This window comes from Allobosea sp. Root381 (assembly GCF_001429395.1).
GTDB lineage: Bacteria > Pseudomonadota > Alphaproteobacteria > Rhizobiales > Beijerinckiaceae > Allobosea.
Genome location: NZ_LMJT01000045.1, coordinates 1 through 57,671 on the forward strand (window position 1 = coordinate 1; position 57,671 = coordinate 57,671).

The window sequence follows — 57,671 nt, forward strand, 5'->3', positions numbered from 1 at the left end:
TACAAGCCGCCAGCACCGCCCGCCGTGCTCTGGCCGGCTGCACAAACCCAACCCACTTCRCGGGCCATCTCAACCGTGGCCGCCAAGCCCACCATGCATTAGATTAAAACYGGGCCACCTGATGGGGGCAGGCCAGCACCGCGTTCCGTAGCCGATAATTTGGCGATACCGCAGGAAGCTACAACAGGAACGGATCTGGTGGAGCGATTGGTATCATAGCCGCCGTTTCGATCACCGCGGGAGCATCCAGAGTGATCGGCAAATCGACCTGGAGCGCCCCCCCCTCCGCGGGCGAAATATCGGTTATGTCATCAGGAACAAGGACGCCCAGATCGCCAAACACCAACGTTTCTGCTTCAACGAAAACCAGCGGAGATCGCGGCGCGGTGAGCCCCCCAGCCAGGCTGCCAATGTCGGCTTGATCGCCAACTGGCTCATCCCTGAACACAAGAGCGTCTTCCTGAATGGACGCGACCGAGGAACGCAGAGCTCTCGTCCCATCCTCAGCCCGCGTTGTCCTGTCTGCGAAACGCAACCATTCAATGCTCTCGAGCGTGTCAGTTCCATCTGTTCCGACCGTGTCGGTTACAGTGATGGTGCCATCGGCGTTATGAGTGATCGTATAGTCACGGAACCGGCCAGAGAAGATTGCCATATCGGTGTCCGGCACAGCCTTGGGCAAGGACCCACCATTGTCACCGATAAGATGGTCGTCCCCCTCGCCGCCCCTGAGCGTATCATCGCCTTCGTTGCCGAGAAGCTCATCGTTTCCGGCGCCGCCGTCGATGGCATCATTGTCCAGGCCCCCGAACACCTCGTCGTCGCCAGCTCCGGCCAGAATTGCGTCGCGGCCCTCGAGGCCGACCAGCAGGTCCGAGCCATCGCCGCCCAAGATAAGGTCGTTGCCGGCAGCACCGTTGGCGAAGTCGTCGCCCTCTCCACATGTGATCAGGTCGTTGCCATCGCCGCCGATCACCGAATCGCCTCCGGCGCCGCCAATGAGCGTATCGTTACCGGCATCGCCCCAAAGGGTGTCGTCACCGTCGCCTGCCTGAATCGTGTCGTCGTCATCGGTGCCGCCCATCACGACCGGGTCGGCCCCGACGAACTCGACCGCGCCCCCGCGCCCCGTGATGACCAGGGCGCTGCCGTCCTCACCAACGGGGAAGGTCGCTGGGTCGCCCACCTCGATGGTGTGGGTCGGGACCGAGAAAACATCGAAGGGCAGATGGGTCGTTCCGGTGTTGCGCATCACCATCTCGGCGAACGAGGTACCCTCAAGCTGATTCAGGAAGTTGGTCCCCTCGAGTCGCGAGAGGTAGTAGAAGCGGTCGCCATTCTGCAGGCGCTCCATCTGTGTCTCGAAAACGAAATTGAACGTCGAGCCGAGCAGCCCGCCCGATGCGAGCGGGTTCTCGGCCAGGCCGCCAATCCAGAAGTCGACATCGTTGAGGCCGGTTTCGACACCTGCAAAGGCACCCGTGCCGTTCAGAAAGTCCGCGTCGGGAGAAATGGCCTCGTCGACCTCGGTGGAAGGGTCATCACTAACCCCGTAGACGAGCGTCATGGCGGCGGCACGCTTTTCATCGATTGTGGCAGCATCGTCCAGGAGAGGATGAACGCCGTAGGCCGCGATGAAGTTGACGAGCGATTCAGGGTGTTTGATGTTGGCGCGAAGCTCGGCCCAACTCTCATAGGGCCTCAGGTTCTCGTCTCCCGTAGCCTCGAAGAGTTCCGCGCGAATGGCGTTCAGCGGCGCCACCCCTGTGTCGCGACCGCGCGCAAGGTTCAGCGTGGCAAGGTCCAAGGGAAGGCCGAGCAGGTTGTTGCGAAGGGCGCCGGTGACGAACTCGTCGATCTCGTTGCCGACCTGCACGGTCGCACCGCGCACCAGCTCCGCCGCCGCCTCATCCCCCGACGCCGCATAGGCGAGAGGGTTGAGGAACGCGTCGATCAGGCGCAACTGCTGGTCGCCGGCAGTCGAGGGGTCGGCGTCCACCACGTTGCCGTCACTGTCAACGCGGTCGACAGTCTCCCGTAACAGCGAGTGGCCGAACCGATACACCGTATGCGCGAACTCGGCGGTAATGGCCGGGTCTATGGAGACGTCGTGAGCCTCGAACGCATCGATGTTCGGCTGAATGAGGCGCGCGAAGTTCTCGAAGACGAGGTGCTGATATTGCATCTCGGTGGTGAATCGGGCCGCCTGGAACAGGCGCTCGCCGTTCCATTCGATGTCCTGGATTCCGTCGGACAAATCGACCCCTGCCACGAGCCATTCGGCTACGAAGGCTGGATCCTTGTCCGTCTCCGCCAGGATCACCTCCTTGAGATGATTCACCATTCGGTTGTGCTCGGCGTGGAAAACGTCATGCACGGCCGTGAGGCCGATGTTCTCGTTGGCACGTCCGTCCCCGGCGATGTAGTGCGCGTCGAGAAGCTCATTGTCGTAGCTTCCGCTGACATCCGAGCCGTCGAGATTCGCGAGGCTGACCTCCGTGTCGCCATCAGCAACCTTTCCGGTCGGAACCGCCTCGTGCGCGATGTCGCTCAAGAAGGCGTGCCCGGTGCGGATAGCGCCGTCAGTGCCGATGGGATCGGCTGGGTCGCCTTCGACAAGCCTGTCGTCAGGTGTGCCGGCGATTCCATCCTCTCCAGCCATGACGATCTGCGGAAACCCGTTCGGACCACGGATGAACCGGCCATACTCGTCTGTCGCGAGAAGCGGCACGTTCGAGACATCCGCGTCCGCAAGGTCGATTCCGAGGAGATCGCGGGCTTGCGTCTTGACGTCGGCCCAAGTGGCAAGGCCCGCACCAGAGCCATTGAGGAGGCGCCCGGTCGCAACCGGGGCGCCGCTCTCGTCGAGTGCATAGTCGCGGAGGAAGACCTGGTGGGACGGATGCGACGTATACGTCTGATTCTGGTCGATAAACGGCGTCGTCAGGTTGGTCTGCTCATGAACGTCGTCGACCGTTCCCAAAACGCCATCGTCTCCGGGCAGGTTCGTGGCCCGGGTCAGCACCATGAAGTTCGTCGGACTTCCCGCCACATAGAGTGGATCATAGGGCTGAAGCGGCACGAACACCGTCCCACTCCCGCCCTTGGCGACCAGGTCGAGACCATGGTCGAAGAACTGGCCGAACAACGTGAACCACTGATTGAAAGGCGCTCCGCCGTCGGGCGAGACGTTTGGGATGAAGCCGTCGCGATTGGCATCCACGGCCGCCGCGGCGGGATTCGTGAGGGCATTCTGATCAGCGACGAGGTTGCTGATGACGCGGGGCTCGCTGTCGATCACCGTGCCGCTCGTTTGCGCGTATGAGCTCGACATCTCCGCGGTGCGGAAAACCGGATCAGTCAGCCTCGGGAATATCCGATCCGCCGAGCCGAAATCGCTTTGCCCCGCCACGATGCTGTTGTTCGTGCCGTCAACCGTACGAAGCCCAACGGGGAGCGAGGGGTCTGTTACTGGGGCGTTGGTCTCGGCCTGGATGATCTGCGCGAGAATGAAATCGAGGTCGGAGCGAATAAGCAACATGGGGCCCTCCATGCTGGCTGCTTCCTGATTCCCGCTTATTCCCCATTTGTGTTCGATGCCGATCAAAAATGTGATTTCATTGTGCGGTTCTGAAAGTTGGCCTGCTGCCGGTTTCGTGGACACCGACGTATGGTCGAGCGCCAGCGCGTGAAGACGGCAGCCAGCGAGGGATAAACCACCGCTCGACCGCATGGTGCGCACTGGTGATCGACCTAAGGCCAGCGGTTATCAGTGAAGAGGTTCGAGGAGTGGCCGATTGGCAGGGATCAATGATCCCCACCTCACCGCACCATCAGAACCGCACGTTGAAATTGGCCGAAACCCCGTGCTGGTTCGCGATGTTGGCGAGCTGCCCTTCGTAGGAGAGGCTGATAGTTGCCTGCGGTGTCAGCTTGAGATCAAGCCCGGCTTCGACGACGGCAGCGTTTCGAGCGATTGGCACTCCGGCGACGGAGAAGGCGTTGCCGGCCGAAAATGCCTGTGTTGAAAGCGGCGTTGTCTCGCCGAAGGCATGCCGCCAGCCGAGCGTACCGCGCGCGACGAGATCGAGGCCCGCGAGAGCAACGCTGCTCGAAGCGCGCAGGCCGAGCGTGGTGAAGGTCGTATCCGTCGTCTGGCCGGCGCCGTACAGAGCGGCGGCGCCACCTCGTTCCGCAAAGCCGTCGCTACGCAGGCTGACATGCGCCAGGTTGGCGTAGGGCTCGAAGGCTGCAACGTTGGTATCGATGCGATAGCCCAGTTCGCCGAAGGTTTGGAAGGTTCCGGCATCATGCCGACCACGCAGCCTGTCACCGAATCCAAGGAAGGTGACGCTTCGGCTGGTCGTGCTGTCGTGCCAGGTATAGGCAAGGCCGGTCCTGAGGCCGAGCACACCGCCCGGCACCTGCCAGATCGTGCCGCCGTAGACGCCGGCATGGTAATTGTCACTGCTTCCCGTCGAAGCGTGATCCTTCGCGCTGAAGCTCGTGCGGCTATAGCCGACGATCACGCCGAACCGCCAGCCATCGAGGATGGAGGCATCGGCGCCCATGAGGAAACCGCCGGTCGAACGCTTGAGAGCGGCAGCGTTGTTGTCGCCATTGGTTTGGCCCCAGGCGCCAAAGCCCTGCCCCCAGAAAGCTGGGCGCTCAGTGGTGACAGGGGCCAGCACCGCGCCGTCTGTGGCAAACGCCATCACCGGCAGGGACGAGGCCGCGACGCCGCCGAAGGCGGCCCGCATACGATCGCCCGCGGCATCGCGGACGAACTGGCTATCTTCGATCAGCGCGGTCTTGGCGCTGGCACGGATATCGCCAGAGAGCTGGTCGAAGCTTCGGCGGATCAGCGCCTTGTCGTCAGGCAATTGCGCGATTGCGTCGTGTACGGGGTGGCCCGCGGCCACGCCGATGCTGTCGATGCTGTCCGCCGTCGCGATCTGATTGCGGGTCACGGCGGATGAGGCGAAGGCGGTATCGTTGCGCCTTACCGTGAGATCGACGCTGCGGCCGGGCGCTCGGCGGACGTTGTGATACCACCGGCATTGATCGACCAGTCGAGAGATGAGCGCCAATGGGGGAATCGCTCCCGCCGACGCCGCCAGAACCGCTAAAAAGAGCACCTCCCGCGCCGCCACCGGCGGAAGCAGAATTCACCGCTCCGATATTGAGCAGGACTGCAAGCGGCACAGCTACCAGCGCCCCCCCCGGATTGGAGATGATGCCCGCAGCAGTCAAGGCGTTGTCGTTGATCTCGACAGTGTCGCAGCAACCGCTCTTGCGGCGCAGTGGCTGAAATGAGCCCCTTACCAAGGAGACGCTATTGTCTATCCGGACGGTGCGTGTGATTGGTGCCAAATGGCTCTCGCGGAAACAATGCGTTATGGCTCGTGAGTTTAGGCGCAGCGTTCCGACGCGACACATCATTCTTGCGCTATTTGCAATCATCGTCATTCCTGGGGTTTTGTTCTCCGCCTTGCTGCTTGCTCGGTTCGCGGACGCGGAGCGCGGGCGCTACCGTCAGGAAGCAATGCAGGTCGCGAGTACCGCCGCTTCGGCAGTGGATCAGCAGCTGCGCGGCTGGCAAGCCACGCTACAAACGCTGGGTACCTCGGAAGCACTCCAAGACGGCAATCTCGAAGCCTTCAGTCGCCAGGCTGCAGCTGTGAAAGCGTTCATCGGCGTCGATGTCGGGTTACGCGAGCTTTCTGGGCAGCAGCTGGTCAATACTCGGCGCCCCTGGGGCACGCCCCTGCCGCTCACACCGCTACCCGGCGACGATGAGGTCATTGCCGGGAGGCGACCGGTCGTCTCCAACGTCTTCCAGGGAGCACTGGCGCAGCAGCCGCTCATCGCCGTGATCGTGCCGATCATGGTCAAGGGATCGCCCCGATACCTGCTGCATGTAAGCGCCGAGACAAAACTGGTCGCGGATGTCGTACGGGCAAACGCCATTCGTGCCTGGCTCATTGGCGTCGGTGATCGAGCTGGTGTCTATGTAACGCGGTCCGAAGAGCATGAACGGTTCTCTGGGCATCCAGGCGTTTCTGCCTTCCTCGCTCAAGCCAAGGGCGGCCAGGGCGTCTTTGTTGGGACGAGCGCGAACGGGGACGAGGTGCTGGTCGGGTACGCGCGCTCGGAGCTATCGGGTTGGCTTGTTGCTGCAAACATCCGACAGGCCGTTATCGAACGCCCATTGTGGACAGCCGTCCAATGGCTTCTCGCCGGCGGCATCATCTCGCTATTACTCAGCTCGCTGGCCGCGCTTTTTCTTTGGCGGATGGTCGCCACGCCTCTAAGCGCCTTGACCAAAGCGAGCGCGTTTCTGGGGCGCTCGCCTGAGCCGCTATCGATACCGACCCGGCTGCGTGAGTTCATCACGCTTCGAGACGCGCTGTCGGATGCCTCTCGGCAGCTGGCAGGGACGAAGACCGAACTCGAAGATAAGGTCAGGGAGCGAACCGCCGAACTCGTCGAGGCGCATGGCAAGGTCAAGGCAGAGGCCGACGAGCGACATCGCATCGAGGCAATGCTTGCCCAGGCACAAAAAATGGAGGCCGTCGGCAATCTGACCGGCGGGGTCGCGCACGATTTCAACAATCTGCTTCAGGTCATCGGCGGCAATATTGAACTCGTCGGGCGGGAGGCCGAATTGTCGGACAAGGCCCGCGGACGGCTCCAGAACGCCATGACAGGCGTGAAGCGAGGGGCACGGCTTGCATCTCAGTTGCTTGCCTTCGGGCGCCGCCAGGCGCTTGCGCCGCGTGCGATCAATGTCGGCCGCCTCCTTCGGGGCATGGATGATTTGCTGAGACGCTCGCTTGGCGAAGCCGTCCAGATCGAGACGATCGTCGCAGGCGGGCTCTGGAACACTTTTGCCGATCCCACCAATGTCGAGAACGCACTGCTCAATCTCGCGATCAATGCTCGCGATGCCATGGAGGGCACCGGAAAACTCACGATCGAGGCGGGAAATTCGTTCCTCGATGAGATGTACGCACGCGCGAACAACGAGGTCGTTGCCGGACAATATGTGGCGATCAGCGTCACGGATACCGGCTCCGGCATGTCGCCTGAGATCCTGGAAAAAGTGTTCGAGCCGTTCTTCTCAACCAAGCCCCAGGGCAAGGGAACGGGCCTCGGCCTGTCGATGGTCTACGGCTTCGTCAAGCAATCTGGCGGTCATGTGAAGATCTACAGCGAGCCGGGCCATGGTACGACAGTGCGCCTCTACCTGCCCCGATCGCACAAGGCCGAGGATAATGTCGTCGAGTACGACAGCAGCCCGGTGACAGGCGGCAGCGAAACCATCCTCTTGGTCGAGGATGACGCTGCTGTGCGTGATACTGTCGTGAGCCTGCTGGGCGAGTTGGGCTATCACGTGTTGACGGCCGAAGACGCCGCGCAAGCGTTGGCCGTAATCGAGAGCAGCATTGCGATCGACTTGTTGTTCACGGACGTCGTCATGCCCGGTGCGCTGAAAAGTCCCGAGCTCGCCCGCAAGGCAAAGCAGCGTCTTCCAAATCTCCACGTGCTCTTCACCTCTGGCTATACCGAGAACTCGATCGTCCATGGCGGACGGCTCGACGAGGGTGTGAGCCTGCTCTCAAAGCCTTACACACGAGAAGCGCTCGCTCGCAAAGTCCGCGAGCTGCTGGGAAGCGCCGCTGTCGCATCCGAGCTGGCAAACGCCTCCGTAGCCCGGCGCTTGAAAGTATTGCTCGTAGAAGACGACGCATTGATCCGCATGGATACTGCGGACTTGATCGGAGCCATGGGGCACACGGTGTTGGAAGCCGCTAATGCGCACGAAGCGATGCAGTTGGCCGCAACGCAGGAGATCGACCGGCTCGTGACCGATGTCGGGTTGCCGGATCTAAGCGGGATCGAACTGGCAAATCGGTTGCGCGAGACGCGGCCGCACCTGCCGGTGGTGTTCGCGTCAGGCATGAGCCAACTGCCAGGGGTTGCACTCGACAGCAGAACGCGATTGGTTGTGAAGCCCTACCAATCATCGGACTTGGAAAGCGCATTGGCGTAAGACTGGCGCGAGAGCCGCCACGGAGCGACGTCACGGGCGAGATGGGGGCCGAACGCAGCTCCATTCCACGCCCTCGGCAACGGCCCAAGCGGTCGGCATGTGATCGCCGGCTATAGCCGCAGCGAGCTCGGTGTCTAGCTCGACGCTGATGCGATGATCGGCAGCATCCCACTCAAGGGGCATCTGCGCGCCGCGTAGGCTCACTACTTCCACCGCGATGCCGATTTGACCGCGAGCCTGATCGGTATCCCCGGCGCGAGCTTTACCACGACAGGGGCGGTGGCCGGCCGCAACAGCGCGCTCATCGGCGCGAGCATCACGACATCGCTCAGCGAACATCTTGCGCTCAGTCTAAACCTCGACGGCGAGATCTCAGCCAGCGGCAGCCGGCTCGGGGGAGCGGCCCAGATCAGGGTCAGCTTCTGACGCGCGGGAGCTCTGCGCCTCGCCGCAGGGCCACTGCCACTGCCACGCGCATCGTCCGCCACAGCTCTCCTGGAAGCTCGCCACCGGGCTCCCGTGCCGCGCGCCGACCTCGCTGCTCGATCACCAAGTAGAGGTATGGCCCGGCCAAGACGAGCAGTAGCAACAGGAGCAACGGGGACCGCCGCGGCGAGTTGGCCTGCCGTGCGTCACTGCCTCCTGAATGAAGAAGAACGCGAAGACGAAGAGTGCCCAACGATCCAAGGCCGAGCCGCCGCGAATTTGCGCCACCACTCGCCCGCGAGACTGCCATCGGCATGGGGCTTCGCTTCCGTCGAGACCCGATTCTCAAGAAGGGTCTCACCTCCCGAGCACAAGTTCCGCGAAGCAATCCAGCCGGACGTAGAGCACGGCCGCCCCTGGATTGCTTCGTCGCTGACGTTCCTCGCAATGACGGAGGCAGCGTTTCAGCTCGATCGGAAACGCTAACGGCGGGCGTTCGCCAGGCCGGGGTCCGCGCGCCAGGCATCGACCGACATGGTGGGCAGGTCGAAATAGTCGCGCGTGGTGGCATAGCCCTGCCCGCCCATGCGGCCGATCGCATCGAGCGCGGCGGGGTCGACATGGAGCCGGTCATTCACCGTGTCGGCGCGGAAATGTGCATAGACGACCTCGCCGAGGATGATCTCGCGTGAATTGCCGATGCCGAGCGTGGTGTGGTGGCGGCATTCGAAGGCGGCCGGTGCCTGGCCGATCCAGGGACAGGGCACCTTGACGCCGGGCATTGCGGTGAGCCCCGCCTCGGCGAGTTCGTCGGCGCCCGGCTCGAACGGCACGGCGCAGACGTTCATGCCCTCGACCAAGGCATCGGAGACGATGTTGACGGTGAAGGCCAGCGTCTCGCGGACGTTGCGGCCGGTATCCTTCTGCGCGCCGGTCGGACGGTACTCGACGCCGAGCGCCAGGATCGCCGGGTCGGCCGAGAGGCAGTTGAAGAATGAGAACGGCGCGGCGTTGACGATGCCGTTGGCATCGACCGTCGTGACCAGCGCGATCGGCCGCGGCACCACCGCCCCGATCAGGAGCTTGTAGCGCTCGCGCGGCGTCAGCGCGGCGAAATCGAAGGTGACGATACCGGGCGCGTCCTGCGTCCGGGGAGCCACGGGCTGGTGAGCGGTCACGACGGGGTCAATCCTTCGCTGAGGGCATAGGGCGCGAGCACGTCGCGGATGTCGCGCTCGATGCGGGGGGTGAGCAGCGCCCGCGTCACGACGGAGCGCAGATGATGGTCCATGAGCTCGGTGGCGCGCGCGGCATCGCCGGCGCGCAGCGCCTCGATCAGTTGCCGATGCTCGGAGACGGCGCATTCGGATGAGTGTGGCCGGCCGTAGATCGCCAGGATCAGCGAGCAGCGCGACGAGGATTCCTGCACATAGCGCAGCAGCAGCGCGTTTCCGGTCATCTCGGCGAGCTTGATGTGGAACTCGCCGGAGAGCCGGATCGATTCCGGCCCGTCCTGGCCATGGGCCTTTTCCTCGAGCCGCACATGGGCCTCGAGCTCGGCCGCCTGCGCGGCGGTGAGCCGGCCCGCCAGCGTCTCCGCCACCAGCCGCTCGAGCCCGCGACGCACGTCGAAGACGTCGCGCGCTTCCTCCAGCGTCGGATAGGCGACGGAAGCGCCCTTGTTCGGCTTCTGCTCGACGAGGCCCTCGATGGCGAGCCGCCCGAAAGCCTCGCGCACCAGCGTGCGGCTGACGCCGAGCTGCTCGCCGATCGAATCCTCCGGCAGCTTCATGCCGGGCTTCAGCGCCTGCTCGATGATGGCGCGGCGCAACGCCTTGTATACCGATTGCGCGCGCGATCCTGGGGCACGGGATTCCGACATGGCGACGATTCTTCGCATTGGTTCCGAGAGTTGGGAGACGCTCGATGCCATGGGACGCGACCCAGCTCCAGTTTTTCCCTTGTGTCCAATGAAAGCATACAATACCGTTCAATTATCGTATGCAATAGTGATTATTAATCGCACACGATATGCCGCCTGAAGCATCACTCTGGCTAAAAAGGCGGCAGAGGGGTCCGAGCCGGACGAGCGCCAAACGCGCCACGGCTCATCGAGAGGAGAGATCGATGAAGAAGCATTGGCTATTGGCGGCCGCTGCGGCTCTGGCCCTTGGCGGGGTGGCGGAAGCGAAGACGCTGAAATGGGGCGCGGCCCGCGAGATCGCCTCGCTCGACCCCTATTCCTTCGGCGAGACCTTCACGCTTTCGGTGCTCAACCACGTCTATGAGGGGCTGGTGCGCTACACGGGCGATCTCAAGATCGAGCCGGCGCTGGCGGAATCCTGGGAGACGGTTTCGCCGACGGTCTGGCGTTTCAAGCTGCGCCAGGGCGTCAAGTTCCATAACGGCAACCCGTTCACCGCCGACGACGTCATCGCCTCGCTGGAGCGGGTGACGCACGAGACCTCGCCGCTCAAGGGCAACCTGCCGGCCTATAAGAGCTCGAAGAAGATCGACGACCATACCGTCGAGATCGAGGTCAACGGGCCCTACCCGCTGCTGCTGAACGACCTGACCAACATCTTCATCTTCGACAAGGAGTGGATGGAGGCCAACAACTCGCTGCTGCCGACGGATTCCGGCAAGGGCGTCAAGGGCTACGCCACCGACAACGCCAACGGTACCGGGCCGTTCTTCGTCGAGAGCCGTCGTGCCGATTCCAAGACCGTCTTCGCCAGGAATGCGAGCTGGTGGGACAAGCCGAAGCACAACCTCGAAAAGATCGAGTTCAACCCGATCACCTCGGCCTCGACCCGTGTCGCGGCGCTGCTCTCCGGCGAGATCGACTTCACCAACGTCGCCCCGCTGCAGGACCTGCCGCGCCTCTCGGCCTCGCCTGACGTCAAGGTGCTGCAGACCAACGAGCTGCGCTCGGTCTTCTTCGCCTTCAACCTCAAGGACGCGCTGTTCGAAAGCGATGTGAAGGACAAGAACCCCTTCAAGGACATCAAGGTGCGCGAGGCGCTCTATCGCGCCATCGACATCGACGCCGTGCAGAAGCGCGCGATGCGCGGCCTCTCCCGCAATACCGGCGCGCTCGTCGCTCCGGCCATTCCGGGCTACGAGCCGTCGCAGGACGAGCGCCTGCCCTTTGACCTCAACGGCGCCAAGAAGTTGCTCGCGGATGCCGGTTATCCCAACGGCTTCTCCTTCCAGATGAACTGCCAGAGCGACTCGCTGGTCAACGAGGAGGAATTCTGCCAGGCGGTCGCCTCGATGTGGTCGCGCGCCGGCCTGAAGCCCAATCTCAGCATGGCGCCGCGCAGCCAGCAGGCGCCGAAGCGCGTGAAGGGCGATTTCGACGTCATCTCCTTCGGCTGGGCCAACGAGCCGATGATCGACGCGTACTCCCTGCTCGTGCAGGTGCTGCGCTCGAAGAGTGGCACCGGCGGCGTGTTCAACTGGGGCAATTGGGGCGACCCGCGCATCGACGCGCTGATCGACAAGGCCGGTGTCGAGCTCGACGACAGCAAGCGCATCCCGATGATGAAGGAAGCGCTCAAGATCGCGAAGGCCGAGCATCTCTTCATCCCGCTGCACCAGCAGCCGATGGCCTGGGCGATGCGCCAGACCGTCGCCTCGACCGTGCAGGCCTCGGACAACAAGCCGCGGCTGTGGCTGACCGTGATGAAGTGAGGCCGCTGTCATTCCGGGGCGCGCCGCAGGCGTGAACCCGGAACCCACGACCGGGTGAGCGGCCGCGATAGGCGCTTGCCATCGCGTTACCCGGTCGTGGGTTCCGGGTTCTTCGCTTCGCGAAGCCCCGGAATGACAAGGGAGCTCGCTCAGATCAGGGGATCGAACGATAATGCCCGCCTTGCTCTTCAAGCGACTGCTCAACGCAGCCGGCGTGATGCTCGCCGTAGCCTTCCTGGCCTTCCTGATCTTCCGCTTCGTCGGCGACCCCGTCGAGCTGATGCTGAACGAGCAGGCGAGCCAGGCGCAGCGTGACGAGCTGCGGACGCGGCTGGGGCTTGACCGCGGCTTCCTGATGCAGTTCGCCACCTTCGTCGGCAATGCCCTGCGCGGCGATTTCGGCATCTCCTTCCGCAACCAGCAGGATGTCTTCACCCTGATCTCGGAGCGCTTCCCGGCGACCTTCGAGCTCGTGCTGGTCGCGACCTTCCTCTCGCTGGCGGTCGGCATTCCGCTCGGCGTCTACACCGCGATCCGGCGCGACAGCCTGCCGGCCAAGGTCCTGCAGTTCGTCTCGGTTCTGGGCGTCTCGCTGCCGAGCTTCGCGGTCGGCATCCTGCTCATCCTGCTGTTCTCGGTCACGCTGCAATGGCTGCCGGCCTTCGGCCGCGGCGAGGTCGTGCAGATCGGCTGGTGGAGCACCGGCTTCCTGACGCCATCCGGCCGCCGCGCCCTGATCCTGCCCGGTATCACGCTCTCGCTGTTCCAGATCACGCTGGTGATGCGGCTGGTGCGGGCCGAGATGCTCGAGACGATGCGCACCGACTTCATCCGCTTCGCCCGCGCCCGCGGCCTCAAGCCCCGCGCCGTGCATTTCCGCCACGCGCTGCGCAACTGCCTGATGCCGGTCATCACCATCACCGGCCTGCAGATCGGCAACCTGATCGCCTTCGCGCTGGTCACCGAGACCGTGTTCCAGTGGCCGGGCATGGGGCTGCTCTTCGTCCAGGCCGTGACCTTCGTCGATATTCCGGTGATGGCGGCCTATCTGATCGTCGTCTCCTTCATCTTCGTCTCGCTGAACACCGTGGTCGACCTGGCCTATGCCATCGTCGATCCGCGCCTGCGCGACGATGCGGTCTCGGGAGCGGCCAATGCGCGCTGACGCCATCCGCGGTGGCTTGCGCCGCTTCCTCGACAGCGACATCGGCTGGAGCTTCCGGCGCACGCCCGCCGCCTGGCTCTCGGCGCTGGTGCTCGCGATCCTGGTCGCCAGCGCCTTCCTGGCGCCGCTGATCGCACCGCAGAATCCCTATGACCTCAGCCAGATCTACATCGACAAGGCCGAGATCCCGCCGATCTGGAGCGCCGACGGCGAATGGCCCTTCCTGCTCGGCACCGATCCGCAGGGGCGCGACGTGCTCTCGGCCATCCTCTACGGCACGCGTATCTCGCTGATCATCGGCTTCGCCAGCGTCATCGTGTCGATGGGCATCGGCGTCACCATCGGACTCCTGGCCGGCTATCACGGCGGCAGGATCGACAACCTGCTGATGCGGCTCGGCGACACGGTGCTGTCGATCCCGACGCTGCTGATGGCGATCCTGGTGAGCGCGATCTTCCGCGAGCTCCTGCCGCCGGCCTTGCGCGAGCCCTTCGCGGCGCTCGTGCTCGTGGTCTCGATCGCCCTGACCAACTGGGTGCAATACGCCCGCACCGTGCGCGCCTCGACCATGGTCGAGCGCCGCAAGGAATATGTGCTCGCAGCCCGCATCATCAGGGTCTCGCCGTCGCGCATCATGCGCCGTCACATCCTGCCAAACACGCTGACGCCGGTCATGGTCGCGGCGACGCTCAATCTCGGCCTCGCCATCCTCTCGGAAGCGACGCTGTCCTTCCTGGGCGTCGGCATGCCGATCACGCAGCCCTCGCTCGGCACGCTGATCCGCATCGGAAACCAGTATCTGTTCTCCGGCTCGTGGTGGCTCGTCGTCTTCCCGGCGCTGCAGCTCGGGCTGATCGTGCTCAGCGTCAACCTGCTCGGCGACTGGCTGCGCGACGCGCTCAACCCGAAGCTGCGGTGATGGCGCATGGAATTCGTTCCCGTCATTGCGAGCGCAGCGAAGCAATCCAAGGGGGACGTCGAGCGCTGCCGCAGCTGGATTGCTTCGCTGCGCTCGCAATGACGGTGGGTGCTAGCCCGACCACGACAATGCAAGAAAAGAGGAAACGCCTGCGATGACCGCCTCCCTGCTGCTCAGGAATGTCCGTCCCTATGCCGGTTCCGCCGTCGACGTCCTGATCGAGAACGGCAAGATCGCGCGGATCGCGGCGGGCATCGAGGCGCCTGCCGGCACTCCGATCGAGGATGGCCGCGGCGAGATCATGCTGCCCGGCCTCGTCGAGGCGCATACCCATCTCGACAAGAGCCTCTGGGGCCAGCCCTGGTACGTCAACGAGGTCGGCCCGAAGCTGCTCGACAAGATCGACAACGAGCGCCTGAACAAGCGCCGCCTCGACATCGACCCGGCCCGGCAATCCGCCCGCCAGAGCATCCAGTCCTCGCTGACCGGCTCGACCCATATCCTCAGCCATGTCGATGTCGACACCGACCACGGCCTATGGGGCGTCGAGGGCGTGATGCGGACCCGCGACGAATACCGCGACATCGTCGACATCGAGATCGTCGCCTTCCCGCAATCCGGCCTGCTGCGTCGCCCGGGCACGCTGGAACTGATGGACGAGGCCTTGAAGCTCGGCGCGGGAATCGTCGGCGGGCTCGACCCCTGCACCATCGACCGCGACCCGAAGGGCCATCTCGACGCCGTGTTCGAGCTCTGCCAGCGCCATGGCAAGCCGCTCGACATCCATCTGCACGAGCCGGGCGAGGTCGGCGCCTTCTCGATGGACATGATCATCGAGCGGACGCGTGCGCTCGGCATGAAGGGCAAGGTCACGATCAGCCACGCCTTCTGCCTCGGCACGCCCGACCCGGCCCTGGTCGAGCCGCTGATCGAGCAGCTCGCCGAGCTCGACATCGCGATCATGACGACCGGCCCGGCGAGCCGCCCGGCGCCGCCGGTGAAGAAGCTGCTCGGCGCCGGCGTCCGCGTCTGCTCCGGCTCCGACGGCATCCGCGACACCTGGGGCCCCTATGGCAATGCCGACATGCTGGAACGCGCCATGTTCGTCGGCCTGCGCAACAATTTCCGCCGCGACGACGAACTGCGGTTGGCACTCGACGTCTGCACCACCGAAGGCGCCAAGGTGATGGGTGTCGAAGGCTACGGACTCGGCGAGGGCTGCGTCGCGGACCTCGTCCTGGTGCCGGGCGAGACGGTGGCGGAGGCGATCGTCACCCGCTCCCCGAAGCGCCGCGTCGTCAAGCGCGGCAGGATCGTCGCCCGCGATGGCGTCTCGGTCAGGACCGCACCGTGACCCTGCGCACCGCCGAAAGGCCGCAGGGCCGCACGCTCCTGACCGCGCGCTGGCTGGTCGGCCATCGCAATGGCCGGCACGCCCTGCTGGAGCATGGCGAGATCGTCTTCGAGGATGGCGAGGTCGTCTTCACCGGCCATGGCTTCGACGGCGAGGTCGCGCGCCGGATCGACTATGGCAACGCGCTGATCGGGCCGGGCTTCGTCGATCTCGACGCGCTCTCCGATCTCGACACGACGATCCTGGCCTATGACAACCAGCCGGCCTGGAAGAAGGGCCGGGTCTGGCCGCGCAGCTATCTCGAGGCCGGCCCCTACGAGATGTATTCGCGCGAGGAGCTGGCTTTCCAGAAGAAGCACGCCTTCGCGACGCTGATCCGCAACGGCATCACCACCGCGCTGCCGATCGCCTCGCTGTTCTACCGTGCGTGGGGCGAGACGGCGGAGGAGTTCACTGATGCCGCCGAGGCCGCCGCCGCGCTGGGACTGCGCGCCTATCTCGGCCCGGCCTATCGCACCGGCAATCAGGTCGTCGAGGCGGACGGGCGGATCATCACCCATTACGACGAGGCCCGCGGCCTGGCCGAGCTCGACGCGGCCATCGCCTTCTGTGAGCGCTTCGAGGGCGCGGCGGGCGGGCTCATCCGCACGATGCTGGCGCCGGACCGGATCGAGACCTCCACCGCCGAGCTGCTGCGGCGCACGGCCGCCGCCGGCCGCTCGCTCGGCGTGCCGGTCCGGCTGCATTGCTGCCAGTCGAAGATCGAATACGACCTCGTGCTGGCGCAGCACGGCATGAGCCCGCCGGAATGGCTGGCGAGCCTCGGCTTCCTCAATGAGCGTTCCCTGCTGCCGCACGGAACCTATGTTTCCGGCAGCAGGCATATCGCCCGGCCTGGCCGCGACCTCGAGATCATCCGCGATGCGGGTGCGACCATCGTGCATTGCCCGCTTGTCTCGGGGCGGCACGGCAACACCATCGACCATTTCGGCCGCTATCGCGAGATGGGCCTGCGGATCGGCATGGGCACCGACACCAGCCCGCCAGACATGATCATGAACCTCCAGGTCGGCATGATCCTGGCGCGCGTCACCGCCGGCACTGTCGGGGCGGTGCGCAGCGAGGATTATTACGATGCCGCGACGATCGGCGGGGCAGATGCGCTCGGCCGGCCCGATCTCGGCCGGCTGCAGCCGGGCAGCCGCGCCGACATCACCGTCTTCGACCTCGACCGGCCGCATCTCGGGCAGGTCATCGACCCGATCCAGACGATGCTGCTCGCCGGCCATGGCCGCGACTTCTCGACCGTGATCATCGACGGCCGCTTCGCGATGCAGGACCGCGTCATTCCCGGCGTCGACGAGGCCGCGGACAAGAAGCGCGCCCAGGCCCAGTTCGAGGGCGTGATGGCGCGCTATCCCGAGCGCACGCTCGGCAATCCGCCGATGAGCGAGATCTTCTCGTCGAGCTATCCCGTCGAGCGGAGGCGATGACCAGCATGAGCGCGACGACGCCGGCCCCCCTGCTCTCCGTCCGCGACCTGCGCATCGTCTTCGACGGTCGCCATGGCCCGTTGACCGCGCTCGACGGCGTCTCCTTCGACATCGCGCCGGGCGAGATCCTCGGCGTGGTCGGCGAGTCGGGCGCCGGCAAGTCGCTGACCGGAACCGCCGTGATCGGCCTGCTCGACCCGCCTGGGCGAATCTCAGGCGGCAGCATCCATCTCGACGGCCAGCGCATCGACAATTTGCCGGCGGAGGCGATGCGGCGGCTGCGCGGAAGGCGGATCGGCGCGATCTTCCAGGACCCGCTGACCTCGCTCCACCCGCTCCTGACCGTCGGCGAGCAGCTGGTCGAGACCATCACGACCCATCTGCCGGTCGGCAAGGCGGAGGCGCGGGCGCGGGCGCTGCAACTGCTCAAGGAAGTCGGCATCCCCGCGGCCGAAACCCGGATCGACCAGCATCCGCACCAGTTCTCCGGCGGCATGCGCCAGCGCGTCGTCATCGCGCTCGCACTTTGCGCGGAGCCCGGCCTGATCATCGCCGACGAGCCGACGACCGCGCTCGACGTCTCGATCCAGGCCCAGATCACGAGCCTGCTGAAGCGGCTCTGCCGCGAGCACGGCACGGCGATCATGCTCGTCACCCACGATATGGGCGTGATCGCCGAGACGGCCGACCGGGTCGCCGTGATGTATGCCGGAAACGTGGTCGAGATCGGCCCGGTCGAGGAGGTCACGCGCCGTCCCTCCCACCCCTACACGGCCGGGCTGATGGCCTCGATCCCGAGCATCCACGCCCGCCACGACCTGCTCAACCAGATCGACGGCGCGATGCCGCGCCTCAATGCGATCCCGCCGGGCTGCGCCTTCAACCCGCGCTGCGGCCGGGCGCAGCCCTTCTGCCGCGACGTGAAGCCCGGCCTGCCGGGCCATCCGCATGCCGCCGCCTGCCATTTCCCGCTGACGGAGCCGGCCCATGCATGAGCCGAGCCCCATCCTCACCGTTTCCGCCGCGTCCTGCCGCTTCGACGTCTCGCCGCCGGCCCTGACCCGGCTGCTCTCGCGCGAGCCGCGCCGCATCCTGCGCGCGGTCGAGAACGTCTCCTTCACCGTCGAGCGCGGCACCACCTTCAGCATCGTCGGCGAATCCGGCTGCGGGAAGTCGACGCTCGCGCGCATGGTCGTCGGCCTGCAGCGGCCGACCGAGGGCGCGCTCCACTTCCACGACATCCGCCGTGCCGATGGCAGCTTCGGACCGCCGCGGGTGCAGATGATCTTCCAGGACCCCTACGCCTCGCTGAACCCGCGCTGGCGCGTCGGCGACGTCATCGCCGAGCCGATCCGCGAGCTGAAGCTGCGCCCGGACGAGGCGGCGGTAACCCGGCGCGTCGGCGACCTCCTCGAGACCGTCGGCCTGTCGCGGGCCGATGCCGAGCGCTACCCGCACGCCTTCTCCGGCGGGCAGCGCCAGCGCATCTCGATTGCGCGTGCGCTCGCGACCGAAGCCGATTTCCTGGTCTGCGACGAGCCGACCTCGGCGCTCGACGTCTCGGTGCAGGCGCAGATCCTCAACCTGATGGTCAGGCTGCAGAAGGAACTCGGGCTGACCTATCTCTTCATCAGCCACAATCTTTCGGTCGTGCGCCACATGTCGGACCGGCTGGCGATCATGTATCTCGGCCGCTTCGTCGAGAGCGGCGAGGCAGAGGCGATCTTCAGCCGCCCGAGCCATCCCTATACGAGGCTGCTGCTCGACACGATTCCCGATGTCGAGCGACCCAACCGGGAGCGCAGGCCGATGTCGGGCGAGGTCCCGAGCCCGATCGCGCCGCCTTCTGGCTGCGCCTTCCATCCGCGCTGCCCGATCGCCGTGCCGGATTGTTCGGTGACCGCCCCCCTTCTCCGATCGCTCGACGACCGCCTGATCGCCTGCCATCGCGCCTCCTGAGCCCGAATTCCCATGCGTATCGCCTTGATCAATCCCAACACGACCGCGTCGATGACGCGCAAGATGGCATCGGCCGCCGTTGCGGTCGCAGCGCCTTCGAGCGAAATCGTCGCGATCACCGCCGCGACGGGGCCTGCCTCGATCGAGGGCTACTACGACGAGGCGCTGGCGGTGCCCGGCCTGCTCGCGGAGCTTCGCAAGAGCGAGGCGGCCGGTGCGGACGCCGCAATCATCGGCTGCTTCGACGATACCGGCCTGGACGCGGCGCGGGCGATGGCCGGCATTCCGGTTCTGGGACTGTGCGAATCGGCGCTCTCGCTCGCCAGCCTCGTCGCCAAGCGGATCACGATCGTTACCACCGATCTGCGGGCGCGCGTGCCGGTCGAGGAACTGGTCGGGCGCTACGGCATGGCCGGCAAGGTCCGGGTGCGGGCGACGGGCAGCCCGGTGCTCGCGCTGGAGGACCCGCGCTCGCCGGCCGTGTCCCGCCTCAAGGCGGAGATTGCGCTCGCGCTGGAGGCCGACCATGCCGAGGCGATCGTTCTCGGCTGCGCGGGGATGGCGGACCTCGCCCAGTCGCTGCTGCAGGAATTCGGCGTGCCGGTGATCGACGGGGTCGGGGCGGCGGTCAAGCAGGCCGAAGCGCTGGTCACCTTGCGCCTCACGACGAGCAAGCGCGGCGCCTATTCCTTTCCCGCGCCGAAGGCCTTCCGCGGATATCCGGCCGGCCAGCACGGGTGATGCGCAGGGCCCTCAGTGCTGGAAGGTCCAGAGCAGGCTGCGGCTGAGATCTTTCAGCGCCTCGACCGCGTCGGGCCGCTCCCGGGCCACCGCCGTGATCAGCGCGTCCGCGAGGGCGAAGATCGCGCCGGGAGAATTCGGCAGCAGCGGATTTCGCGCCGGTGCGAACAGGGAAAGATCGGCGACAGGCACCAGCGGCGAGGTCGGGAGATCGGTGAGGCAAAGCACCCTGGCCCCCTTCTCCCGGCTGTAAGCGGCCAGTTGCACCGTGGTGCGCGAGTAGCGCGGCACCGAAATCGCGATGACGAGATCGCCAGCAGCCGCGGAGTTCAGGTGGCGGTAGGCGCGCTCCGGTCCGCCGCGTGCCGTGGCGAAGACGACATCGGCCTCGCAATACAGGGCCAGGCCATCTTCGATGAAGCTCGCGATCGGATGACTTGCGCCCGATGCGACGATGAAGATCCTGCGCGCCGCCAGGATGGCCGCGATGGCATCCTCCACGGTCGCGGTGTCGAGCGCGGAAATCGCTTCGTCCAGATTGGCGCGCTGCGTCTTGAGCGCGGCAACGAAGGTCGAGACGGTGGAGGCGGTCGCGGCCCGCGCGTCGGCGAATTCATCGACCGGCCGCATCGCCAGCTGCAATGCGGCGGCGAGCGCCGCCCGGAATTCGCTGAACGAGGCGAAGCCGAGCACGCGCACGAAGCGGGTCACCGTAGCATTCGAAGCCTCGCTCTTGTCGGCGAGCCCGTCTATCGAAACGGTCGCAGCTTCGAGCGGGTGCTGCAGCACGAAATCCGCAATGCGCCGATGCCCATTGCTGAGCGTGGGGTAGGCCCTGGCGATCCGGTTGGCGAGATCTGTGCTCGGCTTCAGAGCCTGGACCATGTCGCCTGCCACATCGATTGACGAGAAGAAATTTTCATGATGGATATTTGACGAAAGTAAAGCTGTCAAAATCTGCCAGCGACTCAGAAGGGGATTCCATAATGCGCATCTATCGCCTTGGCGCGCTGCTCGCCGGCGCTTGCTTGTGGGCCATGCCGGCCACTTCGCAAACCCTTCGCGTCGCGCTCGCTTCCGAGCCCACGGCCGTCGACCCGCATTATCATGACCTGACCCCCAATAATGCGCTGGCTCAGCACATCTTCGACGGGCTGACGACGCAGGACGAGCAGCAGAAGGTCAAGCCGGCGCTCGCCCTCTCCTGGGAGAACGACGGCAAGAACACCTGGACGTTCAAGCTGCGCCAGGGCGTGACCTTCTCGAACGGCAAGCCGTTCACGGCCGCCGACGCGATCTTCACCTTCTGCCGCACCCTGAAGAACGAGACCAAGATCACCGGCTCCTTCGCCGACGTGACCGGTAATTTCGCCTCCGTCACCGCGCCCGATCCGCATACGCTGGTGATCCAGACCAAGCAGCCCGAGCCGCTGCTGCCCACGCTGGTCGGCACCGTCGGCATCATCAGTTCATCGACTGCCAAGCACGACGCGCTCAGCTTCGATGTCGAGAAGAATTGCGGCGTCACCGGCGAATGGCCGACGCTGACGACCTTCAACGACGGCAGCGCCGCCATCGGCACCGGCCCCTACAAGCTGAAGAGCTATGTCCGCGGCTCCGCGATCGAGCTCGATCGCAACGACACGTATTGGGGCGGCAAGCAGCCCTGGGCCGTGGTTCGCTTCGTGCCCGTCACCAATGCCGGGCCGCGTCTCGCCGGGCTGATCGCCGGTGATTACGACGTGATCGAGAACCCGGCAGCGCGCGATCTCGGCCGCATCAACACCGACAAGCGCTTCTCGACCGTCATCACGCCCTCGACCCGGGTGATCTACTTCCAGCTCGACGTGGCGCGCGAGCCGAGCCCCTTCGTCAAGGCGGAGGGCGACAAGAACCCGCTCAAGGACGTCCGCGTCCGCCGGGCGATGTCGATGGCGATCGATCGCGACGCCATCGTCAAGCGCCTGATGGATAACGCGGCGCAGCCGGCCTACCAGTTCCTGCCGACCGGCATGTTCGGCACGCTACCGAATCCGCCGGTGATCAAGTACGATCCGGCGGGCGCGAAGAAGCTGCTGGCCGAGGCCGGCTATCCCAACGGCTTCCAGCTGACCCTGTCCTCGACCAATGACCGCTACATCAATGACGGCCAGATCACCCAGGCTGTCGCGCAGTACCTCGCGCAGGTCGGCATCAAGGCCGATGTCGACGCGATGACCCGCGCGATCTATTTCCCGCGCCGCGCCAAGAAGGAATTCAGCGTCGCGCTCGGCGGCTGGGGCTCCACCAGCGGCGAGGCGGCGTCCTTCCTGCGGCAGTGGCCGGCGACGGCCGACGAGGCCAAGACGATCGGCGGCTCGAACTATGGCGGCTGGCAGGATGCCGAGTTCGACAAGCTGATCCGCGAGGCCATCCAGACCCTCGACGACGCCAAGCGCGAGGAACTGCTGCGCAAGGCCGGGGCCCGGGCCCTGGAAGGCGCGGCGTTCATCCCGCTGCATTTCGAGAGCACGATCTGGGCCTCGAAGGCCGACATCAAGGTCACCGGCCGAGCCGACCAGTTCACGCTCGCCATGTCGATGCAGCCGGCCAAGTAAGCCGGCCAGCCGATCACATCACGCAATCGCCCCGTCACGACCGGATGACCCGGCCGTGACGGGTATCAGCCTTTCGGGCTTTCATGACCGCGTTCATCCTCCAGCGACTGATCCAGAGCATCTTCGTGCTGCTCGCGGTCTCGGTCGTCGTGTTCTTCGCCGTCTACGGCATCGGCGATCCGATCGAGCTGCTCGTGCCGCCGCAGGTCAGCGATGCCGAGCGGCAGGCGCTGATCCGCCGGCTCGGCCTCGATCTGCCGGTCTGGCAGCAATATCTCACCTTCATGGGCAATGCGCTGAAGGGCGATCTCGGCCGCTCCTTCGTGCATGGCGTGCCGGCGATCTCGTTGATCCTGGCGCGGCTGCCGGCGACGGTCGAGCTGGTCCTGCTGGCGATGGGGCTTGCCATCGTCGTCGGCGTGCCGCTCGGCCTCTATGCCGGGCTCGACCCCGACAGCCGCCCGGCGCGGGTGATCATGGCCGGAACGGTGCTCGGCTTTTCGCTGCCGAGCTTCTGGAAGGGCATGATGCTGATCCTGCTGTTCTCGGTGGTGCTCGGCATGCTGCCGACGGCCGGGCGCGGCGAGACCGTCAGTATCCTCGGGGTGCAGACCAGCCTGTTCACCGCCAATGGGCTGAAGCACCTGATCCTGCCGGCGCTGAACCTCTCGATTCCCAACATGGCGCTGCTCATCCGGGTCGTCGCCGCCGGGGCCAACGAGGCGATGGGGCAGGACTACGTCAAATACGCCCGCGCCAAGGGCGTGCGGCCACGCCGCATCGTCGGCCGGCACGTCCTGCGCAACATCCTGATCCCGGTCGTCACCGTGATCGGCATCGAATTCGGCAGCCTCGTCGCCTTCTCGACAATCACCGAGACGGTGTTCGCCTGGCCGGGCATGGGCAAGCTGCTGATCGACTCGATCTACCAGCTCGATCGCCCCGTCGTGGTCGCCTATGTCATGCTGGCGACGCTGCTCTTCGTCACGGTCAACCTCCTGGTCGACATCCTCTACGCCGCCCTCGACCCGCGCGTGAAGCTCTCGGGAGGCAGCGCATGAGCATCCCCTCCGAAGCCGCGACGCCGCTGCGCGCCCTGGTCCTGAAGCGCATCCGCAGCCGGCCGACACTGCGAGGCGCCGCCATCCTGCTCGGCATCCTCGTCGCGCTGGCCGTGCTGGCTCCCTTCATCGCCCCACAGAACCCGCACGACCTCGCCGCGCTCAACGTAATGGACAACCGGCTGCCGCCGGGCGCTGAAAGCATGATGGGCGCGACCTACTGGCTCGGCACCGACGCACAGGGCCGCGACATGCTGAGCGCCATCCTCTACGGCCTGCGCACCAGCCTGATGGTCGGCCTGCTGGCGACGCTGGGCGCGCTGGTGATCGGCGTCATGGCGGGGCTCGTCGCGGCCCAGTTCGGCGGCGCCGTCGACGCCATCATCATGCGGATCGTCGATTTCATGCTCGGCTTTCCCTCGATCCTGGTCGCGCTGGTGCTGCTGGCCTCGATCGGGCGCGGCGTCGACAAGGTGATCCTGGCGATCGTGCTGGTTCAGTGGGCGCAGTACGCCCGATTGATGCGTGCGGCCGCCATGGTCGAGCGGCGCAAGGAATATATCGAGGCTGCTGTGAATTTTGGCCTGCCGACCCGCCACATCATGCTGATGCATCTGCTGCCGAACGCGATCGGCTCGGTGCTGGTCGTCGCCTCGATCAGCATCGCCGGAGCGATCACGCTCGAAGCCACCCTGTCCTTCCTCGGCGTCGGCGTGCCGATCACGCAGCCCTCGCTCGGCCTGCTGATCGCCAACGGCTTCGAGTTCCTGCTCTCGGGCGAATACTGGATCGCGGTCTTCCCCGGCATCGCCCTGGTCCTGCTGATCATGTCCCTGAATCTCGTCGGCGACAGGCTGCGCCGCAGCCTGAACGTGCGCTCATGAGCGACCAGAGCCTGCTCGAGGTGCGCGGCCTGCGCACCGTCTTCCACGCGCTCGATGGCGCCTGGGCCGCGATCGACGGCGTCGATCTCACCGTGGAGCGCGGCGAGGTGCTGGGGCTGGTCGGCGAATCCGGCTCCGGCAAGTCGGTGACCGGCTTCTCGCTGGTGCAGCTGATCGATCCGCCCGGCGAGGTCGTCGCCGGCAGCGTCATGTTCAAGGGCGAGGACCTGCGCAAAGCGACGCCGGAACGGCTGCGCGCGCTCCGCGGCGACCGCATCGCGATGATCTTCCAGGATCCGCTGATGACGCTGAACCCGGTGCTCACCATCGGCGAGCAGATGGCGGAGGCGGTGCTGGAGCATCGCAAGGTCGCGCGCGCCGAGGCGCTGGCCCTGGCCGCGCGGGCGCTCGGCCGCGTCGGCATCTCCTCGCCCGAGACGCGGCTGAAGCAGTATCCGCACGAATTCTCCGGCGGCATGCGCCAGCGCGTCGCCATCGCGATCGCGCTCCTGAACGAGCCCGACCTGATCATCGCCGACGAGCCGACCACCGCGCTCGACGTCACCATCCAGAGCCAGATCCTCTACGAGGTGCAGAAGCTGGCGCGCGAGACCGGCACGGCGGTGATCTGGATCACCCATGACCTCGCCGTCGTCGCCCAGCTCGCCGACCGGATCGCGGTGATGTATGCCGGCCGCGTCGTCGAGACCGGGCCGATCGACCTGGTCCTCGACAATCCCCGCCACCCGTATACGCGCGGCCTGCTCGGTTCCTCGGCGGCGATGGTCGAGCCCGGCGGGCGCCTGCGCCAGATCGAGGGCATGGCGCCGCGCATCGACAGTCGCCCGAGCGGCTGCCCGTTCCGGCCGCGCTGCGACCATGCGCTTGCGATCTGCGCCGAGATCAATCCGCCGCCGGTCGCTGAAGGGCCGCGACACTATCGCTGCCACAACCCGGTCACTGCGCTGGAAACCGTCGCATGAGCACGCCCCTCTTCGAGCTGCGCGGCGTGCGCAAGCATTTCAAGGGCAAGAGCAACATCGCCCAGACTCTGCTCGCGGCCGTCGGCCAGGGCGAGAAGCCGAAGACGCTGAAGGCCGTCGACGGCGTCGATCTCTCGGTGATGAAGGGCGAGGTGCTCGGCCTCGTCGGCGAGTCCGGCTGCGGAAAGTCGACGCTCGCTCGGATCGCCACCGGCATCATCGAGCCGACCGAAGGCGAGGCGATCTATGACGGCCGCCCGGTCTCCAAGCTGCGGGGCAAGGACAAGCTCGCCTTCCTGCTGAAGGTCCAGATGATCTTCCAGGACCCGCATGCCTCGCTGAACCCGCGCATGAAGGTCGCCCGCATCGTCAGCGAGGCGCTGGCCGTCCACAAGCTCGTACCGAAGGACCGGATCGACGCCGAGGTCGACCGGGCTCTCAGCGAGGTCGGCCTCGATCTCGCCTATCGCGACCGCTACCCGCACCAGTTCTCGGGCGGCCAGCGCCAGCGCATCGGCATCGCCCGCGCGCTGGCGGTGAAGCCCGAATTCCTCGTCTGCGACGAGCCGGTCTCGGCGCTCGACGTCTCGATCCAGGCGCAGGTCATCAACCTGTTCATGGATATCCGCGAGCGGCTCGGGCTGACCTATCTCTTCGTTAGCCACGACCTGGGCCTGGTGCGCCATATCAGCGACCGCGTCGCGATCATGTATCTCGGCCGTATCGTCGAGATCGGGCCGGCGAGAGACGTCTTCGAGGCGCCGGCGCATCCCTACAGCGCGGCCCTGGTCAAGGCGATCCCCTCGGCCCAGGGCCGCAAGCGCGCCTTCGAGCGCGTCAGCGGCGAGATCCCATCGCCGCTCGCGCCGCCTCCGGGCTGCCCCTTCCACCTGCGCTGCCCCCAGGCGATGCCGGTCTGCCGCGAGGTCCGCCCCGCGCTGGCCGAGATCGCGCCCGGCCGCAGCGCCGCCTGCCATCTGCACAGCTTCGAAGGCTCTCCATGATCGTTGCGACCAAAGCGCCCGTGACCACCGAGCTCGTCCTGCCGCGCGGCCGCGGCTGCGTGCCCTTCGTCGACGCACGGCATCCCGACCGGCCGTTCGAGATCAATTTCTACCGCCCCGAGCGGCACGGGCCGGACGACGAAGTCGTGCTCGTCCAGCACGGCATGATGCGCAACGGCGACGATTACCGCGATTTCTGGATCGAGGCGGCCGAGAAGCACAACCTGCTGATCGTCGCACCGACCTTCGGCTCCGAACATTTCAACGGCGCCGAGGGCTACAATAACGGGCTCGTGCTGACGGCCGACCGCGCGGTGGCGCCGCAGGCGGACTGGCTCTATGCCGTGCCGGAGCGCGTTGTCGCGGCGCTGCGCAAGGGCGGCATGACCAACCGCACGCGCGTGAAAATCTACGGCCACTCCGCCGGCGGCCAGTTCCTGCACCGCCTGCTGGCGACGCAGAGCCATGAGCCGTTCGAGGCCGCGATGGCCGGAAATCCCGGCTGGTACACGCTGCCGACGCTGGATCGTCCGTTTCCGGAGGGCCTCGGCGGGCTTGGCCTTGCGCAGAACGATGTTGCTCGCTGGCTCGCCTATCCGATGACGATCCTGGCCGGCGACCAGGATATCGCCACCGCCGATCCGAACCTGCCGTCCAATCCCGAAGCGCTGGCCCAGGGACCGCATCGCTTCGCGCGTTCGCAGTTCATGCTCGACTTCGCCCGCGCCGAGGCCGCCCGGCTCGGGCTGCCCTGCAACTGGACGCGCATCGTCGTGCCCGGCGTCGGCCATGACGGCGCGGCGATGTCGCGTGCGACCGCAGGACTTTGGTTCGAGGGCCGCCTGCCGGCGCCCGAGGTTCTGCTGCCGGCGGTCGCACAGGAGCCGAACTGGTAAACCTGCGCACCGGTGACGAGCGAGCCGGGGCTGCCTGAAACGGCCAGCAGATCAGGCGCCCGGGGACCGCTGCCGGCAAAAGCCCGGCTCGCCGGAAAGGCGACGTGATCGAGATCGACCACGTCTCGTTCAATGGCTGAACCCGCAAAGCGCTCCCTGCGCCATCGGCCGTCCGCCCGTCATGGCGTCGCGTCGGGCTCGATCGGGCAGGGCTGCGCCTCCTTCAACGACGGGCCCTATCAGGGACCGACGAGTTGCCCGCCGTCGACCACGATGGACTGGCCGGTGACCCAGCTCGCCTTCTCCGACGCGAGGAAGAGCGCGACTTCGGCGACTTCCTCAGGCTTGCCCATGCGGCCGAAGGGGATGCTCGCCAGCGTCGCCTGGTAAAGCTCGGGGTTGGAGGTCTTGCGATCCTCCCAGGTGCCGCCGGGGAACTCGATCGAGCCGGGCGCGACGCAGTTCACCCGGATGCCCTGCCGTGACAGCATCTTCGCCTGGCTCGCAGTGTAGTGCATCACCGCGGCCTTGACCGCGCCGTAAGGCGCCGCCCGCGACGAGGCCCGCAGCGCCGAGATCGACGAGACATTCACGATCGACGAGCCCGGCTTCATATGCGGGATCGCGGCATGACTGCCGCGGACGACGGCCATCACGTCGATGTTGAGCGAGGCCGCCCACCCCTCTTCGTCATCCGAATGACCGAAGCCGGAGGCGTTGTTGACGAGAACGTCCAGCCCGCCGAGAGCCTTCACCGCCTCGGGCATATAGGCGCTGATCGCATCCGCGTCGGCGAGATCGACGCTGGCCGCATGGGCCTTGACCCCATGTGCCTCGATCTCAAGGCGGGTGGCTTCGAGCGGCCCCTTCCCGCGTGCGCAGATCGACACGGCTGCGCCGCCCGCCGCGAAGCTGAGAGCGATCGAGCGCCCGATGCCGCGGCTGCCGCCCATGACGACCACCCGCTTGCCAGTGAATTCCTTCGCCATCTGAACAGTTCCTGTCTCGTTGCGTGCCGGCACCTTTATAGCCGGGGGCAAGGGCTTGGGCTCAAGACCAGCGACGATGGCACACAGGATTTTGCGACGATCCGAGGAAGGCTTCCCGGACAGCAGCCGCAGCGCTCGTCTGCTCAGCGCGCCCAGCCGCCGGAGGCGGAGATTCTGCGCGCGTTTGGGCAGCCGGTTTACGCCAAGCCCGACGATGGCCTAGCCTCGAACCCGGTCCGCAGGACCGTCGCCTCGCGCATCGCGTGAACCTCTCGCGGCGTGAGAACGTTGCAATAGCGCAGAGCTAGCGGGCTATGCTTTCCGACACGTTGGCAAGGACGGGAGGGCCGATCATGAAGAAGCTCATCAGAGTTGGCCTGGTCTTGTGCGGCCTGCTGGGGGCCGCCCCGGCGATGGCCCAGACCGCGGTCAAGGTCGGCTCGAAGATCGACACCGAAGGCGCACTTCTCGGCTCGATGATCGCGCTGGTGCTGCAGGCGAACGCCATCCCGGTGGAGGACAAGATCTCGCTCGGGCCGACCAAGATCGTCCGGACCGCGATCCTCGCGGGCGAGATCGACATCTATCCCGAATATACCGGCAACGCCGCGTTCTTCTTCAGCCAGGAAAAAGACCCTGCCTGGAAATCTGCCGAGGCCGCCTATGAGAAGGCGAAGACCCTGGACGAGGCCAACAAGCTCGTCTGGCTGCAGCCGGCGCCCGCCAACAACACCTGGGCCATCGCGGTCCGGCGCGACCTCGCGACGGCGCAGAAGCTCACATCGCTCGACGATTTCGGCAAATGGGTTTCGGGCGGCGGCAAGGTCAAGCTCGCGGGCTCCGCCGAGTTCGTCGAAAGTGCTGCCGCCCTGCCCGCCTTCCAGGCCGCCTATGGCTTCAAGCTGACGAGCGACCAGTTGCTCGTGCTCTCCGGCGGCGATACGGCGGCCACCGAACAGGCTGCTGCTTCCGGCACCTCGGGCGTCAATGCCGCGATGGCCTATGGCACTGACGGGCAGCTCGCCGCGCTCGGCCTGGTCGTGCTCGCCGACAGCAAGGGGGTGCAGCCTGTCTACCAACCCGCTCCGGTGGTGCGGAAGGAGGTCCTGGACCGACATCCACGCATCGCCGAACTGCTTGCCCCGGTCTTCAAGTCGCTGACGCTGGAGACGCTGCAGGGTCTGAACGCCAAGATCGCCGTCGATGGCCAGAGCGCCAGGGCCGTCGCCACCGCCTATCTCAAGGAGAAGGGTTTGCTGAAATAGGCGCCGCCCGAAGCACGGGGCAGACTGGCGGCGCGGTGGCGCGCGTGCAGAATTGGGTGCTGCCGGCCTTGACTGCGATTGCGGTTGCGGCCGCTTGCGGGCTCGGCTTCCTGTCGCATGCGCCGAACCGGATCGTTCCCGGCCGGCCGCTTCCGCTCCACGCCGTCGCGGGCACCGCGATGCTCTGGGTGCTCGCAATCCTCGCCGCCGGCCTTCTTGTGCTGGCCTTTCGCCGGCCCGGCCAGAGAACGACGCTCCTGACCGGATCGGCCCTCCTCGCAGCACTGATCCTGATCCTGGCCGCCGCCGGCACCGGCGCGGCCGCACTGGCAAATCCCGAAGTTCCCGCGGCCCGGACCTCGCTCGGGCCCGCATTCTGGCTGATCCTTGCCGCTCTTGCGCTGGCCTTCATCGACCTGGCGCAGCAAGCCGGGCTCTCGACCCGCGCGCGACTGCTGCTCGCCATCGCCATCCTCGCGCCGGTCGTCGGCATGGCCGCGCTGGGCTGGTTCGATGCGCTCTCGCTGGCTCGCGAATACCGGGCGCGCTCGGATGTCTTCGCGGCGGCCTTGCGACAGCATGTCTTCCTGGTCGCGAGCACCGCTCTCGTCGCCGTGTCGCTGGGGGTGCCGCTTGGCATCCGGGCTACGCGGCGGCCCCGCTTCCGGCGGCGCCTCTTCGCCGTGCTCAACATCGTCCAGACGGTGCCCTCGATTGCCCTGTTCGGCCTGATGATCGGCCCCCTCTCCTCGCTGGCCGAGGCCGTACCCGGGCTCAAGGCGGTCGGTGTGTCGGGCATCGGCACCACACCGGCGCTAATCGCACTGATCTGCTACGCGCTGCTGCCGCTGGTCCGGAACACGGTTACGGGGCTCGATGCGGTGCCGGCCGCGACCATCGATGCAGCGCAGGGCCTCGGCATGCGCCGAAACCAGATCCTGCTGCAGGTCTCGCTGCCGCTGGCGCTGCCGGTGATCCTCGCCGGTCTCAGGATCGTCATCGTCCAGACCATCGGGCTCGCGGTCGTCGCGGCGCTGATCGGTGCCGGCGGGCTCGGCGCCTTCGTCTTCCAGGGGCTAGGCCAGAACGCGCTCGATCTCGTCCTGCTCGGCGTCATCCCGACGATCCTGCTCGCGCTGGCGACCGATGCAGCCTTCTCGGCCCTGGCCGCCAATGGGGAGCCGAAGCGATGATCACGCTGGACGGCGTCAGCAAGCTCTATGGCGGCCGACGGGTCGTCGACCGGCTCGACCTCACGATCGCGGAAGGCTCGTTCAACGTGATCGTCGGGCCGTCCGGCTGCGGCAAGTCGACGACGCTGCGGATGATGAATGCGCTGATCCCGGCCGATGAAGGCAGGATCACGGTCAATGGCCGCGACCTGCGCGACAGCGACCCGGCGATCCTGCGGCGCGGCATCGGCTATGTCATCCAGGCCGGCGGACTGTTTCCGCATTGGAGCGTCTTCGACAACATCGCCACCGTGCCGCGGCTGCTCGGCTGGCCGAAGCACAAGGTGGCGGAGCGGGTCGCGGCCCTGCTTGCGCTGGTCGGACTGCAAGGCGACGGGCTGGCGCAACGCCGGCCGAGCGCGTTGTCCGGCGGGCAGCAGCAGCGCGTCGGCGTGGCAAGGGCGCTGGCGGCGGACCCGCCGATCCTGCTCATGGACGAGCCGTTCGGTGCGCTCGACCCGGTAACGCGGCGCGGGCTGCAGGACGAGCTCAAGGCGATCCACCGGGCGACGGGCAAGACGATCGTCTTCGTCACCCATGACATCGAGGAGGCGCTGAAGGTAGGCGAGCGCATCATCATGCTGGAGGACGGCCGGATCGTGCAGGACGGCACGCCGGCGCAGATCGTCCACCACCCGGCCGATCGACGCGTCCGCGACTTCATCGGCGGCGAGGAGGCCATCCTTAAGTTGCTGGCCGGCACCACCGTCGCGCAGGTTATGCAGCCTCCCGCGCCGGTGGCTGCCGCCGCAAGCATCGCGCCCGACGCGACGCTCTCGGCCGCCCTCGCCCATATGGTGGCAAGCGGCCATACGGCGCTCGATGTCCGCGACGACGACGGGCGCATTCTCGGCCGGATCGGCCTGGAAGACCTCGCCCCGGAGCGCCGGCCATGACGCTGCGCGCGCTTCGCCCGGTCCTCGTCATGGCCACCCTGCTGGCCGCGCTGCTCCTGCTGCTGCCCTTCAGCACGCCGCTCTTCCATGCCGTCTTTCCGGGGCTCGAGCGACCGCTCTACACACGGGCGAGCTTCCTCGACCTCACGCTCGCGCATCTCCAGCTCGTGCTCGGCGCGACAGGCGCCGCGGCCCTCGTCGGCGTCAGCGCCGGCATCCTGGTGACGCGCGAAGCGGGCAAGCGCCTGCTGCCGCTGGTCTCGGCGACCGCCGCGATCGGCCAGACCTTTCCGCCCGTCGCCGTGCTCGCGCTGACGGTGCCCGTGCTCGGCTACGGCTCAGGCGCCACGCTGGTCGCGCTGTTCGTCTACGCCCTGCTGCCGATCATCGCCAACACCGTCGCGGGGCTTGAAGGCGTCGAGGTCAGCGTCCGCGACGCGGCGGACGGGATGGGCTTCACGCCGCTGCGGCGCCTGCTGCAGGTCGAGCTGCCGCTGGCGGCGCCGGTGATCCTGGCCGGAATACGCACTTCCGCCATCATCAATGTCGGCACCGCGACGGTGGGCTCGACGGTTGGCGCCCTCTCGCTCGGCTCCCCGATTATCGAGGGGCTGTCGGGCTCGAACACGGCCTATGTCGTGCAGGGCGCGATGCTCGTCGCGGTGCTCGCCCTGCTGATCGACCGGCTGTTCGCACTGGTGTCGGAAGGCGAACCTGCCTGAGCCGAAAGCGGCTAACTCTCCTGTTTGCCGACGAACTGGGAGATGCCCAGCAGCAGCGATGTGATCACGATCATGATCGTCGAGATCGCGGCGATGGTCGGATCGATCTGGTCGCGCAGGGCCATAAACATCATGCGGGTCAGCGTCGAGTTGTCGCCGCCCGAGACGAACAGCGCGATCACCACCTCGTCGAAGGAGGTCAGGAAGGAGAGAACGGCCGAGGTGACGATGGCAAAGCGGATCTGCGGCGCCGTCACCTGCAGGAAGGCCTGCAGGCGCGTGGCGCCGAGGCTGCGGGCGACGCGCTCCTGATCGAGATCGAAGCTCTTCAGCGCCGAGCCGACGATCATCATCACGATCGGAACCGCCAGCATCGTATGCGCCAGCACGATGCCGAGGAGCGAGTTCACCATCTTGAGCTGCACGAAGGCATAGAACAGCGCGATACCGGCGAGGATGACCGGGACGATGGTTGGCGTCAGCAGGGCCAGGATCGCGACGCCGGAGAAGCGCAGCCGCGAGACATGCAGGCCATAGGCCGCGAGCACGCCGAGCGGCGTCGCCAGCAGCGCGGTCAGGAAGCCTGCCTTGAACGAGGTCGCCGTCGCCCTCATCCAGCTCGGCGACGCGAAATAGGCCTCGTACCAGCGCAGCGACCATTCCCGCGGGGGGAACTCCAGATACTGCGAATGCGAGAAGGACATCGGGATCACGATCAGCGTCGGCACGACGAGGAAGGCGAGCACCAGCACGCCGAGCGCGTAGAGCCACAACCGGGAACGGTGGCTGATCTGCGTGTCGCTGGCGGGGCGGTCGAGCCAGCTCATGGTCAATGCCCCGCCCCGAACAGGCCGGCACCGCGCGACAGCTTCGCCGCCAGGACGAGCACGACCAGCGTGATCACCAGCAGCACCACGCCGAGCGCGCTCGCAGCGCCCCAGTTGAAGAACAGCTCGATGTCGTTGGCGATGCGGTTCGAGACCATCGTCACCTTGCCGCCGCCGAGCATGGCCGGGGTCACGTAGAAGCCGAGGCAGAGAACGAAGACCAGCGACGCGCCGGCCGCCAATCCAGGCAGCGACAGCGGGAAGAACACCGTCCAGAAGCCGTGGACAGGCGTCGAGCCGAGGCTGGCGGCGGCACGCAGGAGATTGCCGTCGATGGCACGCATCGTGCCGTAGAGCGGCAGGACCAGGAAGGGCAGCATGATGTGGACCATGCCGATCAGCGTCCCGCCGGCATTGTGCACGAGCTGCAGCGGCTCGCTCCACAGGCCGAGTTCGATACCCCAATTGTTGATCAGCCCTCGGCGCTGCAGCAGCACGAGCCAGGCATAGGTGCGCACCAGAAGCGACGTCCAGAACGGCAGCAGCACCGCGATCATGCAGAGATTGGCCGCCCGGCGCGGCAGCTGCGACAGGAAATAGGCCAGCGGATAACCGAGCAGGATGCAGATCGCCGTGGTCGCCAGGCTGATTTCGAAGGTCGTGCGAAAGGTTCGGCCATAAGACGGCTCGGCCAGCATGCGCCGGTAATGTTCGAGGCTGAGCGCGCCGCTGTCGTCGCGGAAGGACAGGCCGAACAGCCAGCCTATCGGCAGCAGCATCGCGACGATGACGAGCAGCAGCGCCGGCGCCGCGAGGCCGGCAAGGCCGAGGCGCTCGAGCCAGGCGTCGCGCCGCAGAGCAGCGGCATGGAAATCGCCGGCGGGACCGACAATGGCCGTAGGACTGACCGTCACGGCCTTGCTCCGGGCTCATCGGCGAGCAGAACGGTATCCTCGACCGGGATGCCGATCCGCACGGCCGCTCCGATCGCCGGCGCTCTCGCGGCGGCTCCGCCCGTAGCCAGCCGCAGCGCGACCGGGCTGCCATCGCCCAGGACTGTCTGCAGCAACAGCGTGTCGCCTTGATAGATCACGCCGGTCACCCGGGCGTCGAAGCAGTTCAGGTCCTCCCCCTCGCCCGCATCGAGCAAGCGCATCCGCTCGGGCCGCAGCGCCATCGTGCACCGCCCGTGTGAAACGGGAAGCTGGCGCGCGCGGATGGTCGCGCCGCCGGCACGGGCGACGCCGCCCGAGACATCCACGTCGAGGAAGGAGGATTCGCCGATGAACTCGGCGACGAAGCGGCTACCGGGCTCGTCATAGATCGCGCGGGGCGTGTCGACGCGCGCGATCCGCCCGCGATCGAGGATCGCGATGCGGTCCGACATGGTCAGCGCCTCGCGCTGGTCATGCGTGACATAGACGGTGGTGGTGCCGAGGCGCTCATGGAGCTGGCGCAGCTCGATCTGCATGCGTTCGCGCAGCTGCTTGTCCAGCGCCGAGAGCGGCTCGTCCATCAGGATGATGCGCGGCTCGAAGACGATGGCGCGGGCCAGCGCGACGCGCTGGCGCTGGCCGCCGGAGAGCTGGTCGATCCGCCGTCCGCCGAAGCCGCCGAGCTGGACCAGCTCCAGCGCCGCCTCGACGCGCCGGGCGATCTCGGCGACCGGCACGCGGCGCAGCCGCAGCGGAAAGCCGACATTGCGCGCCACGTCCATATGCGGGAACAGCGCGTAGTTCTGGAAGACCATGCCGATCTCGCGCTTGTGCGGCGCGAGCCGGACGACCTCTCGCTCGCCGAAGCGAATGCTGCCCTTGTCGGGTCGCAGGAAGCCGGCGATCGCCATCAGCAGCGTCGTCTTGCCCGATCCCGAAGGGCCGAGCAGCGTCAAGAACTCGCCGGGCCGGACATCGAGGTCGATCGCGTCGAGCACCGGCACCGCGCCGTAGGCCTTGCTCAGCTGCCGGACCGCGATCGGCAGCGCCGTCGTCGATCCTGCCGCTGCAACAGTCGCAGGCTGCGGCCGCTCCTGATCGCCGGACCGCCTCATTCGGTCAGCATGTTCTGGTAGGCTGCCGAGGCCTGGGCCTCGAATTTGATGTACCAGTCCAGGTCGATCGGCAGCTGCTTGGCGGCATTGTCGGGATAGGACGGCAGCGTCTTGGCATAGGCCGCGTCGATCGCGCCGCCTTCATAGGCCTTCTTGTTGGTCGGGCCGTAGGTGATGTATTTCGTGAATTCGGCCTGGTATTGCGGCTTGCTGATCTCGGCGAGGAACTTCATCGCCAGATCCTTGTTCGGCGCGCCCTTGGGGATCGCGAAGCAATCATAGTCGGCGAGCCCCTGGTTGAAGGTATAGGCGACCTTGGCGCCGTCCTTGGCGGCCACGTCGAAGCGGCCGTTCCAGCCGGTGATCATGTCGACTTCGCCGTCCTTCATGAGCTGGGCGTGTTGCGCCCCGGAACTCCACCAGACCGCGATATGCGGCTTCAGCTCGCCGATCTTCTTGATCGCGCGCTCGATGCCGCCCGGCTGGGAGAGGACCTCGTAGACCTTGTCGGCCGGGACGCCGTCGGCCATCAGCGCCGGCTCCAGCGCGCCCGCGACGCCCTTTCGATAGGAGCGCTTGCCAGGAAACTTCTTCACGTCCCAGAAATCGGCCCAGCTCTGCGGGCCGTTCTGGCCATAGGTCTTGGTGTTCCAGGCCAGCACGGTCGAAAAGACGTCGCCGCCGACGCAATAATCCTGCGCCGTGCCGGGCAGGAAGTCCGCCGTGTCGATGACCTTGTAGTCGAGCTTTTCGAGAATGCCCTCCGCACCCGCCCGCGCCGCGCTGCCGGAGCCGCTGGCGACGACGTCCCAGGTCACGGCACCGGCCTTCACCTTCAGGCGCAGGTCCGCGATGCTGCTGTAGGTCTCTTCCTTGATCTTGATGCCCAGAGCCTTGGCGGCGGGCGCGAACAAGGCCTTGCTCTGCCCGTCCTGATAGGCCCCGCCGAACGACACCACGGTCAATTCCTGCGCCAGTGCAGGCGCTGCGCTCGACAGGCCCATGGCAAGGGCAAGGACGGTTCTCGACGGTACGATCGGCTGGCGCAGCATGTCAGTTCTCCTGATCTGGACGGTGTTCTTCCCCGGTGGCGTCAGCGCGGAGGACCGGACGACCGGCCTTCGCACTCCTCCCCGCCTGCAGAATTTGTCGGAATTGGTCTGGCGATAAGGTCCACTCTGAGAATTCCGGGTGACCAATCGGACGCGCTCAGCGTGCCAGGCGATCGCGCCAGCGGTAGTAGAAGACCGACGGAGCGAGGAACCAGGGATTGCCGCTGTAGAAGGGGCGCGTCTGGAAGAGCAGCTGGTCGAAGGCCGTCGCGCCCTCGGCGAGGCCGAGCACCTGCTGGCCGAGCCGCATGCCGAGATAGCTCGCCATGCCGACGCCCGAGCCGCAATAGCCCATGGCGTAGTGCATCCCCTCATGGCGGCCGATATGCATCAGCTCGTCGAAGGTATAGGCGACGAAGCCGCACCAGGAATGGCTGATCTTCGCCCCGGCGAGCTCCGGGAAGATCCTGCGCAGAGCGGCGTGGAGATCGGGCCCGCTCCGGCGCGGATCGGTCTCGCTCAGCGAAACCCGGCCGCCGAACACGATGCGGCGCCGGTCGGGCGAGGCGCGGTAATAATAGACGACCTTGCGGGTATCGCTGACGATGCGGTTGCGCGGGATCAGCCGGTCGACCAGCGCGGGGTCGAGTTCCTCCGTCGCGATCACATAGCTGCCGATCGGAATCACGCGGCGGCGCAGCCAATTGGTCAGCGGACCGGTGTAGCCGTTCGAGGCGATGACGACGTCCCGCGTCCGGATGGTGCCGCGCGGCGTCTGGACCAGGAACTCATTGCCGATCCGGTCGATCCCCTGCGCCGGACAAAACGGGATGATCTCGGCGCCGGCCGCGAACACGCGCGACAGCAGGCCCTGATGATAGCGTGCCGGGTCGATGGACGCGTGGCTCTCATAAACCACGCCGCCGTGATAGAGGTCGGAGCCGACCTCGCTGCGCTGCTCCGCCCGTGGCACGACATGGCAGGCGACCTCGAGCCCCTTTGGCTGGTCGTCGACGCTGCGCGCGAGTTCCTCGTACTTGCCCGGAGAGTGCGCGGCGTGGAAACGGCCGACCACCCCGAAATCGCAATCGATGCCCTCCTCGCGGACGAAATCGCCGATCCAGCGGAGCGAGTTCCGCCCCTCCTGCTGGATCGCGAAGGCGCGCTCCTTGCCATGGCGCCGGGACAGTTCGGCGAAGCTCGGCTTCACACTGGTGGAGATCTGGCCGCCATTGCGGGTGCTGCAGCCGAAGCCCGCCGCCTCGGCATCGAGCACGACGGTATGGCGGCCGCCCCTCGCCGTCCGGAGCGCGGCGTGAAGGCCGGTGTAGCCGGAGCCGACGACCACGACATCGGCCTGCTTCGGCGGTTCGGAGAGCGGCAGCTCGGGCCGCGGCACTCCGTCCCACCAATAGGGCGCAGCCTTGAAATCGCTGGCGAACAGCGCGCTCGACATCTTTGCGTCTTCCCCCCGGCGACTCAAATCCGCGCCACCACACTCTTGAGCTTGCAGTAGCTGCGCAAGCCCGCCATGCCCTGGGCACGGCCGAAACCGGATTTGCGATTGCCGCCGAAGGGCATGGCGACGCCTCCGGCGAAAAATTCGTTGATGTAGACCTGGCCCGCATCGACCGCACGGGCGAAACGCCAGGCCCGGGCGTGGTCGCGCGTATAGATGCCGGCGACGAGCGCGTAGCGGGTCGCATTCGCCGCCGCGACCGCCGCCTCGAAATCGGGGACGAGCTGGACCGTGAGCACCGGACCGAAGATTTCCTCCTGGACCAGCGGATCATCCGCTCCGCGCGCCAGCGCGATGGTCGGCCGATAGAACCAGCCGCCGCCGCAGGTTTCGGGCGGCACGATCGCTCCGCCGGTCAGGATGCGGTTGCCGGCCGCGCGCGCCCTGTCGACATGGGCCGCCACGCGCGCCAGCTGCGCCGGCGCGTTGATCGGCCCGATTCCGGCATTGCTCAGGCCATGCCCCGGCTGCAGTGCCTGCGCCCGCGTAACCAGCCGGTCGAGCACGCGATCGGCGATCGCCTCCTCGACGATCAGCCGCGAGCCGGCCGAGCAGATCTGGCCGGCATTCTCGAAGATCGCCTCCATCACGCCGTCGACCGCCGCGTCGAGATCGCAATCGGCCAGCAGGACCACCGGCGACTTGCCGCCGAGCTCCAGCACCAGCCGGGTGACGTGCTCGGCCGCTGCGCGCATCACGCGCTGCCCCGTCGCGACCGATCCGGTGAAGGTGATGTGATCGATGCCGGGATGGGCGACCAGCGCCGGCCCCGCATCGGAGCCGGTGCCGGCGACGACGTTGAGGACGCCTTCGGGCAGGCCGGCCTCGTGCAGGAGTTCCGCCAGCATCAGCGTCGTGAAGGGCGTCTGCTCGGCCGGCTTCACGACCAGCGTGCAGCCTGCCGCGAGCGCAGGCGCGATCCCGCGCGCCGCGGTCGACAGCGGATAGTTCCAGGGCACGATCTGGGCTGCGACGCCGACCGGTTCCTCGATGGTGAGGCCGATATGGTCGGGGCCGAGCGGCATGCTGTCGCCATGGAGCTTATCGGCGGCTCCGGCATAATAGGAGAAGGCCCGCACCACCCCGGCGACGTCACCTTCCGCTTCCGCGAGCCGCTTGCCTGAATCCAGGGTCTCGACCACCGCGAAGCGTGCCGCCCGCTCCGAGATCAACCGGCTGACACGCAGCAGGATTTCGCCGCGCGCCGCCGGGCCGAGGCGGGCCCATGGGCCTGACAAGGCGGCGCGGGCGGCCGCAACGGCGCGCTCGACATCCTCGGCATCGCCGGCTGCGACGGATGCGAAGGCCTGGCCCCTGCCCGGATCGAAGCTCTCCATCTCCCGCCCGGAGGCCGAGGCGACGAAGCGCCCGGCGATGAAATGGCCGCGCGGCAGGCCTGCGAGCCTCCCCGTCCGAAGGGCCTCATCGACGAGTTGCGCACGTTCCACGATCACGCGCCCAACTCGGTGACGTGATAGGCGGCCCGCTCCAGCCAGGATGGTTCGATCTCGACGCCCCAGCCCGGCCCGTCGGGAATGGCGACCATGCCGTCGCGCGCTACGGGCGGGTTTCGCAGCAGCCCCTGCTCCCAAGGATAATAGTCGGCCCCCTCGATCGAGAACTCGACATAGGGCCCGGCGTTGGCCAGCGCGCCCATGAGATGCAGGGTGAAGACCGTGACGAGCGACTGGTTCGCCGAATGCGGCGTCACCGGCAGGCCGGCTTCGGCCGCCCAGCGGGCCACCGTCAGCATTCGCCCGACGCCGCCGATATAGCAGATGTCGGGCTGGACCACGTCGACCACGCGCCCCTCGATCATGGCGCGCCAGACCGCGAGGTCGCAATCCTGCTCGCCGCCGGTGACGTCGAGATCAAGCGCCTCGCGCACTTCCCGCGTCCAGGCATGCTCCCAATAGGGACAAGGCTCCTCGAAATGGACGATCCCGTGGTCCTGCAGCAGCTTGCCGACCGCGATGGCCTTCGCAGGGGAGTAGCCGCTGTTGGCATCGACGAGAAGCGTCGCGTCAGCTCCGAGTGCCCGCCTGATCTGCGGCACGATGGCCTCGGTTCGGCCCGGCCATTCGTCGAGGTCGCGGCCGCATTCGCGCCCGACCCGGAACTTGAAGGCGCGATAGCCATGGACATCGCGCAGGCGCAGGAAGCGCTCGGCTTCCGCTTCCGGCGTGATCTCGCCGCGCTTCATGCTGGAGGCATAGACCGGAAAGGGACGCGGCGTGCCGCCGAGCAACTCGCAGACGCTTCTGCGCTCGATCCGGCCGCGCAGATCCCACAAGGCCGTGTCGAGCCCGGTCAGGGCGCGGCAGAGATAGGAGCCCGGGAATTTGTGCTCGCGTTCGCAGATCGTCGCTACGAGACCATCGACGGCGAAGGCATCTTCGCCCATCGCCCAGCGCGCCACCTGGCGGTGGAACACGGTCGCCGTGATGTCGGCATTGTAGGGGGAGAATTGCCCCCAACCCTGGCTGCCGTCCTCGCCCGTCGCGCGGACGAAACCGACATCCTGGGTCGAGAAGCTTTCGAGCCGGGTGATCTTCATGCTGCCGCTGCCAGATCCGCAACCGCCGCCCGGCGGGACTGCGGGATGGCGTCGGGTGCAGGAGGGGCTTGAATTGGTCTGATCCCAAGGTCCACTCTGTCGAAAATTGCAGTCCACTCGGGAAGCGGGTGGAACGGGGGCGCGCATGGTCAAACGCGAGGAGGGAGCTCTGCTCCAGTCGATCGTGCTCGATCGCGAGGGGACGCATGGGCTCAGCGTGCAGATCTGCGCGGGACTGCGCGAACTCATTCTCGGCGGGACCCTCAAGGTCGGCGAGCGCCTGCCGGCGACGCGGACGCTGGCGCAGGAATTCGGCGTCGCCCGCACGACCATCGTCGAGAGCTTCGAGCGGCTGGCGGCGGAAGGGCTGATCGAGACCCGCATCGGCTCCGGCACCTTCGTCAGCCGGGCTCTGGCGAACGAGCGGCCGGCGCCGGCCGCCGCCGCGATCGCCGCCCCGACCGCGCGGGTGAAGCTGGCGCAGGCGATGAACACCGCCTCGAAGCTGTTCGGAACGCGCCTGCCCCACCAGCCCCGCGCCTTCACCACGGCGATGCCGGCCTTCGACGCCTTCCCGATGGCGCAATGGGCGAAGCTCTCGGGGCGGCATTGGCGCAAGGCGAGGCATCAGGTACTCGGCTATCCCGACCCGCATGGCGAGCGCGTCCTGCGGCAGGCCATCGCCGCGCATCTGCGGCTCAACCGCGGCATCGCCTGCGAATGGCAGCAGATCTTCGTGGTCGCCGGCGCCCAGCAGGCCTTTCAGCTGATCGCCGCGACGCTGCTCGACCCCGGCGACAAGGTCTGGTTCGAGGATCCCGGTGCGATCGGCGCGCGCAACAGCCTGATCCAGTCCGGCGCCGATCTGGTGCCCGTACCGGTCGACGAATCCGGCCTCGTCGTCGAGGAGGGCCTGCGCCGCGCGCCCGATTTCAGGCTGGCCTTCACGACGCCCGCGCATCAGCAGCCGCTCGGCGCCAAGATGAGCCTGGAGCGCCGCCTCGCCCTGCTCGAAGCGGCCGAGGCCAACGGCGCCTGGATCATCGAGGACGACTGGGACGGCGAGTTCTGCTTCCAGGGCGCGCCGATGGCGACGCTGACCAGCATCGATCGCAGCGGGCGCGTCATCTATGTCGGGACCTTCTCGAAGACGCTGTTCCCGTCCCTGCGCCTCGGCTTCCTCGTCGCCCCGCCGCATCTCGTCGAACAGATCGGCATCTGCCTCGACGCCTTCTCGCCCGGCGTGCCGACAGCACTGCAGGGCATCGTCGCAGACTTCATCGTCGAAGGGCATTTTGCGACCCATGTGCGCCGCATGCGCAAGCTCTATCAGGAGCGCTACCAGACGCTGCTCGACGCGGCGCAGGAGCATCTGGCGCCCGATCTGCAGGTGGTCCCTACCCAGACGGGCATGCACACCGTCGCCTTCCCGCGCGCGGGGCTGGCCGCCTGCGCGATCGCCCAGGCGGCGGCCAAGCGAGGCGTGACAGTCGCGCCGATCAGCCGCTTTTGCCTCGAACCGCCCGCGCGGGACGGCCTCGTCCTCGGCTTCAGCGGCTTCTCGCCGGCCGAGATCCAGGCGGGGGTGATCGGGCTGCGCCGGAGCATCGATGACCTCGGCGCCAGTGGCGAATGGACTGGCGTTTCAGCGGGAACGGCCCTTAGCGGCAAGCCCAATTCTTCCTAGAGACGCAAGAGAGGCAGGCCCATGACGGGCCGCCGACCATCGGCAGGACCGGCATCTTGACGGAATGGGACGTGATCATCATCGGCGCAGGCTCGGCCGGCTGCGTGCTGGCCGGACGCCTGGCGGAGGCCGGCAAGGGCTCGACCCTGGTGATCGAGGCCGGGCCGCGCGATCTCAGCCCCTGGGTCCACCTGCCGATCGGTTACGGCAAGACCTTCTATCACCCGCGGCTGAACTGGATGTACCGCACGACGGCCCAGCCCGGGCTGGACGGGCGGGAAATCTACCAGCCGCGCGGCAAGGTCGTCGGCGGTTCGAGCGCGATCAACGCCATGGTCTATGCCCGCGGACAGGCCGAGGACTATGCGGAATGGGAGCGGCTCGGCAATCCCGGCTGGGGCTGGGCCGAGGTGCTGGCGGCTTACCGGCGCATGGAAGACCACGCGCTCGGCGCCTCCGCCTGGCATGGCGCCGGCGGCCCGCTCCATGTCGAGGACATCGCAGCGCAGGCCCATCCGCTCACCGCGCTTTTCGTCAAAGCCGCCGCCGAGGCCGGTCTCGTGTTCAACCCGGACCTGAACGGCGAAAGCTGCGAAGGCGCCGGCTTCTACCAGATCACCACGCGCGGCGGCCGGCGGGAATCGGCGGCGCGGGCCTTCCTGCATCCGGCAAGGCGGCAGGGCCGCCTCAAGCTCGAAACCGACATGCTGGTCACGCGCATCCTGTTCGAGGGGCGACGCGCGATCGGCATCGAGGCCCGGCGCGGCGGTGAGGCCGTGCGCTATCGTGCGAAGGGCGAGATCGTGCTCGCAGGCGGCGCCTTCAACACACCGCAGCTTCTGCAGCTCTCCGGCATCGGCCCGGCCGCCTTGCTGGCGCGGCACGCCATCGCACCGGTGCATGACCTGCCGGCGGTCGGGCGCCATCTGCAGGACCATCTCTGCTACGACCATGTCTACCGCTCGCGGCTGCCGAGCCTGAACGACGCGCTGCTGTCCTGGCCCGGCCGGATCGGCATGGCGGCCAACTACCTGCTGCTGCGGCGCGGGCCGCTGTCCCTCAGCGTCAACCAGGGCGGCGGCTTCTTCCGCACGAGGCCGGAGCTCGATCGCCCGGACATGCAGCTCTACTTCTCGCCGCTGAGCTATGAGCGCGCGGTGCCGGGCGTGCGCGCCCTGATGAAGCCCGATCGCTTCCCCGGCTTCAGCCTGAGCGTCTCACCCTGCCGGCCGCGCAGCCGGGGCCATGTCGCGATCCGCTCGCCCGATCCGCTTGCCACACCGGAAATCGCGCCGAATTATCTCGCCGATCCGGACGATTTGCGCGACCTTCTCGCCGGCGCGCGCTTCCTGCGCCATCTGGCGGCGACCCCGACCTTCGCCTCCCTGATCGAGGACGAGATCCGCCCGGGGCCGGCGGCCATCAACGAGAAAGCGCATATCGAGGCCATTCGCCGAAACGCCTATTCGGTCTTCCACCCCTGCGGCACCGCGCGGATGGGGCCGGATCCGCGCGACGCGGTCGTCGATGCCCGGCTGCGGGTGCACGGGATCGAAGGCCTTCGCATCGCCGATGCCTCGATCTTTCCGACGATCCCGTCAGGGAACATCAACGCACCGGCCATGATGGTCGGCCAGCGCGCCGCCGAACTGTTGCTGTCGACATGAAACCCGCCCGGCCGGCCCCGTGCCATTGTCGAATCGCGGCTGGCGGCCGACAACTTTCAGGTCGAGATTCAGGTCCGGACCCTGGCCTGATCCTTGCTCGGCCCGGCGCCAAGCCAAGCCGGGCAAGCGATCCTGCGTGTTGAGTTTGCCTGTCTGATGCCCCCGCCTCGGAAACGGATGTCCAGCATGACCCAGCCCTACACGCTCGACGATTTGAGGACGGATGCTGCGGCAGGCCGGATCGATACGGTGCTCGTCTGCCTCGTTGACATGCAGGGACGCCTGATGGGCAAGCGCTTCCATGTCGCCTTCTTCCTCGACGGCGGACATGCCGAGACCCATAGCTGCAATTACCTGCTAGCCACCGACATCGAGATGGAGACCGTGCCCGGCTACGCCGCGACGAGCTGGGCGGCGGGCTATGGCGACTACACGATGAAGCCTGACCTCTCGACGCTCTGCCGGGTTCCCTGGCTCGAGGGGACCGCGCTCGTCCTCTGCGACATCCTCGACCATCACGGGCATGAGGAAGTCCCGCACTCGCCGCGGGCCATCCTGAAGAAGCAGGTGAAGCGGCTGGACGCCATGGGGCTCAAGGCCTTCATGGCCTCGGAGCTCGAATTCTTCCTGTTCGACCAGAGCTATGACGAGGCCCGCGAGGGCGATTATCGCAACCTCAGGACGGCCAGCGCCTATAACGAGGACTACCACATCTTCCAGACCACCAAGGAAGAGGATGTGATGCGGGCGATCCGCAACGGCCTGCACGGCGCGGGCATTCCGGTCGAGAACTCCAAGGGCGAGGCTTCGGCCGGCCAGGAGGAGATCAATGTGCGCTATGCCGAGGCGCTGACGATGGCCGACCGGCATTCCATCATCAAGAACGCCTGCAAGGAGATCGCCTGGTCGCGCGGCAAGGCCATCACCTTCCTCGCCAAGTGGAACTACGGCGCCGCCGGCTCCTCCGCCCATATCCACCAGTCGCTCTGGAGCGCCGACGGCAAGACGCCGCTCTTCCTTGACAAGGATGCGGAATACGGGATGTCGGCGCTGATGCGGAATTATGTCGCGGGCCTGCTCGCCCATGCCTCCGAGACCACCTGTTTCCTCGCGCCCTATATCAACTCCTACAAGCGCTTCGTCGCCGGCACCTTCGCGCCGACCAAGGCGATCTGGAGCAGCGACAACCGCACCGCAGGCTACCGGCTCTGCGGCGAGGGCACCAAGGGCATTCGCATCGAATGCCGGGTCGGCGGCTCGGACCTGAACCCCTATCTCGCCATGGCCGCGCTGCTCGCCGCCGGCATCGCCGGCATCGAAAACAAGCTCGAACTGGAAGCCCCCTTCGTCGGTGACGCCTATGGCGGCCGGGACATCCGCGAGATCCCCAAGACGCTGCGCGAGGCGACCGCTGCGCTCGGCGGCTCGCGGATGCTGCGCAACGCCTTCGGCGACGAGGTGGTCGACCACTATGTCCGCGCCGCCGAATGGGAGCAGGAGGAATATGATCGCCGGGTCACCGACTGGGAGGTGAAACGCGGTTTTGAGCGCGCCTGAACCGGCCCGAGCCTCCTTCACAGCAGCATAGCCAGACGGAAATAGACGATGAAGATGATCCAGTGCGTGTCGCCGGTGAACGGCGCGCTCTATGCCGAACGGCCGGCCCTGAGCCTCGAGGATGCCAAGGCGGCGGCCGCCCGTGCCCGAAAGGCGCAGAAAGCCTGGGCCCGTCGCCCGCTCGACGAACGCATCGCCCTCGTCCTCAAGGGTGTCGCCCGCCTCAACGAGATGGGCGACGAGGTCGTCACCGAGCTCGCCGGGCAGATGGGGCGGCCGGTAAAATATGGCGGCGAGTTCAAGGGCTTCAACGAGCGCTCGAACTACATGGCCTCGATCGCAAGCGACGCGCTGGCGCCGCTCGTCATCGAGGACAGCGCCGCCTTCAAGCGCTTCATCGCCCGCGAGCCGCATGGCGTCGTCCTGGTGATCGCGCCCTGGAACTACCCCTACATGACCGCGATCAATGCGGTCGCGCCGGCGCTGATCGCGGGCAATACCGTCATCCTGAAGCATGCCAGCCAGACATTGCTCGCCGGCGAGCGGCTGGCACGGGCCTTCCATGAGGCTGGCGTTCCGGAGGATGTGTTCGCGAACCTCTTCCTCGATCACGACACGACGGCCAGCCTGATCGGCGACCGGCAGTTCGACTTCATCAACTTCACCGGCTCGGTCGAGGGCGGCCGCGCGATCGAGCGGGCCGCCGCCGGCACCTTCACCGGCATCGGCCTGGAACTCGGCGGCAAGGACCCCGGCTATGTCATGGCCGATGCCGATCTCGACGCCGCCGTCGATACGCTGATGGACGGGGCGACCTTCAATTCCGGACAATGCTGCTGCGGCATCGAGCGCATCTATGTGCATGACAGCCTCTACGAGGCCTTCGTCGAGAAATCCGTCGCCTGGGTCTCGAACTACCGCCTCGGCGACCCGCTCGACCCGCAGACCACGCTCGGGCCGATGGCTCACAGGCGTTTCGCCGCGACCGTGCGCGAGCAGATCGCCGAGGCCGTGGCGAAGGGGGCGCGGACGCTGGTCGATCCGCAACTTTTCCCGCAGGACGATGGCGGGGCCTATCTTGCGCCGCAGATTCTGGTCGACGTCGACCATTCCATGACGATCATGCGGGAGGAGACTTTCGGTCCGGCGGTCGGGATCATGAAGGTCCGCGACGATGCCGAGGCGGTGCAGCTGATGAACGATTCCCGCTACGGGCTGACCGTCTCGCTCTGGACCCGCGACAGCGAACGCGCCGCCCGTCTCGGGCAGGAGCTCGAAACCGGCACCGTCTTCATGAACCGCGCCGACTATCTCGACCCGGCGCTGTGCTGGACCGGGGTCAAGGAAACCGGCCGCGGCGGCTCGCTCTCGGTGATCGGCTTCCACAACCTCACCCGTCCGAAATCCTACCATCTCAAGAGAGCAGGCTGATGCCGATCACCGCGAACTGGAGCTATCCGACCGCCGTCAAGCTCGGCGCCGGGCGGATCACGGAACTGGCGGAGCATTGCAAGGCGCTCGGCATGAAGCGGCCTCTGCTCGTCACCGATCGCGGGCTCGCGAGCCTGCCGATCACCAAGAATGCGCTGGACATCCTGGAGGCCGGCGGGCTCGGGCGGGCGATCTTCGCCGAGGTCGATCCGAACCCGAACGAGAGGAACCTGGAGGACGGCGTCAGGGCCTTCAAGGATGGCGCCCATGACGGCGTCGTCGCCTTCGGCGGCGGCTCGGGTCTCGATCTCGGCAAATGCGTGGCCTTCATGGCCGGCCAGACCCGGCCGGTCTGGGATTTCGAGGATGTCGGCGACTGGTGGACGCGGGCCTCGGTCGAGGGCATCGCGCCGATCGTCGCGGTCCCGACCACGGCCGGCACCGGCTCCGAGGTCGGGCGCGCCTCGGTGATCACCAATTCGCAGACGCAGACCAAGAAGATCATCTTCCACCCGAAATTCCTGCCGGGCGTGACGATCTGCGACCCCGAACTCACCGTCGGCATGCCGAAGGCGATCACGGCCGGCACCGGCATGGACGCTTTCGCGCATTGCCTGGAAGCCTATTCCTCGCCCTTCTTCCACCCGATGAGCCAGGGCATCGCGCTCGAAGGCATGCGGCTGGTGAAGACCTATCTGCCGCGCGCCTATGCCGACGGTTCCGACATCGAGGCACGGACGCAGATGATGGCGGCGGCGGCGATGGGCGCGGTCGCCTTCCAGAAGGGGCTGGGCGCGATCCATTCGCTGTCGCACCCGGTCGGGGCGGTCTACCACACCCATCACGGCACGACGAACGCGGTGGTGATGCCGCCGGTGCTGCGCTTCAATCGCCCGGCGATCGAAGACAAGATCGCTGCAGCCGCCGCCTATCTCGGCATTTCCGGCGGCTTCGACGGCTTCTACGACTTCGTGCTGAAGCTGCGCACCGATCTCGGCATTCCCGACAAGCTCGCCGCGCTCGGCGTCGGAACCGACCGGCTCGACGAACTGGCGGAAGCGGCGGTCGCCGATCCGTCCACGGGCGGCAACCCGGTGGAACTCACGGTCGCCGCAGCCAGGCAATTGCTGGTCGAGGCAATCTGAAAGCCTGCGCGGCCGCCAACGCTCTATACGCTGCCATCCGGCATGGCGGCTCGCGCGCGGTCATCGCGCTCCCAATGCCCGGCGAGCGTGAGCGTCGCGTGATAGATGACCTCGCCTTCTGCGTTGCGGACGCTGACCGAAAGTCGGCGTTCGTCTCCATCCGGGATGACGTCGCGCGCCATGTCCGGCAAGGCGTCCAGCGCGCTCAACCGCGCAGCTGCGTCATCGGCGAGATCGATGCCCTCCTCATCCAGTATCGAGCGGTCACCGTCGGAAGTGTCGATGAAATAGCGCGGCATTTCCGTCAGATCCCCAATCCTCACCAAGATTTCTTTCAGCGTGGTTCGACCACCAGGTTGAGGTAGGTCGGGTCGAAATCAGCCATCGCAGCCAGCTGCTTCAGATCGGGCACGGTCAGGGTCCCGCCCTTCCAGACGATCAGCCCGCGCCGACGCAGATCCTGCAGCGTCCTATTCACGTGAACCAAGGAAAGCCCGAGGATGTCGGCGAGCTCCGGTTGGGTGATGGGGAACTTGAAGCTCTGGCCGTCCGTCAATCCGACGGCCTCGAGCCGGCAGAAGAGCTCGCAGACGAGATGGCCGAGATGCTCCACGGAGGAGCGCCGCCCGATGCCGGCAATCCAGGCTCGCTGGATTGCCGCGTCGATCACGGTCGAGAGCCAGAACAGCCGTCCGAGATGCTGCGACTTTTCGATGACACGCAGAAGCTCGCCATGCGGAACGAAGGCAGCCTCGCAGTCGCTCAAGGCGACGACGCTGTGGTCCATCGTCTTGAGCGTCAGGGCATGCAGATCGACGAAGTCGCCCGGCACATGGATAGCAGTGATCTGTCGCTCGCCACTCTTCAGGTAGACTTCTCGCGCCGTGAAGCCCTGGAGAACGAGGCAGCTTTCGCTCGGGCGACTATGCGTCGCCACCAGTTCGCCGCCCTTGGGAATGCGGACGATGCGCCGTTTCAAGCCCGCTACCAGTTCGCGTTCGTAGTCGCTCAGCACATCGCGATGAGAGAGCATCTGCAGAAGCGGTTCGAATTCGGTCAAGCTGTCGTCTTCCCGTTCCGTGAAAGCCTTCGGGCGCGTCATGGCCGAGAGATTCATCCTGCTAAGGAAAAGTCGCGCGCACCGGGCCGGGCACTCATCACCAACTGCCATCCGCCGCGCCGGTTCCAGCGCGTGCTCCCTTTCGATGTTCCCTGCCGCACCCCTTGACGGCTTCACGGAACACCGAAAACCGCGACCGCGTTTGGTTCCCGCGGGGAGGACGATCCGTGGCGGGCAATCTGCAGGTCTATCGCGCGAAGCGCGACTTCAGGAAGACGAAGGAGCCCAGCGACGAGGCCGTCGTGGCGTCCTCCGAGCGCTTGCGCTTCGTCGTCCAGAGGCATGACGCCACGCGGCTGCATTACGACCTGCGCCTTGAACTCGACGGCGTCTTCAAATCCTGGGCGGTGACCAGGGGCCCGTCGCTCGATCCACAGGACAAGCGTCTCGCCGTTGAAGTCGAGGATCATCCTCTCGCCTATGGCGACTTCGAAGGCACCATCCCCAAAGGCCAGTATGGCGGCGGGACGGTGCAGCTGTTCGACCGCGGCTATTGGAAGCCGGAGGGCAAGCTCAGCCCGCAACGACAGCTCCAGAAGGGCGAGCTGAAATTCGTGATCGAGGGCGAGCGGCTGCATGGCAGCTTCGTGCTCGTCCGGATGAAGAACGATCGCGACGGCGGCAAACGCACCAACTGGCTCCTCATCAAGCACCGCGACGAGCACGCCGTCGAGGGCGACGGCGACGCGCTGCTCCAAAACGACGCTTCCGTCGCCTCGGGCCGCACCATGGCGGCGATCGCGGCAGGCAAGGGCCGCGCGCCGAAGCCGTTCCTGCTGGCCGAAGAAGCGGTCGACGCCGCCGCAATCTGGGACAGCAGCTCAGGCCTGGCGGCAGAGGAGCGGCGCGCAGCGCCGGCGCCCCGCACGACACGAAAAGCAAATGGCAGCGCATCGAAAGCACGCCCGGCCGCCGGGAGCGATCTCCCCGATTTCATCCCGCCGCAGCTCTGCCAGAGCGTCGAACGGCCGCCATCGGGCGACGGATGGGTGCACGAGATCAAGTTCGACGGCTATCGCGTCCAGGCCCGCATCGAACGCGGCAGAGTGACCCTGAAGACGCGCAAGGGGCTCGACTGGACGGCGAAGTTCGGCGCTCTTGCCAAGGCGTTTCGGCCCCTCCCGGACTGCATCGTCGACGGCGAGATCGTCGCGCTCGACGAGCACGGCACGCCCGATTTCGCCGCGCTCCAGGCGGCGCTGTCGGAGCGGCAGACCGAGAACCTGGTTTTCTTCGCCTTCGATCTCCTCGTACTCGACGGCTCAGATCTGCGCCCGCTGCCGCTTCTCGATCGCAAGAAGCGCCTGGACGCGCTTCTGCGCAAGGAAGCGGACGGGGCGAGCCTGCGCTATGTCGAGCATTTCGAGAGCGGCGGCGATGCCGTGCTGAAATCCGCCTGCCGCCTCTCGCTCGAAGGGATCGTCTCGAAGCGGGCCGACGCAGCTTATGTCTCCGGCAGGAGCGAGAGCTGGACCAAGGCCAAGTGCCGGGCCGGGCACGAGGTCGTCATCGGCGGCTGGGCGACCACCGCCAGCAGGTTCCGCTCCCTGCTGGTCGGCGTCCATCGCGGGCCGCATTTCGTCTATATCGGCCGCGTCGGCACCGGTTACGGGGCGGCGAAGGTCGCCCGCCTGCTGCCGCTGCTGAAAGAGCATGCGGCCAAGGCCTCTCCCTTCACCGGCGCCGGTGCACCGCGCCGCGAACCCGGCGTGACCTGGGTGAAGCCCGATCTGGTCGCCGAGATCGAGTTCGCGGGCTGGACCGGCGACGGCATGGTCCGGCAGGCGGCGTTCAAGGGTTTGCGCGAGGACAAGCCGGCTGCGGAGGTCGAGACCAAGTTGCCAGCGGCGCCCGACGAGGCGAAGACGCCGCAGCCGGCGCCGGTGGCGCCGAAGTCACGCCGCGGCGGGCGGGTCGACGTCATGGGCGTAGCGCTTTCCAATCCCGGCAAACCGCTCTGGCCGGGTGCCGAGGACGGCAACCCGGTCTCGAAGCTCGACCTCGCATATTATTTCGAAACGGTAGGCGACTGGATGCTGCCGCATATCAAGGGCCGCCCCTGCTCGCTGCTGCGAGCGCCGGACGGCATCGACGGCGAGACCTTCTTCCAGCGCCATGCCGGCATGGGCACCTCGAACCTGTTCGAGCTGGTCAAGATCCCGGGCGACAAGAAGCCCTATCTGCAGATCGATCGCCTCGAGGCGCTGATTGCCGCGGCCCAGATCGGCGGAATCGAGCTGCACCCCTGGAACTGCCAGCCGGGGGACCCCGAAATCCCCGGAAGGCTCGTTTTCGATCTCGACCCCGGGCCGGGCGTGTCGTTCGACGCCGTCGTCGAAGCGGCCGGAGCCATGAAGCAGCGCCTCGATGCGCTGGGGCTCGTCAGCTTCTGCAAGACGACGGGCGGCAAGGGACTGCATGTCGTCACCCCGCTCGCCAAGCCGCGACGCGGCAGCCTGGACTGGGCGACGGCCAAGGATTTCGCGCGCCGGGTCTGCACGGCGATGGCCACTGAGGAGCCCGAGCGCTATGTGGTCAACATGGCGAAGCGCCTGCGCAACAACCGCATCTTCCTGGATTATCTGCGCAATGATCGCCTCTCGACCGCCGTCGCGCCGCTCTCCGCGCGGGCGAGGCCCGGCGCGCATGTCTCGATGCCGCTGGTCTGGACGCAGGTGAAGGCGGGGCTAGATCCCGCTCGCTACACGTTGCGAACGGTCCCGTCCCTGCTGCGCAAGAGCAAGGCCTGGGAGGGCTATTGCGAGGCGGAGCGGCCTCTGGCGGATGCGGTGCGCAAGCTCGGTCGCGCCGAATAGCAGAAGGCGCGGAACGGATGCCGCACCCGCGGCGTTGACGAAGCCGATCGGAGGCGATGTCGGCATGGCGCCAAGGACCTTCTGGAAAGGCTATCTCAAGCTCTCGCTCGTGACCTGTCCGGTCGCGATGATGCCGGCGCGCTCCGACAGCGAGAAGGTCCGCTTCCACACGCTGAACCGCAAGACGGGAAACCGCATCCAGAGCCGCTTCGTCGATGCGGTCACCGGCAAGCGGGTGGCCGATGACGACGAGGTCAAGGGCTATCCGAAGGGCGATGACGACTATGTCATGCTGGAGGATGACGAACTCGACGCCGTGGCGCTGGAGAGCACCCGCACGATTGACATCGAGCTGTTCGCGCCGCGGAACTCGGTCGGCTGGATCTGGTATGACGCGCCGCATTACCTCGTGCCGGATGGCAAGATCGGCGAGGAGGCCTTCTCGGTAATCCGCGAAGCGATGAAATCGACGAAGACGGTCGGGATTTCCCGCGTCGTGCTCTACCGGCGCGAGCGGGCCGTGCTCCTGGAGCCCCGCGACAACGGCATCGTGCTCTGGACGCTGCGCTATGGCGACGAGGTCCGCGACGAGAAGGACTATTTCGCCGGGATCGGCAAGGCAGAGCCCGAGGCCGACATGCGCACGCTGATGGAGAAGCTGATCGCCAAGCGCACGAAGGAATGGTCGCCCGACCTCGCCCAGGACCCGGTTCAGGATCAGTTGCTCGCACTGATCGAGGCGAAGCGGAAAGGCCGAAAGCCGCGGAAGAAAGCGGCGCCCCCGGCGAGCGGCGACAATGTCGTCAGCATCATGGACGCGCTACGCAAGAGCCTCGAGCCGCGGCGCAAGTGAGCGGCGCGCTCTGACTTGATCAGCTCGCCTTGCGACGCTGCTGCGCCTTTGCCGGAGCCTTCGCCCCGCCGGCCTTGGCCGCCCGCTTGGCGGAGGCCTTCCCCCTCGCCTTCGCGCTTTCGCGCAAGGCTTCGAGCAGGCTGACCACCTTGGTAGGCTCTGGACGTTTCGCCTGCTTGAGCTTGCGCCCCTCGAGCTTCGCCTTGACCAGTTCCGCCACGGCTGCCTCGTAGCGATCATCGAAGGCCTTGGGATCGAACTTGCCGGCCTTGGTCTTGATGATGTGCTCGGCGAGCTCCAGCATCTCCCCTTCGACCTTCATCTTCGGGATATCGTCGAAGGCGTCGGTGGCGGAGCGCACCTCGTAGTCGAAATTCAGCGTCGTCGCGATCAGCCCCTCGCCATGCGCCCGGATCAGCAGCGAGCGCATGCGGCGGAAGATCACCGTGCGCGCCAGCGCCGCGGTCTGCCGCTCGGCCATGGCGTCGCGGACCAGCGTGAAGGCCTCCCTCGCCACGGGCGTCGCCGGCGCGACGTAATAGGGCTTGTCGAAGAAGACGTCGTCGATCTCGTCGCAGGGCAGGAAGGTCGCGACGTCGAGAACCTTGTCGCTTTCAGGGATAGCGTCAGTGACCTCCTCCTGCTCGAGGATGATGTAGTCGCCGTCGCCGCGGTCATAGCCCTTGACCTGGTCCTCCTTCTCGACCGGCTTTCCCGTCACCTCGTCGACGAACTGGCGGTGGACACGATGCCCGGTCTTGCGATTGAGGGTGTGGAAGGAGATGCGCTCGGCCGTCGATGCCGCGGTGTAGAGCGCCACGGGACAACTCACCTCGGCAATCCTCAGGACGCCTTTCCAGATCGCGCGCGGTGCCATGCACCTCCCCCGATTCCCGACCAACCTCGCGAGCAACGGCCCGGCGAAGGCGATGTTCCGCCCGGCCTTCGGCGGGCTGCGGACAGTTGCGCGGAACCCCTGCCGCGCAGCGTCGTTGACGGCGAGGGGGATCAGCCATTTGCCGCACAGAGCCGCCCGCTTTGAGGACAGGCCAGGCGCCCTTGCGCAGGGACCACTGGCGGCGGCAGCGCTCGTTCTCGCGACCATAGCGATCGTGGCAGCATCGACCACGATCGGGCCCCTGACGCTCCAGATGCTCTTCCATCTCGCCGCGATGAACGTCGTGGGGCCGGTGCTCGCCGCGAGCCTGCCCACCTCGACACGGCTCGCCTTGCGGCGGCCCTGGCTGCTCTGGAGCGGCGCGGCGCTGCAAATGGCGCTGCTCTGGGCCTGGCACGCGCCGGCGGTGCAGCACGGGACCACCGGCGCTGAGCTGCCGCATGCAACGTCGCTCCTGATCCTCGCCGCTGCCGGAACCCTGTTCTGGGCCTGCGTGATCGAATCCGCCCGCCGCGGTAGCTGGGGCGGGCTCGCTGCGCTGCTCCTCACCGGCAAGCTCGCCTGCCTGCTCGGCGTGCTGCTGATCTTCGCGACGCGGGATCTCTACGGCCTGCCCGGCGTGGTGCTCGCCTTCTGCACCACCGGGCCGTCCAGCCTGGACGACCAGCAACTGGCGGGGCTGCTGATGATCACCGCCTGCCCGCTGAGCTATCTGACGGCGGGCGTCTGGCAAGCGGCGCGGATGCTGCTCGGGCTCGAGGACGCAGCCGGGCCGGTCCGGTCGAATCTGCAGAGCCATGGCCCTGCTTGAGCGCGCGCGGCACGGTGCCCGCTGGCTGCTCGCCAGCCGGCGGCGCTCGGCCGGCGGGCTGGCGCTTGCCGTACTGGCGATCGCCGGCGGCGGTTTTCTCTTCGCCTGGACGGGTGCCTACAACATCGCCGCCAGCCGGGGCCATTTCGCCGTGGTCGAGCATATGCTGCGCTTCGGCATGGTGCAGTCCGTCCGCGCGCGCGCGCCCACTGGCCCGGTGCCCGATCTCACAGACCCCTCGCTGATCTCGCTCGGCGCTGCGCATTTCGAAGCGGGCTGCGCCTATTGCCACGGCGCGCCGGGCCGGCCGATCAGCGCAGTCGTGCGCGGCATGCTGCCGACGCCGCCCGATCTCGCCGACCTCGAAGGCAAATGGCGCGACGGCGAGCTGTTCTGGATCGTCAAGCACGGGATCAAATACACCGGCATGCCGGGCTGGCCCGAACTGGAGCGCGACGACGAGATCTGGGCGGTGGTCGCCTTCCTGCGCCGCTTCCCCGGCCTCGACCGGCTGGGTTATGAGAAGCTCGCCCGCGGCGAGGTCGAGATCCCACCCGGCAGCGGCGCCGAGATCGCGGTGGGCGAGACGCCTGCCGACGCCGCCGGTGCCTGCGCCCGTTGCCACGGCGCCGGGAACCCGCCGGTCAGCGAGCTGGTGCCCCGGCTTCATGGCCAGCCGGCGGCGATGCTGGAGACGGCGCTTCGCGACTACGCTTCGGGCCAGCGCCAGAGCGGCATCATGCAGTTCGCCGCCAACAGCCTGTCGGAGGACGAGATCAGGCGCCTCGCCGGCTATTATGCGAAGCTGCCGCCGTTGCCCGCTCGACCGGTCACCGCCGATGCCGAGACCATCGCACGCGGCGAGCGGCTGGCGCAGGAGGGCGATGCCGGGCGGGACATCCCCGCCTGCCTGAGCTGCCACTCCGCAGCGGCCCGCCCGGACTACCCGCGCCTCGCCGGCCAGCCGGCGCGCTATCTCGAAGGGCAGCTGCGGCTCCGGCAGCGCGGCCTCAACCAGCACAGCGCGACGGGGGCGATCATGGCGCCGGTCGCGCGGCACCTGAGCGAGGCGGACATCGTGGCTGCCTCGGCCTATTTCGCGAGCCGTTCGCTGCAGTCGGAGGCACGGCGATGAGGCGGCTCCTGCCTCTCCTGCTCGCCTTGCCGCTCACCGCCTGCGAGGGCAGCCAGTCGGCCCTGTCGCCGCATGGCGACGAGGCCAGCCGGGTCGCGCTGCTGAGCTGGATCCTGTTCGCCGGGGCGGCTGCGATCTTCGCGCTGGTCGTCGGAGCGCTGCTTCTCGCCTGGCGCGGTCCGGAGCGGGCGCGAGCGGCCCTGGCCCAGGAGCGCGCGATCCGGCTCGGCGGCCTCGTCTTCCCGGTGGTGACGCTGACGCTGCTGCTCGGCTACGGCGTCTGGCAGATGCGGGACGCCGGCGCCGGCGAGCAGCAGCCGGAACTCCGCATCGATCTCGTCGGCGAGCAATGGTGGTGGCGCGTGGCCTATCACGCACCGGACGGCCGGGCCGTCGCGGACGCCAACCAGATCCGCATCCCGGTGGGGCGCGAGGTCGAGATCCGCCTCTCCAGCGCCGATGTGATCCATTCCTTCTGGGTGCCGAGCCTCGGCGGCAAGACCGACATGATCCCGGGCCGGACAAACCGGCAGCGCCTGCGCGCCGAGCGCCCTGGCATCTATGCAGGGCAATGCGCGGAATATTGCGGCGGGCCGCATGCGCTGATGTCGTTCGAGGTCGTCGCCATGCCGCCGGCCGAGTTCGACACCTGGCTGGCCGGCCGCGCGCAGCCTCGCGAAGCCCCGGCGACGGAGGAGCAGCGGCGCGGTCAGGAGGCCTTCATGGCCGCCGGCTGCGGCAGCTGCCACGCCATCGACGGCACGGCGGCGACGGGTACGATCGGGCCGGACCTGTCGCGCTTCGGCGAGCGGCGCCTGCTCGCGGCCGGCGCCCTGCGCAACGGCCCGGCGGAGGTGGCGCGCTTCATCGCGGACACGCAGGGCCCGAAGCCCGGCAACCTGATGCCGTCCTTCCGCAATCTCGACGATGCGGAACGCGCCGCCATCGCGACCTATCTGACAGGGCTGAAATGACGCCGATCAGGGAGCGGGCCACCCTCGATGCGGCCGCCGCGACGCTGCCACGGCCGGAAGGCGAACTCGATAAGCTGGAGGCTGCGTGGAAGCTGCCGCGGGGCTGGCGGATACTGTCCGCGGTCAACAACACCGTCGTCGGCCAGTTCTACATCGCGACCGCCTTCCTGTTCTTCATCTTCGCCGGCATCCTCGGGCTGCTGATCCGGCTTCAGCTGGCCGTGCCGGGCAATGATTTCCTGCCGCAGGAGACCTACAACCAGATCTTCACCATGCATGGCACGGTGATGATGTTCCTGTTCGCCGTGCCCGCCGTCGAGGCGGCCGGCGTGCTGCTGCTGCCGCAGATGCTGGGCGCGCGCGACCTGCCCTTCCCCCGGCTCGGCGCCTTCGCCTTCTGGGCCTATCTGATCGGCGGCACGGTCTTTTTCTGCACGCTGTTCTTCGGCACGGCGCCCTCGGGCGGCTGGTTCATGTATCCACCGTTGACCGGGGCGCAATTCTCGCCGGGCGTGGGGGCCGACTGGTGGCTGCTCGGCATCGGCTTCATCGAGATTTCGGCGATCGCGGGCGCGATCGAGATCATCGTCGGCGTGCTGCGCACGCGCGCACCCGGCATGACGCTGGCCCGCATGCCGATCTTCGCCTGGTCGATGCTGATCTTCGCGTTCATGATCGTCTTCGCCTTCCCGGCGGTGATCCTGGCGACGATCCTGCTCGAGCTCGAACGCGCCTTCGACTGGCCGTTCTTCATCGCCGCGCGCGGCGGCGATCCGCTGCTCTGGCAGCATCTGTTCTGGTTCTTCGGGCACCCGGAGGTCTACATCATCTTCCTGCCGGCGGCCGGCATGGTCTCGATGATCGTCCCTGCCATGACCGGCGTGCCGCTGGTCGGCTACCGGCTGATCGTGGTGGCGCTGATCGCGGTCGGGTTCTTCTCCTTCGGGCTGTGGGTCCATCACATGTTCACGACCGGGATCCCGACCCGCTCGCTCGGCTTCTTCTCGGCCGCCAGCATGGCCGTTGCGATCCCCAGCGGCATCCAGGTCTTCGCCTGGATCGCCACCATCGCCACCGGGCGCCTGCGCGCGACGGTGCCAGCGCTCTTCGTCATCGGTTTCCTGCTGATCTTCACGCTGGGCGGGCTCACTGGCGTCATGGTCGCGCTGGTGCCCTTCGACCGACAGGCCCATGACAGCTACTTCGTCATCGCCCATCTGCATTACGTGCTGTT

The 57,671-nt window shown here is 67.1% G+C and carries 47 protein-coding genes (1 of these 47 running past the window's edge); 31 read left to right on the plus strand and 16 right to left on the minus strand.

All coding sequences use genetic code 11. The features are described from left to right. Positions 1–178 precede the first annotated feature (178 nt). A complete protein-coding gene (locus ASE63_RS25680; protein ID WP_156410619.1) occupies positions 179–3,733 on the minus strand; it encodes a peroxidase family protein in 3,555 nt (1,184 codons plus the stop codon). 100 nt (positions 3,734–3,833) lie between these two features. After that, complete coding sequence (locus ASE63_RS25685) at positions 3,834–5,153, minus strand: autotransporter domain-containing protein (RefSeq protein ID WP_162261834.1); 1,320 nt, start codon at positions 5,151–5,153, stop codon at positions 3,834–3,836. Between the two features lie 245 nt (positions 5,154–5,398). Here ASE63_RS25685 and ASE63_RS25690 point away from each other — a divergent pair, with 245 nt between their 5' ends. Together ASE63_RS25690 and ASE63_RS25695 are read left to right on the plus strand one after the other, a co-directional pair. After that, a complete protein-coding gene (locus ASE63_RS25690; RefSeq protein ID WP_056808435.1) occupies positions 5,399–8,056 on the plus strand; it encodes a response regulator in 2,658 nt (885 codons plus the stop codon). A 225-nt stretch (positions 8,057–8,281) separates the two neighbouring features. Beyond that, the gene (locus tag ASE63_RS25695) at positions 8,282–8,482 is read left to right on the plus strand and encodes a hypothetical protein (protein ID WP_056808437.1); all 201 of its coding nucleotides are present in this window, start codon (positions 8,282–8,284) and stop codon (positions 8,480–8,482) included. A gap of 482 nt (positions 8,483–8,964) precedes the next feature. On the opposite strand, the gene ASE63_RS25700 is transcribed toward ASE63_RS25695, so the two are convergent. Continuing rightward, complete coding sequence (locus ASE63_RS25700; protein ID WP_244491607.1) at positions 8,965–9,660, minus strand: flavin reductase family protein; 696 nt, start codon at positions 9,658–9,660, stop codon at positions 8,965–8,967. After that, on the minus strand, positions 9,657–10,364 hold the full coding sequence (locus ASE63_RS25705; protein WP_082610306.1) for a GntR family transcriptional regulator: 708 nt from the start codon (positions 10,362–10,364) through the stop codon (positions 9,657–9,659). The genes ASE63_RS25700 and ASE63_RS25705 overlap by 4 nt, the downstream gene beginning before the upstream one ends. Before the next feature lie 245 nt (positions 10,365–10,609). On the opposite strand from ASE63_RS25705, the gene ASE63_RS25710 reads away from it, so the two are divergent. From ASE63_RS25710 to ASE63_RS25745, 8 genes are all read left to right on the plus strand, one after another. Beyond that, on the plus strand, positions 10,610–12,178 hold the full coding sequence (locus ASE63_RS25710) for an ABC transporter substrate-binding protein (protein WP_056808441.1): 1,569 nt from the start codon (positions 10,610–10,612) through the stop codon (positions 12,176–12,178). A gap of 172 nt (positions 12,179–12,350) precedes the next feature. After that, entirely contained in the window at positions 12,351–13,343 is a 993-nt protein-coding gene (locus tag ASE63_RS25715; protein ID WP_056808443.1) for an ABC transporter permease, read from the plus strand. Continuing rightward, entirely contained in the window at positions 13,333–14,262 is a 930-nt protein-coding gene (locus ASE63_RS25720) for an ABC transporter permease (RefSeq protein WP_156410620.1), read from the plus strand. Before ASE63_RS25715 ends, ASE63_RS25720 begins: the two co-directional genes overlap by 11 nt. Before the next feature lie 154 nt (positions 14,263–14,416). Beyond that, a complete protein-coding gene (locus tag ASE63_RS25725; protein WP_056808446.1) occupies positions 14,417–15,616 on the plus strand; it encodes an amidohydrolase family protein in 1,200 nt (399 codons plus the stop codon). Further along, positions 15,613–17,109 carry an amidohydrolase family protein gene (locus ASE63_RS25730; RefSeq protein WP_200962625.1) on the plus strand — a complete coding sequence of 499 codons (1,497 nt, stop codon included), beginning with the start codon at positions 15,613–15,615 and terminating at the stop codon, positions 17,107–17,109. The genes ASE63_RS25725 and ASE63_RS25730 overlap by 4 nt, the downstream gene beginning before the upstream one ends. 5 nt (positions 17,110–17,114) lie before the next feature. Then, positions 17,115–18,104, plus strand: a complete 990-nt coding sequence (locus tag ASE63_RS25735; RefSeq protein WP_156410625.1) for an ABC transporter ATP-binding protein — start codon at positions 17,115–17,117, stop codon at positions 18,102–18,104. After that, positions 18,097–19,068: an oligopeptide/dipeptide ABC transporter ATP-binding protein gene (locus ASE63_RS25740; RefSeq protein ID WP_056808450.1), complete on the plus strand. Its 972-nt coding sequence runs from the start codon at positions 18,097–18,099 to the stop codon at positions 19,066–19,068. The genes ASE63_RS25735 and ASE63_RS25740 overlap by 8 nt, the downstream gene beginning before the upstream one ends. A gap of 12 nt (positions 19,069–19,080) precedes the next feature. Further along, positions 19,081–19,809, plus strand: a complete 729-nt coding sequence (locus ASE63_RS25745; RefSeq protein ID WP_156410621.1) for an aspartate/glutamate racemase family protein — start codon at positions 19,081–19,083, stop codon at positions 19,807–19,809. A 12-nt stretch (positions 19,810–19,821) separates the two neighbouring features. On the opposite strand, the gene ASE63_RS25750 is transcribed toward ASE63_RS25745, so the two are convergent. Beyond that, positions 19,822–20,694: a MurR/RpiR family transcriptional regulator gene (locus ASE63_RS25750; RefSeq protein WP_056808453.1), complete on the minus strand. Its 873-nt coding sequence runs from the start codon at positions 20,692–20,694 to the stop codon at positions 19,822–19,824. 101 nt (positions 20,695–20,795) lie between these two features. Between ASE63_RS25750 and ASE63_RS25755 the strand changes: the two genes are divergently transcribed. From ASE63_RS25755 to ASE63_RS25780, 6 genes are all read left to right on the plus strand, one after another. Continuing rightward, a complete protein-coding gene (locus tag ASE63_RS25755) occupies positions 20,796–22,406 on the plus strand; it encodes an ABC transporter substrate-binding protein (protein WP_056808455.1) in 1,611 nt (536 codons plus the stop codon). Between the two features lie 83 nt (positions 22,407–22,489). Beyond that, complete coding sequence (locus ASE63_RS25760; protein WP_056808457.1) at positions 22,490–23,467, plus strand: ABC transporter permease; 978 nt, start codon at positions 22,490–22,492, stop codon at positions 23,465–23,467. After that, a complete protein-coding gene (locus ASE63_RS25765) occupies positions 23,464–24,351 on the plus strand; it encodes an ABC transporter permease (RefSeq protein WP_056808459.1) in 888 nt (295 codons plus the stop codon). The genes ASE63_RS25760 and ASE63_RS25765 overlap by 4 nt, the downstream gene beginning before the upstream one ends. Continuing rightward, positions 24,348–25,334 (plus strand): ABC transporter ATP-binding protein, encoded by a 987-nt coding sequence (locus ASE63_RS25770; protein ID WP_056808461.1) that lies wholly within the window; start codon positions 24,348–24,350, stop codon positions 25,332–25,334. The genes ASE63_RS25765 and ASE63_RS25770 overlap by 4 nt, the downstream gene beginning before the upstream one ends. Then, positions 25,331–26,338, plus strand: coding sequence for an ABC transporter ATP-binding protein (locus tag ASE63_RS25775; RefSeq protein ID WP_056808463.1), 1,008 nt, complete (start codon positions 25,331–25,333; stop codon positions 26,336–26,338). Before ASE63_RS25770 ends, ASE63_RS25775 begins: the two co-directional genes overlap by 4 nt. After that, on the plus strand, positions 26,335–27,234 hold the full coding sequence (locus ASE63_RS25780) for a prolyl oligopeptidase family serine peptidase (protein ID WP_056808465.1): 900 nt from the start codon (positions 26,335–26,337) through the stop codon (positions 27,232–27,234). Before ASE63_RS25775 ends, ASE63_RS25780 begins: the two co-directional genes overlap by 4 nt. Positions 27,235–27,473: 239 nt before the next feature. On the opposite strand, the gene ASE63_RS25785 is transcribed toward ASE63_RS25780, so the two are convergent. Then, the gene (locus ASE63_RS25785) at positions 27,474–28,223 is read right to left on the minus strand and encodes an SDR family NAD(P)-dependent oxidoreductase (protein WP_056808467.1); all 750 of its coding nucleotides are present in this window, start codon (positions 28,221–28,223) and stop codon (positions 27,474–27,476) included. Positions 28,224–28,636: 413 nt separating this feature from the next. Here ASE63_RS25785 and ASE63_RS25790 point away from each other — a divergent pair, with 413 nt between their 5' ends. From ASE63_RS25790 to ASE63_RS25805, 4 genes are read left to right on the plus strand one after another with little or no spacing between them, the layout of a single operon-like run. Then, complete coding sequence (locus ASE63_RS25790; protein ID WP_244491622.1) at positions 28,637–29,488, plus strand: ABC transporter substrate-binding protein; 852 nt, start codon at positions 28,637–28,639, stop codon at positions 29,486–29,488. A gap of 44 nt (positions 29,489–29,532) precedes the next feature. After that, positions 29,533–30,681 carry an ABC transporter permease gene (locus ASE63_RS25795; protein ID WP_082610319.1) on the plus strand — a complete coding sequence of 383 codons (1,149 nt, stop codon included), beginning with the start codon at positions 29,533–29,535 and terminating at the stop codon, positions 30,679–30,681. Next, positions 30,678–31,616 carry an ABC transporter ATP-binding protein gene (locus tag ASE63_RS25800; protein WP_056808472.1) on the plus strand — a complete coding sequence of 313 codons (939 nt, stop codon included), beginning with the start codon at positions 30,678–30,680 and terminating at the stop codon, positions 31,614–31,616. Before ASE63_RS25795 ends, ASE63_RS25800 begins: the two co-directional genes overlap by 4 nt. Further along, complete coding sequence (locus ASE63_RS25805; RefSeq protein ID WP_244491609.1) at positions 31,613–32,338, plus strand: ABC transporter permease; 726 nt, start codon at positions 31,613–31,615, stop codon at positions 32,336–32,338. The genes ASE63_RS25800 and ASE63_RS25805 overlap by 4 nt, the downstream gene beginning before the upstream one ends. Before the next feature lie 11 nt (positions 32,339–32,349). Here ASE63_RS25805 and ASE63_RS25810 read toward each other — a convergent pair whose 3' ends face one another. The 7 genes from ASE63_RS25810 to ASE63_RS25840 form a co-directional block, all read right to left on the minus strand. Then, positions 32,350–33,165, minus strand: a complete 816-nt coding sequence (locus ASE63_RS25810) for an ABC transporter permease (RefSeq protein ID WP_056808474.1) — start codon at positions 33,163–33,165, stop codon at positions 32,350–32,352. Positions 33,166–33,167: 2 nt separating this feature from the next. After that, positions 33,168–34,079: an ABC transporter permease gene (locus ASE63_RS25815; protein ID WP_244491611.1), complete on the minus strand. Its 912-nt coding sequence runs from the start codon at positions 34,077–34,079 to the stop codon at positions 33,168–33,170. Further along, positions 34,076–35,215 carry an ABC transporter ATP-binding protein gene (locus tag ASE63_RS25820; protein ID WP_056808475.1) on the minus strand — a complete coding sequence of 380 codons (1,140 nt, stop codon included), beginning with the start codon at positions 35,213–35,215 and terminating at the stop codon, positions 34,076–34,078. The genes ASE63_RS25815 and ASE63_RS25820 overlap by 4 nt, the downstream gene beginning before the upstream one ends. Beyond that, positions 35,212–36,267 carry an ABC transporter substrate-binding protein gene (locus tag ASE63_RS25825; RefSeq protein WP_082610307.1) on the minus strand — a complete coding sequence of 352 codons (1,056 nt, stop codon included), beginning with the start codon at positions 36,265–36,267 and terminating at the stop codon, positions 35,212–35,214. The genes ASE63_RS25820 and ASE63_RS25825 overlap by 4 nt, the downstream gene beginning before the upstream one ends. Positions 36,268–36,424: 157 nt before the next feature. Beyond that, positions 36,425–37,723 (minus strand): FAD-binding oxidoreductase, encoded by a 1,299-nt coding sequence (locus ASE63_RS25830; RefSeq protein ID WP_056808479.1) that lies wholly within the window; start codon positions 37,721–37,723, stop codon positions 36,425–36,427. Between the two features lie 23 nt (positions 37,724–37,746). Then, complete coding sequence (locus ASE63_RS25835; RefSeq protein WP_200962627.1) at positions 37,747–39,240, minus strand: aldehyde dehydrogenase family protein; 1,494 nt, start codon at positions 39,238–39,240, stop codon at positions 37,747–37,749. Then, positions 39,237–40,343 (minus strand): mandelate racemase/muconate lactonizing enzyme family protein, encoded by a 1,107-nt coding sequence (locus ASE63_RS25840; RefSeq protein ID WP_056808481.1) that lies wholly within the window; start codon positions 40,341–40,343, stop codon positions 39,237–39,239. The genes ASE63_RS25835 and ASE63_RS25840 overlap by 4 nt, the downstream gene beginning before the upstream one ends. 145 nt (positions 40,344–40,488) lie before the next feature. Between ASE63_RS25840 and ASE63_RS25845 the strand changes: the two genes are divergently transcribed. The 5 genes from ASE63_RS25845 to ASE63_RS25865 all read left to right on the plus strand — a co-directional run bounded on the left by ASE63_RS25845 (position 40,489) and on the right by ASE63_RS25865 (position 47,830). Beyond that, positions 40,489–42,030, plus strand: coding sequence for a PLP-dependent aminotransferase family protein (locus ASE63_RS25845; protein ID WP_082610308.1), 1,542 nt, complete (start codon positions 40,489–40,491; stop codon positions 42,028–42,030). A gap of 56 nt (positions 42,031–42,086) precedes the next feature. After that, the gene (locus ASE63_RS25850; RefSeq protein WP_056808483.1) at positions 42,087–43,697 is read left to right on the plus strand and encodes a GMC family oxidoreductase N-terminal domain-containing protein; all 1,611 of its coding nucleotides are present in this window, start codon (positions 42,087–42,089) and stop codon (positions 43,695–43,697) included. Positions 43,698–43,883: 186 nt separating this feature from the next. Then, positions 43,884–45,254, plus strand: a complete 1,371-nt coding sequence (locus ASE63_RS25855) for a glutamine synthetase family protein (RefSeq protein ID WP_056808656.1) — start codon at positions 43,884–43,886, stop codon at positions 45,252–45,254. Positions 45,255–45,302: 48 nt separating this feature from the next. Continuing rightward, complete coding sequence (locus ASE63_RS25860; RefSeq protein ID WP_056808485.1) at positions 45,303–46,685, plus strand: aldehyde dehydrogenase family protein; 1,383 nt, start codon at positions 45,303–45,305, stop codon at positions 46,683–46,685. Continuing rightward, positions 46,685–47,830 carry an iron-containing alcohol dehydrogenase gene (locus ASE63_RS25865; RefSeq protein ID WP_056808488.1) on the plus strand — a complete coding sequence of 382 codons (1,146 nt, stop codon included), beginning with the start codon at positions 46,685–46,687 and terminating at the stop codon, positions 47,828–47,830. Before ASE63_RS25860 ends, ASE63_RS25865 begins: the two co-directional genes overlap by 1 nt. A gap of 23 nt (positions 47,831–47,853) precedes the next feature. Here the strand turns inward: ASE63_RS25865 and ASE63_RS25870 are convergent, their stop codons facing one another. Continuing rightward, positions 47,854–48,129 (minus strand): hypothetical protein, encoded by a 276-nt coding sequence (locus ASE63_RS25870; protein WP_056808490.1) that lies wholly within the window; start codon positions 48,127–48,129, stop codon positions 47,854–47,856. A 35-nt stretch (positions 48,130–48,164) separates the two neighbouring features. Continuing rightward, entirely contained in the window at positions 48,165–48,890 is a 726-nt protein-coding gene (locus ASE63_RS25875; RefSeq protein ID WP_244491614.1) for a Crp/Fnr family transcriptional regulator, read from the minus strand. Positions 48,891–49,117: 227 nt separating this feature from the next. Here ASE63_RS25875 and ligD point away from each other — a divergent pair, with 227 nt between their 5' ends. After that, on the plus strand, positions 49,118–51,766 hold the full coding sequence (ligD, locus tag ASE63_RS25880) for a DNA ligase D (RefSeq protein ID WP_056808493.1): 2,649 nt from the start codon (positions 49,118–49,120) through the stop codon (positions 51,764–51,766). 64 nt (positions 51,767–51,830) lie between these two features. Then, positions 51,831–52,619 (plus strand): Ku protein, encoded by a 789-nt coding sequence (locus ASE63_RS25885; protein ID WP_056808660.1) that lies wholly within the window; start codon positions 51,831–51,833, stop codon positions 52,617–52,619. Between the two features lie 19 nt (positions 52,620–52,638). On the opposite strand, the gene ASE63_RS25890 is transcribed toward ASE63_RS25885, so the two are convergent. Beyond that, entirely contained in the window at positions 52,639–53,496 is an 858-nt protein-coding gene (locus ASE63_RS25890; RefSeq protein ID WP_056808495.1) for a Ku protein, read from the minus strand. 52 nt (positions 53,497–53,548) lie between these two features. On the opposite strand from ASE63_RS25890, the gene ASE63_RS25895 reads away from it, so the two are divergent. The 4 genes in view from ASE63_RS25895 to ASE63_RS25910 are tightly spaced (each overlapping or abutting the next) and all read left to right on the plus strand, a layout consistent with a single transcriptional unit that may run on beyond the window. Next, positions 53,549–54,328: a cytochrome c oxidase assembly protein gene (locus tag ASE63_RS25895; protein WP_280137468.1), complete on the plus strand. Its 780-nt coding sequence runs from the start codon at positions 53,549–53,551 to the stop codon at positions 54,326–54,328. Continuing rightward, the gene (locus tag ASE63_RS25900; protein WP_056808500.1) at positions 54,315–55,463 is read left to right on the plus strand and encodes a c-type cytochrome; all 1,149 of its coding nucleotides are present in this window, start codon (positions 54,315–54,317) and stop codon (positions 55,461–55,463) included. The genes ASE63_RS25895 and ASE63_RS25900 overlap by 14 nt, the downstream gene beginning before the upstream one ends. Continuing rightward, positions 55,460–56,437: a cytochrome c oxidase subunit II gene (coxB, locus tag ASE63_RS25905; RefSeq protein WP_056808502.1), complete on the plus strand. Its 978-nt coding sequence runs from the start codon at positions 55,460–55,462 to the stop codon at positions 56,435–56,437. Before ASE63_RS25900 ends, coxB begins: the two co-directional genes overlap by 4 nt. Then, on the plus strand, positions 56,434–57,671 hold the beginning of the coding sequence (locus tag ASE63_RS25910; protein ID WP_056808504.1) for a cbb3-type cytochrome c oxidase subunit I. The gene runs 1,318 nt beyond the window's last position; only the first 1,238 of its 2,556 coding nucleotides appear in the window; it begins with the start codon at positions 56,434–56,436; its stop codon lies beyond the right edge, outside the window. The genes coxB and ASE63_RS25910 overlap by 4 nt, the downstream gene beginning before the upstream one ends.

Excerpts from the sequence above, each read along its gene's own strand:
- ASE63_RS25680 (WP_156410619.1), bottom strand. The coding sequence starts at position 3,733 with ATGCGGTCGAGCGGTGGTTTATCCCTCGCTGGCTGCCGTCTTCACGCG.
- ASE63_RS25765 (WP_056808459.1), top strand. The coding sequence starts at position 23,464 with ATGAGCATCCCCTCCGAAGCCGCGACGCCGCTGCGCGCCCTGGTCCTG.
- ASE63_RS25890 (WP_056808495.1), bottom strand. The coding sequence starts at position 53,496 with ATGGCACCGCGCGCGATCTGGAAAGGCGTCCTGAGGATTGCCGAGGTG.
- ASE63_RS25720 (WP_156410620.1), top strand. The coding sequence starts at position 13,333 with ATGCGCGCTGACGCCATCCGCGGTGGCTTGCGCCGCTTCCTCGACAGC.
- coxB (WP_056808502.1), top strand. The coding sequence starts at position 55,460 with ATGAGGCGGCTCCTGCCTCTCCTGCTCGCCTTGCCGCTCACCGCCTGC.
- ASE63_RS25785 (WP_056808467.1), bottom strand. The coding sequence starts at position 28,223 with ATGGCGAAGGAATTCACTGGCAAGCGGGTGGTCGTCATGGGCGGCAGC.
- ASE63_RS25780 (WP_056808465.1), top strand. The coding sequence starts at position 26,335 with ATGATCGTTGCGACCAAAGCGCCCGTGACCACCGAGCTCGTCCTGCCG.
- ASE63_RS25725 (WP_056808446.1), top strand. The coding sequence starts at position 14,417 with ATGACCGCCTCCCTGCTGCTCAGGAATGTCCGTCCCTATGCCGGTTCC.
- ASE63_RS25715 (WP_056808443.1), top strand. The coding sequence starts at position 12,351 with ATGCCCGCCTTGCTCTTCAAGCGACTGCTCAACGCAGCCGGCGTGATG.
- ASE63_RS25760 (WP_056808457.1), top strand. The coding sequence starts at position 22,490 with ATGACCGCGTTCATCCTCCAGCGACTGATCCAGAGCATCTTCGTGCTG.
- ASE63_RS25710 (WP_056808441.1), top strand. The coding sequence starts at position 10,610 with ATGAAGAAGCATTGGCTATTGGCGGCCGCTGCGGCTCTGGCCCTTGGC.
- ASE63_RS25735 (WP_156410625.1), top strand. The coding sequence starts at position 17,115 with ATGAGCGCGACGACGCCGGCCCCCCTGCTCTCCGTCCGCGACCTGCGC.
- ASE63_RS25740 (WP_056808450.1), top strand. The coding sequence starts at position 18,097 with ATGCATGAGCCGAGCCCCATCCTCACCGTTTCCGCCGCGTCCTGCCGC.
- ASE63_RS25855 (WP_056808656.1), top strand. The coding sequence starts at position 43,884 with ATGACCCAGCCCTACACGCTCGACGATTTGAGGACGGATGCTGCGGCA.
- ASE63_RS25885 (WP_056808660.1), top strand. The coding sequence starts at position 51,831 with ATGGCGCCAAGGACCTTCTGGAAAGGCTATCTCAAGCTCTCGCTCGTG.
- ASE63_RS25825 (WP_082610307.1), bottom strand. The coding sequence starts at position 36,267 with ATGCTGCGCCAGCCGATCGTACCGTCGAGAACCGTCCTTGCCCTTGCC.
- ASE63_RS25745 (WP_156410621.1), top strand. The coding sequence starts at position 19,081 with ATGCGTATCGCCTTGATCAATCCCAACACGACCGCGTCGATGACGCGC.
- ASE63_RS25820 (WP_056808475.1), bottom strand. The coding sequence starts at position 35,215 with ATGAGGCGGTCCGGCGATCAGGAGCGGCCGCAGCCTGCGACTGTTGCA.
- ASE63_RS25750 (WP_056808453.1), bottom strand. The coding sequence starts at position 20,694 with ATGGTCCAGGCTCTGAAGCCGAGCACAGATCTCGCCAACCGGATCGCC.
- ASE63_RS25775 (WP_056808463.1), top strand. The coding sequence starts at position 25,331 with ATGAGCACGCCCCTCTTCGAGCTGCGCGGCGTGCGCAAGCATTTCAAG.
- ASE63_RS25800 (WP_056808472.1), top strand. The coding sequence starts at position 30,678 with ATGATCACGCTGGACGGCGTCAGCAAGCTCTATGGCGGCCGACGGGTC.
- ASE63_RS25860 (WP_056808485.1), top strand. The coding sequence starts at position 45,303 with ATGAAGATGATCCAGTGCGTGTCGCCGGTGAACGGCGCGCTCTATGCC.
- ASE63_RS25870 (WP_056808490.1), bottom strand. The coding sequence starts at position 48,129 with ATGCCGCGCTATTTCATCGACACTTCCGACGGTGACCGCTCGATACTG.
- ASE63_RS25840 (WP_056808481.1), bottom strand. The coding sequence starts at position 40,343 with ATGAAGATCACCCGGCTCGAAAGCTTCTCGACCCAGGATGTCGGTTTC.
- ASE63_RS25830 (WP_056808479.1), bottom strand. The coding sequence starts at position 37,723 with ATGTCGAGCGCGCTGTTCGCCAGCGATTTCAAGGCTGCGCCCTATTGG.
- ASE63_RS25895 (WP_280137468.1), top strand. The coding sequence starts at position 53,549 with ATGTTCCGCCCGGCCTTCGGCGGGCTGCGGACAGTTGCGCGGAACCCC.
- ASE63_RS25805 (WP_244491609.1), top strand. The coding sequence starts at position 31,613 with ATGACGCTGCGCGCGCTTCGCCCGGTCCTCGTCATGGCCACCCTGCTG.
- ASE63_RS25900 (WP_056808500.1), top strand. The coding sequence starts at position 54,315 with ATGGCCCTGCTTGAGCGCGCGCGGCACGGTGCCCGCTGGCTGCTCGCC.
- ASE63_RS25705 (WP_082610306.1), bottom strand. The coding sequence starts at position 10,364 with ATGTCGGAATCCCGTGCCCCAGGATCGCGCGCGCAATCGGTATACAAG.
- ASE63_RS25865 (WP_056808488.1), top strand. The coding sequence starts at position 46,685 with ATGCCGATCACCGCGAACTGGAGCTATCCGACCGCCGTCAAGCTCGGC.
- ASE63_RS25810 (WP_056808474.1), bottom strand. The coding sequence starts at position 33,165 with ATGAGCTGGCTCGACCGCCCCGCCAGCGACACGCAGATCAGCCACCGT.
- ASE63_RS25770 (WP_056808461.1), top strand. The coding sequence starts at position 24,348 with ATGAGCGACCAGAGCCTGCTCGAGGTGCGCGGCCTGCGCACCGTCTTC.
- ASE63_RS25690 (WP_056808435.1), top strand. The coding sequence starts at position 5,399 with ATGGCTCGTGAGTTTAGGCGCAGCGTTCCGACGCGACACATCATTCTT.
- ASE63_RS25790 (WP_244491622.1), top strand. The coding sequence starts at position 28,637 with ATGGCCCAGACCGCGGTCAAGGTCGGCTCGAAGATCGACACCGAAGGC.
- ASE63_RS25755 (WP_056808455.1), top strand. The coding sequence starts at position 20,796 with ATGCGCATCTATCGCCTTGGCGCGCTGCTCGCCGGCGCTTGCTTGTGG.
- ASE63_RS25845 (WP_082610308.1), top strand. The coding sequence starts at position 40,489 with ATGGTCAAACGCGAGGAGGGAGCTCTGCTCCAGTCGATCGTGCTCGAT.